Origin of the sequence: Pseudomonas sp. C8002, assembly GCF_013385765.1 — a bacterium.
Lineage (GTDB): Bacteria > Pseudomonadota > Gammaproteobacteria > Pseudomonadales > Pseudomonadaceae > Aquipseudomonas.
The window spans coordinates 166426-224096 of sequence record NZ_JACAPJ010000029.1; the positions used below are offsets into that span (position 1 = coordinate 166426).

At 60.5% G+C, this 57671-nt stretch carries 48 protein-coding genes and 1 tRNA gene (1 of these 49 running past the window's edge); 12 read left to right on the top strand and 37 right to left on the bottom strand.

What is annotated here, in order from left to right; all coding sequences use genetic code 11:
- Positions 1-122 precede the first annotated feature (122 nt).
- The 4 genes from HX814_RS26670 to HX814_RS26685 form a co-directional block, all read right to left on the bottom strand.
- Positions 123-524: a biopolymer transporter ExbD gene (locus tag HX814_RS26670; protein ID WP_017478080.1), complete on the bottom strand. Its 402-nt coding sequence runs from the start codon at positions 522-524 to the stop codon at positions 123-125.
- Between the two features lies 1 nt (position 525).
- Entirely contained in the window at positions 526-1251 is a 726-nt protein-coding gene (locus tag HX814_RS26675) for a MotA/TolQ/ExbB proton channel family protein (protein WP_085984637.1), read from the bottom strand.
- A gap of 50 nt (positions 1252-1301) precedes the next feature.
- The gene (locus tag HX814_RS26680; protein ID WP_177009311.1) at positions 1302-2111 is read right to left on the bottom strand and encodes an energy transducer TonB; all 810 of its coding nucleotides are present in this window, start codon (positions 2109-2111) and stop codon (positions 1302-1304) included.
- Between the two features lie 240 nt (positions 2112-2351).
- Positions 2352-3203 carry a LysR family transcriptional regulator gene (locus HX814_RS26685; RefSeq protein WP_177009312.1) on the bottom strand — a complete coding sequence of 284 codons (852 nt, stop codon included), beginning with the start codon at positions 3201-3203 and terminating at the stop codon, positions 2352-2354.
- A 105-nt stretch (positions 3204-3308) separates the two neighbouring features.
- Between HX814_RS26685 and HX814_RS26690 the strand changes: the two genes are divergently transcribed.
- The 6 genes from HX814_RS26690 to HX814_RS26715 all read left to right on the top strand — a co-directional run bounded on the left by HX814_RS26690 (position 3309) and on the right by HX814_RS26715 (position 8764).
- Positions 3309-3770 (top strand): nucleoside deaminase, encoded by a 462-nt coding sequence (locus HX814_RS26690; RefSeq protein ID WP_134325533.1) that lies wholly within the window; start codon positions 3309-3311, stop codon positions 3768-3770.
- Positions 3757-4956 (top strand): CynX/NimT family MFS transporter, encoded by a 1200-nt coding sequence (locus HX814_RS26695; RefSeq protein ID WP_177009313.1) that lies wholly within the window; start codon positions 3757-3759, stop codon positions 4954-4956. Before HX814_RS26690 ends, HX814_RS26695 begins: the two co-directional genes overlap by 14 nt.
- A 74-nt stretch (positions 4957-5030) precedes the next feature.
- On the top strand, positions 5031-5963 hold the full coding sequence (locus HX814_RS26700; protein ID WP_003218124.1) for a LysR family transcriptional regulator: 933 nt from the start codon (positions 5031-5033) through the stop codon (positions 5961-5963).
- 130 nt (positions 5964-6093) lie between these two features.
- A complete protein-coding gene (locus HX814_RS26705) occupies positions 6094-7266 on the top strand; it encodes an L-dopachrome tautomerase-related protein (RefSeq protein WP_177009314.1) in 1173 nt (390 codons plus the stop codon).
- Positions 7267-7278: 12 nt separating this feature from the next.
- The gene (locus tag HX814_RS26710) at positions 7279-8160 is read left to right on the top strand and encodes a LysR family transcriptional regulator (RefSeq protein WP_177009315.1); all 882 of its coding nucleotides are present in this window, start codon (positions 7279-7281) and stop codon (positions 8158-8160) included.
- A 292-nt stretch (positions 8161-8452) separates the two neighbouring features.
- Positions 8453-8764 carry a putative quinol monooxygenase gene (locus HX814_RS26715; RefSeq protein ID WP_003218128.1) on the top strand — a complete coding sequence of 104 codons (312 nt, stop codon included), beginning with the start codon at positions 8453-8455 and terminating at the stop codon, positions 8762-8764.
- A gap of 38 nt (positions 8765-8802) precedes the next feature.
- On the opposite strand, the gene HX814_RS26720 is transcribed toward HX814_RS26715, so the two are convergent.
- A complete protein-coding gene (locus HX814_RS26720) occupies positions 8803-9882 on the bottom strand; it encodes a fatty acid desaturase (protein WP_177009316.1) in 1080 nt (359 codons plus the stop codon).
- 101 nt (positions 9883-9983) lie between these two features.
- Between HX814_RS26720 and HX814_RS26725 the strand changes: the two genes are divergently transcribed.
- Entirely contained in the window at positions 9984-10988 is a 1005-nt protein-coding gene (locus HX814_RS26725; protein WP_087693638.1) for an AraC family transcriptional regulator, read from the top strand.
- A 145-nt stretch (positions 10989-11133) separates the two neighbouring features.
- Here HX814_RS26725 and HX814_RS26730 read toward each other — a convergent pair whose 3' ends face one another.
- Positions 11134-11499: a response regulator gene (locus tag HX814_RS26730; protein ID WP_003218132.1), complete on the bottom strand. Its 366-nt coding sequence runs from the start codon at positions 11497-11499 to the stop codon at positions 11134-11136.
- Positions 11500-11537: 38 nt separating this feature from the next.
- The gene (locus HX814_RS26735; RefSeq protein WP_003218134.1) at positions 11538-12224 is read right to left on the bottom strand and encodes a Crp/Fnr family transcriptional regulator; all 687 of its coding nucleotides are present in this window, start codon (positions 12222-12224) and stop codon (positions 11538-11540) included.
- Positions 12225-12307: 83 nt separating this feature from the next.
- On the opposite strand from HX814_RS26735, the gene HX814_RS26740 reads away from it, so the two are divergent.
- The gene (locus HX814_RS26740; protein ID WP_003218136.1) at positions 12308-12832 is read left to right on the top strand and encodes a DUF962 domain-containing protein; all 525 of its coding nucleotides are present in this window, start codon (positions 12308-12310) and stop codon (positions 12830-12832) included.
- A 126-nt stretch (positions 12833-12958) separates the two neighbouring features.
- Here HX814_RS26740 and HX814_RS26745 read toward each other — a convergent pair whose 3' ends face one another.
- The 6 genes from HX814_RS26745 to dibA form a co-directional block, all read right to left on the bottom strand.
- A complete protein-coding gene (locus HX814_RS26745; protein WP_003218138.1) occupies positions 12959-13939 on the bottom strand; it encodes a sulfate/molybdate ABC transporter ATP-binding protein in 981 nt (326 codons plus the stop codon).
- Between the two features lie 3 nt (positions 13940-13942).
- Positions 13943-14815 (bottom strand): sulfate ABC transporter permease subunit CysW, encoded by an 873-nt coding sequence (gene cysW / locus HX814_RS26750; protein ID WP_003218139.1) that lies wholly within the window; start codon positions 14813-14815, stop codon positions 13943-13945.
- A gap of 13 nt (positions 14816-14828) precedes the next feature.
- Entirely contained in the window at positions 14829-15647 is an 819-nt protein-coding gene (cysT, locus tag HX814_RS26755) for a sulfate ABC transporter permease subunit CysT (protein WP_003218141.1), read from the bottom strand.
- Positions 15648-15810: 163 nt separating this feature from the next.
- The gene (locus tag HX814_RS26760) at positions 15811-16821 is read right to left on the bottom strand and encodes a sulfate ABC transporter substrate-binding protein (protein ID WP_003218143.1); all 1011 of its coding nucleotides are present in this window, start codon (positions 16819-16821) and stop codon (positions 15811-15813) included.
- 76 nt (positions 16822-16897) lie between these two features.
- Entirely contained in the window at positions 16898-17080 is a 183-nt protein-coding gene (gene oscA / locus HX814_RS26765) for a sulfur starvation response protein OscA (protein ID WP_003170956.1), read from the bottom strand.
- A gap of 322 nt (positions 17081-17402) precedes the next feature.
- Positions 17403-19313, bottom strand: coding sequence for a phosphodiesterase DibA (dibA, locus tag HX814_RS26770; RefSeq protein WP_008433689.1), 1911 nt, complete (start codon positions 19311-19313; stop codon positions 17403-17405).
- A 166-nt stretch (positions 19314-19479) separates the two neighbouring features.
- On the opposite strand from dibA, the gene desA reads away from it, so the two are divergent.
- Both desA and HX814_RS26780 read left to right on the top strand, forming a co-directional pair.
- Positions 19480-20664, top strand: a complete 1185-nt coding sequence (gene desA / locus HX814_RS26775; RefSeq protein WP_087693634.1) for a delta-9 fatty acid desaturase DesA — start codon at positions 19480-19482, stop codon at positions 20662-20664.
- A gap of 356 nt (positions 20665-21020) precedes the next feature.
- On the top strand, positions 21021-22019 hold the full coding sequence (locus HX814_RS26780; protein WP_177009317.1) for a sensor domain-containing diguanylate cyclase: 999 nt from the start codon (positions 21021-21023) through the stop codon (positions 22017-22019).
- Positions 22020-22139: 120 nt separating this feature from the next.
- On the opposite strand, the gene HX814_RS26785 is transcribed toward HX814_RS26780, so the two are convergent.
- The 3 genes from HX814_RS26785 to gabD all read right to left on the bottom strand — a co-directional run bounded on the left by HX814_RS26785 (position 22140) and on the right by gabD (position 26387).
- Positions 22140-23348, bottom strand: a complete 1209-nt coding sequence (locus HX814_RS26785) for an HDOD domain-containing protein (protein WP_003218151.1) — start codon at positions 23346-23348, stop codon at positions 22140-22142.
- A gap of 137 nt (positions 23349-23485) precedes the next feature.
- The gene (gene gabT / locus HX814_RS26790; protein WP_003218153.1) at positions 23486-24763 is read right to left on the bottom strand and encodes a 4-aminobutyrate--2-oxoglutarate transaminase; all 1278 of its coding nucleotides are present in this window, start codon (positions 24761-24763) and stop codon (positions 23486-23488) included.
- Positions 24764-24944: 181 nt separating this feature from the next.
- Positions 24945-26387 (bottom strand): NADP-dependent succinate-semialdehyde dehydrogenase, encoded by a 1443-nt coding sequence (gabD, locus tag HX814_RS26795; RefSeq protein ID WP_003218155.1) that lies wholly within the window; start codon positions 26385-26387, stop codon positions 24945-24947.
- A gap of 395 nt (positions 26388-26782) precedes the next feature.
- Here gabD and HX814_RS26800 point away from each other — a divergent pair.
- Positions 26783-26859: transfer RNA gene (locus tag HX814_RS26800), tRNA-Arg, on the top strand.
- A 57-nt stretch (positions 26860-26916) separates the two neighbouring features.
- Here the strand turns inward: HX814_RS26800 and HX814_RS26805 are convergent.
- The 6 genes from HX814_RS26805 to HX814_RS26830 form a co-directional block, all read right to left on the bottom strand.
- Positions 26917-27516 carry a hypothetical protein gene (locus HX814_RS26805; RefSeq protein ID WP_177009318.1) on the bottom strand — a complete coding sequence of 200 codons (600 nt, stop codon included), beginning with the start codon at positions 27514-27516 and terminating at the stop codon, positions 26917-26919.
- On the bottom strand, positions 27513-28073 hold the full coding sequence (locus HX814_RS26810; RefSeq protein WP_003218160.1) for an RNA polymerase sigma factor: 561 nt from the start codon (positions 28071-28073) through the stop codon (positions 27513-27515). Before HX814_RS26810 ends, HX814_RS26805 begins: the two co-directional genes overlap by 4 nt.
- 26 nt (positions 28074-28099) lie before the next feature.
- Positions 28100-29761, bottom strand: a complete 1662-nt coding sequence (locus tag HX814_RS26815; RefSeq protein WP_003218162.1) for a VWA domain-containing protein — start codon at positions 29759-29761, stop codon at positions 28100-28102.
- A 74-nt stretch (positions 29762-29835) separates the two neighbouring features.
- Positions 29836-30429, bottom strand: coding sequence for a hypothetical protein (locus HX814_RS26820; protein WP_003218164.1), 594 nt, complete (start codon positions 30427-30429; stop codon positions 29836-29838).
- 88 nt (positions 30430-30517) lie between these two features.
- On the bottom strand, positions 30518-33106 hold the full coding sequence (locus HX814_RS26825; RefSeq protein ID WP_177009319.1) for an autotransporter domain-containing protein: 2589 nt from the start codon (positions 33104-33106) through the stop codon (positions 30518-30520).
- Positions 33107-33455: 349 nt separating this feature from the next.
- Complete coding sequence (locus tag HX814_RS26830) at positions 33456-34148, bottom strand: hypothetical protein (protein WP_102367864.1); 693 nt, start codon at positions 34146-34148, stop codon at positions 33456-33458.
- A 390-nt stretch (positions 34149-34538) separates the two neighbouring features.
- Here HX814_RS26830 and HX814_RS26835 point away from each other — a divergent pair, with 390 nt between their 5' ends.
- Positions 34539-34796, top strand: a complete 258-nt coding sequence (locus tag HX814_RS26835; RefSeq protein ID WP_008433674.1) for a hypothetical protein — start codon at positions 34539-34541, stop codon at positions 34794-34796.
- A 50-nt stretch (positions 34797-34846) separates the two neighbouring features.
- On the opposite strand, the gene HX814_RS26840 is transcribed toward HX814_RS26835, so the two are convergent.
- The 15 genes from HX814_RS26840 to HX814_RS26910 form a co-directional block, all read right to left on the bottom strand.
- Positions 34847-35236, bottom strand: coding sequence for a hypothetical protein (locus HX814_RS26840; protein ID WP_008433672.1), 390 nt, complete (start codon positions 35234-35236; stop codon positions 34847-34849).
- Between the two features lie 144 nt (positions 35237-35380).
- On the bottom strand, positions 35381-35869 hold the full coding sequence (locus tag HX814_RS26845) for an Imm6 family immunity protein (protein ID WP_008433671.1): 489 nt from the start codon (positions 35867-35869) through the stop codon (positions 35381-35383).
- A 358-nt stretch (positions 35870-36227) separates the two neighbouring features.
- Complete coding sequence (locus HX814_RS26850) at positions 36228-36953, bottom strand: hypothetical protein (protein WP_008433670.1); 726 nt, start codon at positions 36951-36953, stop codon at positions 36228-36230.
- A gap of 4 nt (positions 36954-36957) precedes the next feature.
- Positions 36958-37119 carry a hypothetical protein gene (locus tag HX814_RS26855; protein WP_008433669.1) on the bottom strand — a complete coding sequence of 54 codons (162 nt, stop codon included), beginning with the start codon at positions 37117-37119 and terminating at the stop codon, positions 36958-36960.
- 136 nt (positions 37120-37255) lie between these two features.
- Positions 37256-37492: a methyltransferase domain-containing protein gene (locus HX814_RS26860; RefSeq protein WP_256579544.1), complete on the bottom strand. Its 237-nt coding sequence runs from the start codon at positions 37490-37492 to the stop codon at positions 37256-37258.
- Positions 37493-37627: 135 nt separating this feature from the next.
- Positions 37628-38086 (bottom strand): SMI1/KNR4 family protein, encoded by a 459-nt coding sequence (locus HX814_RS26865; protein WP_008433668.1) that lies wholly within the window; start codon positions 38084-38086, stop codon positions 37628-37630.
- A 6-nt stretch (positions 38087-38092) separates the two neighbouring features.
- On the bottom strand, positions 38093-46477 hold the full coding sequence (locus tag HX814_RS26870; protein WP_177009320.1) for a DUF637 domain-containing protein: 8385 nt from the start codon (positions 46475-46477) through the stop codon (positions 38093-38095).
- Positions 46478-46508: 31 nt separating this feature from the next.
- Positions 46509-48230 carry a ShlB/FhaC/HecB family hemolysin secretion/activation protein gene (locus tag HX814_RS26875; protein WP_177009321.1) on the bottom strand — a complete coding sequence of 574 codons (1722 nt, stop codon included), beginning with the start codon at positions 48228-48230 and terminating at the stop codon, positions 46509-46511.
- Positions 48231-48551: 321 nt separating this feature from the next.
- Positions 48552-49034, bottom strand: coding sequence for a poly-beta-1,6-N-acetyl-D-glucosamine biosynthesis protein PgaD (gene pgaD / locus HX814_RS26880; protein ID WP_008433665.1), 483 nt, complete (start codon positions 49032-49034; stop codon positions 48552-48554).
- Positions 49031-50377 (bottom strand): poly-beta-1,6-N-acetyl-D-glucosamine synthase, encoded by a 1347-nt coding sequence (gene pgaC, locus HX814_RS26885; protein WP_003218180.1) that lies wholly within the window; start codon positions 50375-50377, stop codon positions 49031-49033. The genes pgaD and pgaC overlap by 4 nt, the downstream gene beginning before the upstream one ends.
- 3 nt (positions 50378-50380) lie before the next feature.
- Positions 50381-52378 (bottom strand): poly-beta-1,6-N-acetyl-D-glucosamine N-deacetylase PgaB, encoded by a 1998-nt coding sequence (pgaB, locus tag HX814_RS26890; RefSeq protein ID WP_008433662.1) that lies wholly within the window; start codon positions 52376-52378, stop codon positions 50381-50383.
- 12 nt (positions 52379-52390) lie between these two features.
- Positions 52391-54844, bottom strand: a complete 2454-nt coding sequence (gene pgaA, locus HX814_RS26895; RefSeq protein ID WP_177009322.1) for a poly-beta-1,6 N-acetyl-D-glucosamine export porin PgaA — start codon at positions 54842-54844, stop codon at positions 52391-52393.
- Positions 54845-55025: 181 nt separating this feature from the next.
- Complete coding sequence (locus HX814_RS26900) at positions 55026-56522, bottom strand: YdgA family protein (protein ID WP_087693604.1); 1497 nt, start codon at positions 56520-56522, stop codon at positions 55026-55028.
- A 266-nt stretch (positions 56523-56788) separates the two neighbouring features.
- A complete protein-coding gene (locus tag HX814_RS26905; protein WP_003218188.1) occupies positions 56789-57421 on the bottom strand; it encodes a hypothetical protein in 633 nt (210 codons plus the stop codon).
- Between the two features lie 81 nt (positions 57422-57502).
- Positions 57503-57671, bottom strand: the 3' portion of a protein-coding gene (locus HX814_RS26910; RefSeq protein ID WP_008433656.1) for an efflux transporter outer membrane subunit. The gene runs 1274 nt beyond the window's last position; the window shows 169 of its 1443 coding nt (coding positions 1275-1443); its start codon lies beyond the right edge, outside the window; it ends in the stop codon at positions 57503-57505.

Below are 57671 nucleotides of genomic sequence, written 5' to 3' on the forward strand. Positions count from 1 at the left end.
GCTGTAAGAGCGGAACCATAAGTAGCCGTTACCTAAATAACGGATATGTACTCCCCCCAAAGCAAAAAAAAGGCCGCACCCTGCCAAGGAGACGGCCAAAAAAATTGTCGAGGCATTTGAAACTAACGTGCAGTAATCACCGACAGCTTGGTAATCCCCGCCCGCTCGATAGACGCCATGGCTCGCGCCACTTCGCCGTAGTTCACTCCATCATCAGCCTGCAGTTGCACCCGCACCTCCGGGTCCTTGGCCTTGGCCGACTGCAAGTTGAACTCCAGCAAATCCGGCTGGATTTCATCCTTGTTGATAAACAGTTTCCCGGCCGCATCAATGCTCACCACCAGCGGGTCCTTCTGCTCCACCGGGGCCACGGCCTCGGTCTTGGGCAAGTTGATCGGAATCGCATTGGTCAACAACGGCGCCGTGACGATAAACACCACCAGCAGCACCAGCATCACGTCCACCAGCGGCGTAACGTTGATCTCGCTCAGCACCTCATCACTGTCTTGCGTGGAGAAGGCCATCTCAGGACGCCTCCTTCACTTTTTGCGCGCCACCCTGGGCACCGGCCTTGCTCAGCGTCGGGTGCAGCAGCACGCGGAACGAGTTCTTCTGCGCCAGGCTGTAGAAGTCGTGGGCGAAGTCGTCCAGGTCAGCAGCCGTGAGCTTCAGGCGACGCAGGAAGTAGTTGTAAACCAGCACCGCCGGCACCGCGACGGCAATACCCACACCCGTGGCAACCAGTGCCGCACCGATCGGCCCGGCCACGGTTTCGAGGCTGGCGGAACCGGCGGCGCTGATGCCTTTCAGGGCTTCCATGATCCCCCACACAGTGCCGAACAGGCCGATAAACGGCGAGGTGCTGCCGATACTCGCAACCACGGCCAGGCCGGTTTCCAGGGAGCGACGCTCACGCACGATCTGTTGGCGCAAAGCGCGTTCAAGACGGTCCTGATGGTTGATCGCCTGGCTCAGGTCAGCAGCGTGTGGCGCCTCACCCACCTGGATCGCGGCGTAACCGGCCTGGGCCACACGAGCGGCGGCGCCGGGTTTGGTTTCGGCCAACTCAGCGGCCGAGTCCAGGCTGGATGCCGCCCAGAACTGTTTGTGGAACTTGCGATCCTGGGACTTGAGGCGGCCGAACTGGACGCCCTTGAGCAGGGCCAGGCCCCAGGTAGCGACCGAAAAGACCACCAGCAGCCAGATCACCGCGCTTTCGATGGATTCAGTTGGAGATGCTAATGCCATGATGTTTTCCCTCTGTGCAGGTCGCGATGTGTCCAACACACCGCATCCAATAATTAATGAATCTTGAAATCGATCGGTACGCTGACCCAGCCGTCCTGGGCCACATCACCCTGCTTGGCCGGTACAAAACTCCAGCGCTTCACGGCAGCCAGTGCGGCTTCGTCGAGTTGCTGGCGACCACTGCTTTTCTGAATCTGGATCTCACCCGGCTTGCCGGTGGCCAATACATGCACCCGCAACAGCACCGTGCCTTCCCAACCCCGGCGCTGGGCCAGTGACGGGTATTCCGGCGCCGGGTTCTTCAGGTACGCGGCGTTGGCCGAGGCCGGTGTCACCGGCGCGGGCGCAGGCGGTGCCGGCGGTGCTGGAGCCGGTGGCGCGGGTACAGGCGGCGCGGGCGGCTGCTCGGCTACCGGTTTCGGTGCGGGCTTGGGCACAGGCTTTGGCACCGGCTTGGGTTTCGGAATCTTTTTCGGCGCCGGCTTGGCGGCCAATTCATCAACCACCGGCGGCGGTGGCTCGACAACCGGTGGCGGCGGCGGTGGCGGTACAGGCGGCGGCTCCACAACCGGCGGAGCCGGCTGGGAAAATTCGATCGTCATCGGCGGGATTTCCGGCGGCACAATCGGCAGCACCGGGGTTGGCTTCTGGCTGACCCAATAGATCACCGCGCCATGCAAGGCCAGCGCGAGAATCCCCAACAGGATCGCTTCACGCCGACTCAACACACCCTTCGGGGTTTTCTGCGTACGCAACTGCCCCAACGGCGCGCGATGCGGCCGGCCAAGGTCGACCAACTCACCACCCGGTGCGTGGCGCCACTGCGCCTCTTGTGCACTGGCGGCGGTCTGGACATTGCCCATTGATTAACTCCCCTGCGGTCTTAAGCAAAAAAACCGACGGGCCTGCCTTGGCGGCCGTCGAGGGCTGAATCATCGGGGGCAGACGCTTATCTCTTAAAGTAATCTTTAAAGTTATAGATAGATCTAAATTGAATAACCGAAACATCCGGATACGCCGAAGCCACGTCCTGCGCGGCCTGGCGCCGAGGGGGAAAATCTCAATGCTTTTGAGGCATACAAAATATTCACTGAAGGCATGGCTCAGCGTGGATTACCGGCACACAAATCCTGCAATTGGCGTAGCAACGCCTGCCCTGCCGCACCAAGGCCGTTACGGCCATACAGCGCCAGCCGCACGCCCTGCACCGCAGGCAAACCGCTGTCCGCGCCCAACATCACGTGCCCGGGCTGCACCACCCGCATTGGCAACAGGCTGATCCCCAGCCCCGCCGCCACCGCCGAACACACGCTGGCCAAGCTGGCGCTGGAATAACCGATGCGCCAGCGCCAGCCGCCTACCTCCAGGTGATGCAGCATTTCATTGCGGTACAGGCCGCCAGCGGGAAACGCCACCAGCGGCAGCGGATCACGTCCCAGGGACGGCGAACTGCGGCTGTCGACCCAACACAACGGCTCCGGCCAGGACACCAGGCAGTCATCGCTGTCACCCATTTGCTTGACCAGCAGCACGTCGAATTCACCGCCGCGATAATCCCGCAACAATTCCGGCCCCAAGCCGCTGGTGACCTCCAGGCGCACCCGGGGATAAGCCTGCACAAACGCCGACAGCAGCGGCATCAGGCGCTCGGCCGCAAAATCCTCGGGCACCGCCAGGCGCAACACGCCATCGCTCTGCTGATTGATCAGCACGTCGGCCGCCTCTTCGTGCAGCGCCAGGATGCGCCGCGCATACGCCAGCAAGCGTTCACCCTCCACCGTGGCTACCACGCGGCGCTGATCCCGGTCGAGCACCTGGCTGCCCAGTGCATCTTCCAGGCGGCGGATCTGTTGGCTGACCGTGGACTGGGTCAAGTGCAGCCGCTCGGCCGCGCGGGTGAAATTGCCGCAATCGACGACGGCAACAAAGCTGCGCAACAACACAGGATCGAACATGGGCTCACCATTCCATTTGCCACTGATTGGCATGTTTATATTTAATTTCAGAATACCCCTGCGGCTGCCCATACTTCACGCCTCATTGCGCACGAGGGGTTTTCCATGACTGACGATCAACAGCATCTGCATCACGCCGTGCAACTGGCCAAGGCCAACGTAGCCGCTGGTGGCCGCCCGTTTGGTGCCGTGCTGGTGCGCGACGGCGAGGTGCTGGTGGAGGCCGTCAACGAAATCCACCTGAGCCAGGACCCCACCGCCCACGCCGAGATGCTCGCCATCCGTGCCGCCAGCCAACAACTCGGCCCGCGCCTCGACGGTTGTGTGATCTACGCCAGCGGCCAGCCCTGCCCGATGTGCCTGAGTGCGATGCACCTGTGCGGCATATCCCGTGTGGTGTTCGCTGCCAGCAACGACGTGGCGGCGCCCTTTGGTTTGTCCACAGCAGCGATCTACCAGCAACTGGCGCTGCCGCTGGCGGAGCAAAAATTGCCCGTGCAGCACCTGCCGCAGGCAGCGATGCAAGCCCTTTACCGCGAGTGGCAGGCCCTGCATGACGCTGAATAATTCGTTGGCCGGCAAGCTCGCCGGTTGGGGTTTGTTGGTAGTACTGGGCCTAAACCTGCGACCGATCCTCAGTTCCATCAGCCCGTTGCTGGGGGAAATCCGCCTGGCCACCGGCCTGAGTTTCCAGAGCAGCGCCCTGCTCACCAGCCTGCCGGTGATCTGCATGGGCCTGGTGGCGCTGGTAGGTGTGCGCCTGGAGGCGAAGCTGGGGGAGCGTCGCGGAATCGCCCTGGGCTTGATGATGATTCTGCTGGCGTGCCTCGCGCGCTGGCTGTTTGGCCAGGCGCCGGCGCTGCTGGCCACGGCATTGTTCGGCGGTGCGGGTGTGGCGCTGATCCAGGCGCTGGTGCCGGCGATGATCAAGCGCCAGTTTCACCAGCGCGTGCCGTTGGCGATGGGGGTTTACTCGGCTTCGCTGATGGGCGGCGGTGGCTTGGCCGCCCTGCTCAGCCCGTTGGTGGCGGGGCATTTCCAGCAGTGGCAGGCAGGGCTCGGGATCTGGCTGCTACCGGCCCTGGGCGCACTATTGTTGTGGGCGTGGCTGCCATTGGGTGCGGCGAAAAACCCACAGGTGACGGCGCCGTTCCGGGGACTGCGCAACCGTCGGGCGTGGTTGCTGGCGCTGTATTTCGGCCTGGTGAATTGCGGCTACATGAGCATGGTCGCGTGGCTGCCGGCCTACTACCAGCAGTTGGGTTGGGGCGTACTGCCCAGTGGTTCGCTGCTGGCGTTCATGACGATCTTCCAGGTAATCGCCGCGCTGCTGATGCCCGCACTGGCGCAACGTGGCATTGATCGTCGACCGTTACTGAGCATCAGCCTGCTGGCCCAGACCGTGGGCTATATCGGCCTGCTGACGGCGCCGCTGGAATTCCCCCACGTGTGGGTGGCGTTGATCGGTTTCGGCCTGGGAGCATGTTTCGCCCTGAGCCTGTTGCTGACCCTGGATCACCGCCGCGACCCTCGGGAGGCCGGCCAACTGGCGGCGTTCGTCCAGGGCGTGGGTTTTTTGATCAACGCCGTATCACCGTGGCTGACCGGCTGGCTGCGGGAATTGACTGGCAGTTTCGTCAGCGCCTGGATGGTGCTGACGCTGACGGTGGTGGCGATGCTGATACTCACCCGGGTGTTCAGCCCGGGCACCTACCGCACAGGCTCTATGGATATGCAATTTGAATCTAGATAAAACAATGAACATTCTTTTGCGGAATAAGCGAGGCGATTAGAATCGCGGTTTCCTTCAGGACGCCGGAAAACTCCATGGACCTTCGCCAACTGCGCTACTTCATTGCTCTGAATGAGTACCGCAGTTTTGTGCGCGCCGCCGACGCCATGGGCATTACCCAGCCGGCGTTCAGCCGCAGCATCCAAAGCCTGGAACAGGAGTTTGGCTGTGTGCTGGTGGACCGCGCCCACAAAGACCTGCGCCCCACTCCCGAGGGCCAGGTGGTGTTGCAACATGCCTTGTCGCTCGTTCAGGGGGCGGCGCGGCTGAGCCACGAAGTCACCCGCATGACCAAGCTCGACGCCGGCGAATTGCGCTTTGGCTGCGATGCCGTGGCGGCGGTGAACCTGGTGCCTGGAGCGATCGCACGGTTTGTCGGCGCTCATCCACGAGTACGCAGCGGTTTGCATGTGGATAACTGGGAAAAACTCGGACGCAGTTTGAGTCGCGAAGAGATCGAATTCTTCATCGCCGATGTGCGCCACTTCGAGGCCGATCCGAATTTCCAGACCCAGGCCCTGACACCCCGGCGCAATGTATTTTTCTGCCGCGCCGGGCACCCGTTACTGGCCAAGGACAGCCTCTCGACCAACGACTTGTTTGACTACCCGCTGGCCACACCGCTGATCGCTCCCGGGGTACGCAAGCTACTGGCCAACCTGAGCGGGCGTGTCGACTTTTCTCCCGCTATCGAACTGGAGCAGTTTGCGGCGCTGGCAGCCATCGTGCACCAGTCCAACGCGATTGGCCTGGGTGCCGAGGATGCGTTTGCCGAAGACTTTGCCCGTGGCGCACTGACGGTGTTGCACTGGCGCAACGTGCCTCACAGCCTCGACAGTTTGAACAACCGCTGCGGGATCATCAGCCGTACCGGGTTTCGCTTGTCGCCGGCGGCGAAGGCGATGATCGAAACCCTGATCACCGTGGATACCCCCTCTGCTGAAGCAAGCTTGCTCGCCCGCAATTAAAAAACCAGGCTTGCGCGCGGCAGCCCATTCTCTTGATTTCAATGAAACTGTTATCGGCAATCAGCGGGTTTTTTCGCCTGCCGGGAACCGACACCATTGGCTCCAGAACAGAAAAACCTGGAGCCCTGCCATGTACTTGAAATACCCAATCAGTTGGACTGCCCTTGCCTTGGCAGCGGCCCTCACCGGCACCGCCGCCCAGGCTTCCATGCCGGCGAACCTGCCCGCCGATCAGAGCGTTGGCGCCATCGAGCAGGTGCACGCCTTCCACGATGCCATGCCCACCGGCGTGAGCGTTACCGAGACCGGACGCATCTTTGTCAACTTTCCTCGCTGGGGCGACGAGGTGCCGTTTACCGTCGCAGAATTGCGCGACGGCAAAGTCGTACCCTACCCTGACCAGGCGATAAATCAGGCCAACCCCAAAGACCCGACCAAAGGGTTTATCAGCGTACAAAGCGTGGTGGCCGACGGGCGCGGACGCCTCTGGATACTGGACACCGCGGCGCCTGGCTTCTCGCCTCCACAGCCAGGTGGTGCCAAGCTCGTCGCAGTTGAGCTCGCCACCAACAAGGTGGTCAAGACCCTCGTATTCCCGAAAAACGTCATGCTGCCCGGCACCTACGTCAACGACATGCGCTTTGATTTTCGCGTGGGTGACCAAGGCGTGATCTATATCACCGACTCTTCACTTACCGGCCCGGGCGCGATCATCGTCATGGACATCGCCAGTGGCACGGCCATACGCCGGCTCAGTGGTGCACCCTCGACCTCGGTCGACCCGAACTTCGTACCCACGGTCGAAGGCCAGGTCCTGAAAGTGCGGGATGCCAAAGGCGGCACCCAGCCTTTTGCCGTGGCTTCGGACGGCATCGCCCTGTCGGCTGATGGGCAGACCTTGTATTTCTGCCCGCTGTCGAGTAGGCACCTGTACGCCATCCCCACGGCACTGCTGCGTGACGAGACAGTCAGCGAAGCACGGCTCGAAATGGCGGTCAAAGACCTCGGGGAAAAAGGCGCCTCGGACGGGCTTGAAGCCGACGCCTCGGGGGCCGTGTATGCCGGCGACTACGAAAACAACAGCGTGCGCAAACGGCTGGCGAACGGGCAATGGCAGACCATCGTCCATGATCCGCGTGTGCTTTGGCCCGACACACTGTCAATCGGTCCTGATGGCTACCTGTACTTCATCGCCAATCAGCTGCACCGCCAAAGTATCTTTCACGCAGGCAAAGACTTGCGCCAGAAACCCTACAGCCTGCTGCGCGTGAAGATCGATGCCGCACCGGCGCCCACACACTAGCGGCGCCGAAGCATGAATATTGATGCGTTGAACCTGTTCATGCGATCAACAGAGCTGGGCAATATCACCGCAGCCGGCAGGGAGCTGGGACTCGCGCCCTCGGTGGCCAGCCACAAACTGGCGAAGCTTGAAGAATACCTAGGCATGCGCCTGCTGCATCGCACCACTCGCCAGGTCAGCCTGACCGAAGACGGTGCGCTGTTTCTGCCCCATGCAATCCGGGTGCTGGCAGCCGTGGACGAGGCCTATCTGGTCGCGGTGAAAGGCAAGGACGTGGCCAAGCGGGTGTTAAGAGTATCCGCCCCCGGGTCCTTCGCGCGGATGTGCCTGATGCCGGCCATTACCCGGTTCCTGCACGCCAACCCGAAGCTGAAGATCGACCTGATACTGTCCGATCAAATGCAGGACCTGACCGAGATCGGGATTGATGTGGCAATCCGCATCGCCGCCCTGAAGGACTCATCCCTGGTGGCGCGCAAGCTCGGCTGCGACAGACGCATCCTGTGTGCGGCACCCGCCTACCTCCAGGCGCATGGCGAACCGACTTCACCTGCGGAGCTGGTCAATCATTCCTGCATCCTGCTGGGCGACGAGGACCATTGGCGTTTCGTGGGTGCCCAGTCACACAAAGTCACGGCAATCAGTGGTTCGCTCAGAGTCAATTGCGGCGAAAGCGCACGGCTTGCCGCGGAGGGTGGGCTCGGCATCGTCTCTGCTTCACAGTGGAACGTCAGGCCCTCACTGGAAAGCGGCGCATTGGTGGAAATCATGCCGTCCTGTGTCCTGGAGCAAACCCGGGATATCTGGGCGATCTACCCCAGCGCGCGGTTGATCTCATCCAAGGCTCGGGCTTTCGTCGAGTTCATGATCGCCGAGTTCCAGGGCGATTTTTAGCATAGGGAAAAAATCATGACGGTGACTCACCAAACTGCAGGCAGAACAAATCTCGCGAGCGGTCCACGCGTCGTTCGACTAGGGGTGACAGACTTGTCGTTCCATCGGGTTACCGCTGCGGTGGTAGCGCTGGTGTTGCAACGCATGGGCCTGACCGGACAAAGACGGCCGTTCGATTCCGAGGCCTTTTACGAATTCTGAATTCGCGGCAGGCTGGCTACAAGGGCCTGCTCACTGAGGCTAGTTTGGCGATGCAGATGTTCTGCAATCTCCCCAAACCGAGGATTCCAACATGCTCTACCTGGTTTTCAGCGGCACCATCAAAGAAGGCAAACAGGCCGAGTTCTATCGTGATGTAGCGGCCGTTTCACAAAAGCTCACCCACCAGCACGACAAGGCCGTGGTCTATCAATGGCATAAGGATGAAGAGAACCCCAACCGGTTCTTTCTCAACGAACAGTGGGAAAGCGTCGCGGACCTGCACGCGCATTTCGAAACGCTCTACAAAGCCTTCGGCCCGGCGAAACCCACCGAGCGCCTGCCGGCGAAAATCCTCGCGTACCTGGATGAAGCACAGGTGAACTTCTACCAGGCCATTCAGTAAATCGCACCCGGTCACCCCAGGGTGACCGGGACGCTTGCTCAGATCGCTGTCCTTTCCACCGGGTTGAGTTCGCTCAGCCGTCCCTCCTGGCGCGCAAACCGATTGGCCCGGGCAAACGTGCCGAAATCGTTGAAGCGCACGCCCATCTCAGCCATCACCTTGTGCGCCGTTTTCACCGTCATCTGGCGGATGTAGAACGGCTCCTTGACCACAAAATGATGAATCCCGTGGGTGCTGCCGAAGTTGAAGCAGAACGCTTGCAACGGCCACAGCCACCACGGGTTGAGCACCTGGGTTTGCTGGATCACGTTGCCCGGCTCGATGTCGCCGTAGTAGTGCATGTTGGAGCTGACAAAGTGCAGGCAGAAGGTACGCAGCACGTTGGGGCCGATGATCACCACGGCGGCGATGTCGATGATGTGCATCACCGCCAGCGTGTTGGCCGACCAGTCGATCGGCACGCCCAGCAGGCTGGCGATGCCATTGGCGGCATGAAAGCCGAGGAACACATACCACGCGCCCCAATGCAGCAGCGCCAGCGGTGCGTAGACCAGCGCCGTGCGCTTGAGAATGCCCAGCTTGTGCTTCCAGGATGGTGCGCGCAGCACCCGGATCAGTGCCGACATGATGTTGTCGCCGACCATCAGCAAACGTGCCAGGCCCCACGGTTCACCGTTGGTGATTGCGCGCTCTTCGATGTCGGTTTCGCTGCCGGAAACCTTGTGGTGATTGAGGTGGATATGGCGCCGTACCCAAGGGTTGATTGTGCTGGGCCGCGCCAGCCACACCAGGCCCATCATCAGGTTGTGGGGCAGGCGCTGCTTGCGAAAGTACATGCTGTGGATCAGGTCGTGTTCCAGTTCGTGGGTCAGTGACGCAAGAAACGCGTTGAGCAGCAGGCACACCCACCACGCCATGTGCCCGGTGATATACAGCGCCGCCGAACCCAGCATGCCCACCAGGGCAAAGGCCAGGATGCCCGCGCCCAACGCATCCTGATGCAGCAGCCAGGGGTGGCGCTGGCGCAATAACAGCCCCTCGGCCAGCACCACTTCACGGATATGCGCTGAACGCTGTTGTGCGTTCATCTGCCGGGGACTTGCAGAAGTACCGTCCATGCTTCCATCCTCTGTCTTATTGATGCGTACATCCTGCCCTATGCGATCTGGCGGGACGCTAGCCCCACACGCCAACCTGTTGACCGCAAGCGCCAATCAACATGACCGAACCGACCTCTCTCGCCAGCTGGACCCGCGCCCTGCGCAAGCAGCTCGACGCCCTGGGCCTCGACAGCGCCGCGCTGTGCGCCCAGGCCGGGCTCGACCCGCAGTTGATGGAAGATCCGAACGCGCGCTACCCGCTATCGGCCACCACGCGCCTGTGGGAACTGGCGGTACAGGCCAGCGGCGACCCGGCGATTGGCTTGCGGGTGTCGCGGTTTGTCAGCCCCACCACCTTTCACGCGCTGGGATATGCGCTGGTGGCCAGCGGCAGCCTGCGGGAAGTGTTCGAGCGGATCGTGCGCTATCACCAGGTGGTCAGCGACGCACTGAGCCTGGAGCTTAGCCGGGAGGGCGAACGTTACCGCTTTCGCCTGCAACAGCCCGCCGGTACACCCGCACCCGCGTTTGAGGCGATTGATGCGTTCGCCGCGATTTACGTGCGCACCTGCCGCAATCGCCTGGGCCGGGAGTACGCGCCGCTGGCGGTGTACCTGCGGCGGCCCGAGCCGGCTGATCCCAAGCCGTGGCACACGGTATTTCGCGCGCCGGTGTTTTTTGCCGCCGAGGAAGACCGTCTGGAATTTGCGGCCCGGGACTTTGACAGCCACCTGGACGATGCCAACCCCGAGTTGGCCGAGCACAATGAAACCGTGCTCAAGCGCACCCTGGCGCAACTGCGGCCGCTGACCTGGGAACGCAAGGTGCGTTCGGCCATTGAGGCGCAGTTGCCTGACGGTGAGCCGAGCGCCGAGCGCATCGCCCAGGCGTTGCATCTGAGCTTGCGCAGCTTGCAGCGGCATCTGGCGGATGAGGGCTGCCGGTTTGATGCGCTGCTGAACGAATGCCGGGAGAACCTCGCGCTGCTGCATCTGCGGGATCCCGAGTGTTCGCTGGCGGAGATCAGTCATTTGCTGGGGTTTGCCGATACCAGCAGCTTCAACCGGGCGTTCAAGCGCTGGACCGGGATCACGCCGGGGCAGTTTCGGGATGGGTTGAGGTAGCTGGAGTTGCGGCGGCTGCGAGGGCCTCTTCGCGAGCAAGCCCGCTCCCACATTTGACCGCATTCCAAAGGATGTACTCGGCCAAATGTGGGAGCGGGCTTGCTCGCGAAAGCGGTCGATCAAACACCCCAAAAGCCAGTGGCAGTCAGCGCCCGCGATCCCGCCGCAACACCTTCTTCACCCGCGCCACCAACGCCCGGGCTTCAAACGGCTTGAGCAAATAATCATCCTCATGCAATTCCAGCCCACGCAGCCGATCTTCAATCCCGTCAGGCGTGGTCAAAAACAACATCGGCGTCTCACCCTTCAACCGGATCGCCTGCTGCAGCTTCCAGGCATTCAGCCCCGGCAGCATCACATCCAGGATCACCAGGTCGTATTCGGTGCTTTCCACAAAGCGCAGGGCCGCCATGCCATTGGCCGCCACCTCCACCGTGTAGCTGGCCTCTTCAAGACTGCGGCCCATCGCCTCGGCCGCCTCTGACTCGTGTTCCACTAGCAGGACGCGCATAACACACCTCGAATAATCGTGAACGCAGGCTACCACCCTCAGGCATGCGCCGCCTCGCGCAAACGTTGCGGGTCGAGGATTTCGATCTCGCCATAGCCCAGGCGCACGATGCCCTGGCCTTGCAGGTCCTTGAGCAACGCATTGGTGGTCTGGCGCGACAGGCTCAACATCGCGGCCAGGTCTTCCTGGGGCAGTTGCAGCACCTGCCGGGCCTGCTCGATGTCGCCATAGCCCTCGGCGATCATCAGCAGGCGGTGCGCCACCCGCACCGACGCCGGCATCAGGCTCAATTGCTCGATATTGATAAAGGTCAGGCGCAGTTTCTGGCTCATCAACAGGGCCATGTCGCGCCAGTAACGCGGAGTCTGTTCAAGGATGTGCAGCAACGCCGGCTGCGGTACCTGCAACAACGTACACGGCCCGACGGCGCAGGCATCGTGGGTGCGGGGCAACCCGTCGAACAATGAGATTTCGCCGAACCAGTATGGCAACTCCGCCAGGCTCAACACTGCCTCCTTGCCCTGCTCGTTCACCGCGCTGATACGCAGGGAGCCTTCCAGCACCGCATACAACCCACACGGCGGATCGCCGCGCTTGAACAGGTATTGCCCCGCCGTCAGCTGCCGCAACCGGGCGCTGGCCAGCAAGCTATTCTGTAGATCAGCAGGCAGATGGCTGTACCAGTGACCGGTGGCCAGCCGTGGGTGCCATTTCTCTACATCCATGCGAACTCCGAAGATTGTCGGCCAGTTGACAGTGTGTCGTGGGCCTACAGGGCATGATCAAACATCCTACAGGAGGAACAACAATGAAAAGCCTCGTCGACCATCTCAGTCAATACGCCGCCTACCACCGCGACCCGCGCAATATCGCCAGCCACTTTATCGGCATCCCGCTGATTGTGGTGGCCGTGGCCGTGCTGCTGTCACGCCCCGAATGGACGGTGGCCGGGCTGTGGCTGTCGCCCGCGGTGGTAGTGGCGCTGCTTTCGGCATGGTTCTACCTGCGCCTGGAACTGGCGCTCGGCGTGCTGATGACGGTGCTGATGGGCCTGTCGGTGTGGGCCGGGCATGTGCTGGCGGCGCAAAGCACGCTGGTGTGGCTGAGCAGCGGCATCGGCATGTTCGTGGTGGGCTGGGTGATCCAGTTTGTGGGGCATTACTACGAGGGGCGCAAGCCGGCGTTTGTCGATGACGTGTCCGGGTTGATCGTGGGCCCGTTGTTCGTGGTGGCGGAGTTGGCGTTCCTGGTGGGGCTGCGGCATGACCTGAAGCGGCAGATTGAAGAGCGCTCAGGGCCCGTGGCCGTGCGGCACAAGAACGCCACGGCCTGAGCAACACTGGAGATCCAAATGTGGGAGCGGGCTTGCTCGCGAAAGCGGAGTGTCAGTCACCGGATGTACCGACTGAACCACCGCATTCGCGAGCAAGCCCGCTCCCACATGGGTTTTGCGGCGCTTTTAGGCTTTTTGCCAGACCTTGGGCTTGAAGAACAACGTCTCGCCCCGCGCCAAACCCGTCAGGCTGTCGTGGTCTTTCACCACTTCAGCCTCGATCAACTCGCTCTGGCCTTCGACCTTCAGGGTCACCCGGGTGGTCGCGCCAAGCGGGCGAATATCACGCACTTCAGCCGCGTGGTGGTCTTCCAGTTCATGGCGCGACAGCGACACTTCATGCGGGCGGAACAGCACGTGCTTGTCTTCACCCAAATGCAGGCGGTTGGAGTCCCCGAGGAAGTGATAAACAAAATCACTGGCCGGGTTTTCGTAGACTTCGCCCGGTGAGCCAATCTGCTCGATCACGCCCTTGTTCATCACCACGATGCGGTCCGCCACTTCCATGGCTTCTTCCTGGTCGTGGGTCACGAACACCGAGGTCAGGTTGATGTCTTCGTGCAGGCGCGCCAGCCACCGGCGCAGTTCTTTACGGACCTTGGCATCGAGGGCGCCGAAGGGTTCATCCAGCAGCAGCACTTTCGGCTCTACCGCCAGGGCGCGCGCCAGGGCGATACGCTGGCGCTGGCCGCCGGAGAGTTGTTCCGGGTAGCGATCCGACAGCCAATCGAGCTGCACCATGTTCAGCAGCTCGTGGACTTTCACGGCGATCTGGCTTTCGGTGGGGCGCTGGTTTTTCGGTTTCATGCGCAGGCCGAACGCGACGTTGTCGAACACGGTCATGTGGCGGAACAGCGCGTAGTGCTGGAACACAAAGCCGACGTTGCGATCACGCACGTCGTGGCCGGAGACGTCTTCACCATGGAACACGATGTTGCCGGCATCCGGGGTTTCGAGACCGGCGATGATCCGCAGCAGGGTGGTCTTGCCGCAGCCGGACGGGCCCAGCAACGCCACCAGCTCGCCACTCTGGATGTCCAGATTGATGCTGTTCAGGGCCTTGAAGGCGTTGAAATTCTTGCTGACATTACGGACTTCGATCGACATGACTTATTCCTCACCAGCACTTTTGCGCAGGCGGTTGATACGGTTCTCGCTCCACTGCTTGAGCAGCAGGATGAAGAGCGCCAGGATCAGCAACAGGCTCGCGACGGCAAACGCGGCGACGTGGTTGTATTCGTTGTAGAGGATCTCGACGTGCAGCGGCAAGGTGTTGGTCACGCCGCGAATGTGGCCGGACACCACCGACACCGCACCGAACTCACCCATGGCCCGCGCGGTACACAGCACCACGCCGTAGATCAGGCCCCACTTGATGTTCGGCACGGTGACATGCCAGAACATCTGCCAACCGTTGGCGCCCAGCAGGCGCGCGGCCTCTTCTTCCTGGGTGCCCTGCTCCTGCATCAGCGGGATCAGCTCACGGGCCACGAACGGCACGGTGACAAAGATGGTCGCCAGCACGATGCCCGGCAAGGCGAACACGATCTGGATGTCATGGTCTTGCAGCCACGGGCCAAAGAAGCCCTGGGCGCCGAACATCAACACGTAGACCAGGCCGGCGATCACCGGCGATACCGAGAACGGCAGGTCGATCAGGGTCACCAGGATACTTTTGCCACGGAACGAGTACTTGCTCACGCACCAGGCGGCGCTGACGCCGAACACCACGTTGAGCGGTACCGAAATCACCACGGCGATCACCGTGAGTTTCAATGCCGACAGCGCGTCCGGCTCAAGGATCGCGGTGAAGAACGCACCCAGGCCATTCTTCAGGCCCTGGGACACCACGATAAACAGCGGCAGCAACAAAAACAGGAAGAACACCAGCCAGCCAAGGCTGATCAGGATGCGTCGGGACACCGCACTGCCACGACGGGCAGCGTTGGCCGAGGACGCGGCGGAAATAGACGATTGGGACATGTTCCGCGCCTCCTTATGGGTGTTCGATGCGCCGCTGCAGCAAGTTGATCAGCAGCAGCAGGACAAAGGAAACCACCAGCATCAGCACACCGATGGACGTGGCGCCGTGGTAGTCGTATTGGTCGAGCTTGACCATGATCAGCAACGGCAGGATCTCGGTTTTCATCGGCATGTTGCCGGCGATGAAGATCACCGAACCGTACTCACCGACACCTCGTGCAAACGCCAAGGCGAAGCCGGTCAACCAGGCAGGCAGCAGCGCCGGTACCAGGATGTAGCGGAACACTTGCAGGGGCTTGGCGCCGAGACAGGCGGCGGCTTCTTCGATTTCCCGGGGGATATCGGCCAACACCGGCTGCACGGTACGCACCACGAATGGCAGCGTGACGAAGGTCAGCGCGAGGGTGATGCCCAGGGGGGTGTAGGCGATCTTGAAGCCCAGGTCGGCGGCGAACTGGCCTACCAGGCCAGTGGGCGTGTACAGCGCGGTGAGTGCAATACCGGCGACGGCGGTGGGCAGGGCGAACGGCAAGTCGATCATCGCATCGATGATCTTGCGCCCGGGGAAGGTGTAGCGCACCAGAACCCATGCCAGCAGGGTACCGATCACGCCGTTGATGATCGCGGCATACAACGCAGTGCCGAAGCTCAGTTTCAACGCCGCCAGCACACGCGGTGCGGAGATGATGTTCCAGAACTGATCCCAGGTGAGTTGAGCGGCATGTACAAACATCGCCGCAAGGGGGATGAGTACGATCAGGCTGAGGTACACCACGGTGTAGCCCAGCGTCAGCCCGAAGCCGGGTATGACGGGGGAGATACGACGCGACATAAGAGTCCTTGGTTAGCGGGTAGATACCACTGTAGGAGCGAGCTTCTGTGGGAGCTGGCTTGCCTGCGATGCCGGCACCTCGGTGTATCAGTTACACCGAGGTGATGCTATCGCGGGCAAGCCCGGCTCCCACAGAAAGCTGGCTCCTACAGTTTGATTTTGCTTACTGCGCCGAGTAGATCTGGTCGAACACGCCACCGTCATTGAAGAATTTCGGTTGGGCAGTTTTCCAGCCGCCGAAGTCTTTGTCGATAGTCACCAGGTCCAGTTTCGGGAACTGCTGGGCGTATTTGGCGGCGACTTTCTCATCGCGTGGGCGGTAGAAGTTCTTCGCCGCAATCTCCTGTCCAGCCGGGCTGTACAGGTGCTTGAGGTACTCGGTGGCGATCTCGGTATTGCCCTTTTTCTCGGCGTTCTTGTCGACCACGGCCACTGGCGGCTCGGCGAGGATCGACAGCGAAGGTACAACGATGTCGAACTTGTCGGCGCCGCCGTCTTCCTTCAGGGCCAGGAAGGCTTCGTTTTCCCAGGCCAGCAACACGTCACCCTGACCGTTGTTGACGAAGGTGATGGTCGAACCGCGCGCGCCGGTGTCGAGGATCGGCACGTGCTTGAACAGCTCTTTCACGTATTCCTGGGCCTTGGCTTCGCTGCCACCGGCTTTCAGGCCGTAGGCCCAGGCGGCGAGGAAGTTCCAGCGGGCGCCGCCGGAGGTTTTCGGGTTCGGGGTGATCACCGACACGTCTTTCTTGATCAGGTCGCCCCAATCCTTGATGCCTTTAGGGTTGCCCTTGCGTACCAGGAACACGATGGTCGAGGTGTACGGGGTGCTGGCGTCCGGCAGGCGGGTTTGCCAGTTTTCCGGCAGGGTCTTGCCCAGTTTTGCGATTTCGTCGATGTCGCCGGCCAGGGCCAGGGTCACGACGTCGGCGCGCAGGCCGTCGATTACCGCGCGGCCCTGCTTGCCCGAACCACCGTGGGATTGCTGGATCTTGACGTTGTCACCCGGGTGCGACTGCTTCCAGAAGCTGGTGAATTCAGCGTTGTAGTCCTGGTAGAGCTCGCGGGTGGGGTCGTAAGACACGTTGAGCAGTTCGTAATCCTTGGCAACAGCGGAACCGGCAAACACGGCACTGGCCAGTGCTGCCAGGGCATAACGGCGAATCGACGACATAGAAGGCTCCTGAAATTCTTGGGTGTTGGCTTTTTTCTTATAGTTGCGGGTCTTGCAATCGAATCGCCGGTGTTGCTCAGCTCGGTTTGTTGCCCGGGTTCTGCAAACGGAATTTCTCTTTGCGTTCGATTTGTACTACCTGGGCGTTGTGCACAGTGATTTCCACCGCGCCAAACCGCAGATCGCGCAGGGCGCTCTGGATCTCGCGCAAAATGGCTGCTTCGTCCTGGCCGTCAACGCTACGTAGAGATGCGCTCATGGTCGTGCTCCTGAAATGAGAAGTGCCTCGCAGTGGCGGCACTGCTTGCGGCGTGAGGGCGATAGTAGATAAGCGCGGATATTCTTAAAAATACTATTTAAGAATGTTTATATAACCAGAAAGAATTTTCTGATGGGACGAGGGGTTGCGAGGGGTTTGGCGGGACGACCCGTGAAATAAAGCCGTGTGGAGATCCAAATGTGGGAGCGGGCTTGCTCGCGAAGGCGGTGGGTCAGTGACAGATTTGCTGACTGACCCACCGCCTTCGCGAGCAAGCCCGCTCCCACATTTTGGCCCTGTTTGAAATCAGGACAGGCGGTGGTTAACGAATGGTCGGCGCCCTCGCCCAATCCAGCTCACTGGCCGGCATCGGCCGACCAAACCAGTACCCCTGGCCAAGGTCACAGCGCTGTTCCAATAGAAACCGCGCCTGCTCAACCTGCTCGATGCCCTCGGCATGCACCTGCATGCCCATGCTCTGCGCCAACGCGATCACTACCCGCACAATCGCCGCATCGTCCTCATCCCACGGCAACCCGGCGACAAAACCCTGGTCGATCTTGAGCTTCTGCACCGGCAAGCGCTTGAGCCGCAGCAGCGATGAATAACCGGTGCCAAAGTCGTCGATAGCCAGGCGTAAGCCGAGCTCACGCAGGCGATGCATTTGCTCAAGGGCGACTTCCGGGTCCTCCATCACCGCGCTTTCGGTGACTTCCAGCTCTAAAAGCGCCGGATCCAGCCCCGTGTCGTGCAGCACCTTGGCTACTTGCTCATACAGCTCCCGCCGGGCAAACAGGCGGCTGGACACATTCACCGCGAGAAACGTCAGCGGTGCGCCGTCTGCCAGCCATTGGCACATCTGGCGACAGGCCTGGTCCATGACCCAGGCGTCGATGTCGGCAATCAGCCCGGTGCGCTCGGCAATCGGGATGAATTCCCCCGGCGGCACCAGCCCGCGCTCCGGGTGCTGCCAGCGCACCAGGGCTTCGACGCCGATCATTCGGCTGTCTTGCAGGTCGTGCACTGGCTGGTAGTAAACCCGCAGCTCCTGCTGATCCAGCGCGCGGCGCAGTTCACCGGCCATTTCCACGCGGTGCTGGGCGTGGGCGGTAAGCTCTTCGGTGTACAAGGCGTAGCCTTCGCGGCCGGCGCTCTTGGCCTTGAACAACGCGGAGTCGGCGTTGCGCAGCAGTTGCTCGGCGCTCAGCGCGTCGCTGGGGAACAGGCTGATGCCGATGCTCACGCTGATAAACAGTTGATGGCCGTCGAAGATGACCGGTTCTTTCATCGCGTCGAGAATACGTTGCGCCAGGGCGGCGGCCTGGCCCACCTGTGGACAACTTTCCGCCAGCACCGCGAACTCGTCACCGCCCAGGCGCGCCAGGGTCACGCCGGGGCCGAACAGGCCTTGCAGGCGCTCGCCGACGGCCTTGAGCAACTGGTCGCCGACGTTATGGCCGAGGCTGTCGTTGATGATCTTGAAATGGTCGAGGTCGAGCAGCAGCAAGGCGCAGCCACGTTTATGGATCTGCGCGGAGGCCAGGGCCTGTTCGGCACGATCGGTGAACAGCAGGCGGTTGGGCAGGTCGGTCAGCGGGTCGTGATGGGCCAGGTGCGCCAACTCGCTCTCGGAGTGCTTGATGGCGCTGATATCGGAGAACACCGCGACGTAGTGGCTGATATGGCCCTGCTCATCACGGATCACCCGGATGGTCTGCCACTGTGGATAGATTTCGCCGCTTTTACGGCGGTTCCAGATTTCACCGCTCCATTCACCGTCACGTTCCAGCGTCTCGAACATCGCCTGGTAGAAACTGGCCGAGTGGCGCCCGGACTTGAACAGGCTCGGCTGGTGCCCCAGCACGTCTTCGCACTGGTAGCCGGTGATTTCGATAAAGGCCCGGTTGACGTGAACAATCAGCCCCAGGGCATCGGTGACCAGCACCCCTTCGCGGGTGCAATCGAACACGGCGGCGGCCTGGCGCAGGCGCTCGCGGTTTTCCTTCAGTGGCTGCTGGATCAGGTTCGCCCGAGCAAAGTGCGCGCAGAGCAGGTAGATCGCCAGGGCACTGAGGCTGACCCACAGGTAACCGCGTATCTGAAGCCAGCGGCCCAGCTCCACGGGTTCATCGATAAAGTTGATCAATACCTGATGGCTGAGCTGAATCCACACAATCGAAACCAGCAGGTACATCAGCCCGGCACGCAGGGCACCTCGGTATGAAAACAGCATATGTTCAGTAATCCTTACTAAAAAACCAGATTCGCCCTACAAAGGTTACGGATTATAGAATAAGAAACATCCAGTCACTCCTATCTGAAAGGGCGGCTGGTTTTATCTGTAGGCTTAGTGATAATGCGCAAGCTGGTTTTTTCTTTATCTGAGGGCCATACAGCCTATGTGGTACAACGGTTTTCTTGACTTGTCGGCCTGGCAACTGGTGGCAGTCACTCTGTTGATGACCCACGTGACCATTGTCGGGGTCACGGTCTATCTGCACCGCTATTCAGCCCACCGCTCCCTGGAGCTCAATGCTGGCCTGAAACACTTCTTCCGCTTCTGGTTGTGGCTCACCACGGCGCAGAACACCCGCGAGTGGACCGCTATCCACCGCAAACACCACGCCAAGTGCGAAACCGTCGACGATCCCCACAGCCCGGTGATCAAGGGCCTGTCCACCGTGCTGCGCAAAGGCGCCGAGCTGTATCGCGCCGAAGCCGAGAACCCCGAGACCCTGCGCATCTACGGCAAGAACTGCCCGGAAGACTGGATCGAGCGCAAGCTCTACACCCCGTACCCGCTGCTGGGCGTGGCGATCATGGGCGTGATCGACCTGCTGCTGTTCGGCACCATCGGCATCACCATCTGGGCCATCCAGATGATGTGGATCCCGTTCTGGGCTGCCGGCGTAATCAACGGCCTGGGTCATGCCATCGGCTACCGCAACTTCGAATGCCGCGATGCGGCGACCAACCTGATTCCCTGGGGCATCATCGTGGGTGGCGAAGAGCTGCATAACAACCACCACACCTACCCCAACTCCGCCAAGCTGTCGGTGAAGAAGTGGGAGTTCGACCTGGGCTGGGCCTGGATCAAAGTGTTCAGCTTCCTGCGCCTGGCCAAGGTGCAACGGGTCGCGCCGATCGCTCACCGGGTCGAAGGCAAGGGCAGCCTGGACATGGACACCGCGATGGCGATCCTCAACAACCGCTTCCAGATCATGGCCCAGTACCGCAAGTTGGTGATTGGCCCGCTGGTCAAGCAGGAACTGGAAAAGGTCGATCACTCGGTGCGCCATCAATTCCATCGCGCCAAGCGCCTGCTGTCGCGGGAGACCAGCCTGCTGGATGACCGCCACCACGTGCGCATCCAGAGCATGCTGGAGCACAGCCAGGCCCTGAAAGTGATCTACGAGAAGCGCCTGGCGCTGCAACAGATCTGGCTGAAAACCAGCACCAACGGCCACGACATGCTGGCGGCGATCAAGGAATGGGTGCACGAGGCCGAGGCCAGCGGGATTCAATCCCTGCGGGACTTTGCCCATCAGCTGAAGACCTATTCGCTGCGGCCTGCCGCGGCCTGATACGGCTGTAGCGAGCCGATTTTTTGTGGCAGGGGAGCTTCTGTGGCGAGGGAGCTTGCTCCCGCTGGAGTGCGCAGCGCTCCCAAGATTTTGGGGCCGCTACGCAGCCCAGCGGGAGCAAGCTCCCTCGCCACAACAAGCTCCTTCCCCATAGCAGCTCCTTCCCCACAGCAAGCCCCTCCCCCCAACAAACTCGCTCCTACATGTTTCTGGCGCCATTTCTTGGTCGCCTCTAATCGGCGCTGATAACGGAACTTCGCAGCAAATTCCCCCTCTCAATCAACACTTCGCCATCCCGGCGGCCCTTGTTGTGACCGCTGCCCAACCCCGCGGCCTGCCCAGAGAGAGTTGTGCCGATGGTCCACGAAAAGACCTTCACCGACACCCCCGTCCTCGAACACCCACGACCGGCAGCCGCCGCTACGTTGCTGGCCCTGATGCATGCCCAGGGCGAAGTGGAACGGCTGAGTGAACGCGAGCAACTGATGAGTTCGCTGTTGGTCAGTGTGAATGCCGTGCTCTGGGCAATCGAGTGGGACACTCGCCGCGTGCTGTACGTCAGCCCGGCCTATGAGCGGGTTTTCGGACGTACGGCGGGCATGTTGTTGACCGACTATCGGGAATGGCGCAACAGCATCCACCCCGAAGACCTCGACTACGCCGAGCACAGCCTGGCCCAGGTGCTGCACAGCGGCGCCGTGGAAGACCGCGAGTACCGCATCATCACCGCCGACGGGCAGATCCGCTGGCTCAGCGACAAGTGTTACATCAACCAGCAGGCCGAGCCCGGCCAGCCGGTGATCGTGGTAGGCATAGCCGAAGACATCACCGAAAAGAAGCAGCTGGAACTCGAGCTGCACCGCCTGGCCACCACCGATGTGCTGACCCGCAGCAGCAACCGCCGGCATTTCTTCGAGTGCGCCCACCACGAGTTTGAACGCGCCTGCCTGCAAGGCACGCCCCTGGCGTTCCTGTTGCTGGACATCGATGACTTCAAGGTGGTGAACGACACCTACGGCCACCTGGAAGGCGATCAGGTGTTGCAGCGTATCGCCGAGAGCGGTCGGGGAGTTCTGCGCCGTGGCGACCTGTTCGGGCGCATTGGCGGCGAAGAATTCGCCGCCATACTGCCCGGTTGTGCCCCGGAGATGGCAATGCAGGTGGCCGAACGCCTGGGGCACGAGATTGCGCAGCTGAGTTTCAGCCACGACGGTGAGAGCTTCGCGGTCACCGTCAGCCAGGGCCTGGCCAGCCTGACCGCCGAGGACGCCAATGTGGACAGCCTGTTTGCCCGCGCTGACGCGGCCATGTACGAGGCCAAGCGCCAGGGCAAAAACCGCGTGCTCCCCGGCTGACGCCACACGATGACCTGTGGGAGCCGGGCTTGCCCGCGATGCAGGCACCTCGGCGTGTTGGTTGTACCGGGATGATGCTATCGCAGGCAAGCCAGCTCCCACACTGGCACGCATCGCCTGCTAGGTTTTGCGCATACGCGTCAATTCCGGCAAACCCACCTTGAGCAAGCGTGCCGTCTTGCCTTTCGCCAATGCCTCGACGCCTTCATGCTCGGTCAGCCGCGCCAGTTGCGCCGCCAGGTTCATCACCAGCGCTTCGCGGGAATACACCCCGCCCTCCAGCGAATAAATCGCCGCGATCAACTGGCGCAACTCCAGCGGCAGGCGCCAGCGTGTGCGCAGTGCCGAACCATAGGCCGCGCCGAAGGTGTAGAGGGACTCGCCAATCGCTTCATCATCCAGTTCGCCACCGCCCAGCAGCCAGTCTTGCAGGCACCGCAGCAAGGCCAGGTCGCCAAGGCGATGGAGGATCCCGGCGCTGTAGCAGCGCTCGTGATCCAGGTCGAGCATGCGCGCCAGGCTGCGGGCGTAGTCGGCGGTACGCTGGGACAGCTGCCAATGACGCTCGGCGTAATCCACAAGGCTCGGGTCGCTCAGTACCACGTTGTGCTTGAGGGCGAGCCCCAGGATCAGGTTCATGCTCTGCCCCGCCGCCAGCTTGTGCAGGGCCATGCCCAGGGTCTGTACCGGCGAACCGTGATGGCCGGCGCTGTTGGCGGCGGCGATCAACACGGCAGTAATCTGAGGGTCCATGCGCACCTGCTCTTCCAGACGCTTGAGGTCCAGGCCCTCCGGCTCCAGGCTATGTTGCACCGCAGCCTGCACGTCGACCCGCAGCGGCGCGCCGTCGGAGGCTTCCCGGCGGCGCTCCAGAAACACCGGCAAGGTCATGCCCGGCGCCAGGGCCGGGACTTCGCAATACACCGTCTCACCTTCGTTCAGCAGCAAGTCCTGCAGGCGCTGGGTCAGGCTTTCCATGTTCAGGGGTTTGGTCAGGTACGCGGTCGGTGCCAGGGGCAAGGCTTCGCGCACACTGGCGCTGTCGTTGCGGGTACTCAGCAGGATAAACGGCAACAGCGGCGTACGCCGTTGCAGGCGCACGCTGCGCAGCAGGCTCAGGCCATCGACGCCGGGCAGCTCCCAATCGGCAATGATCAGGTCATAGGGTTTGTCACGCAGCAACTCGGTGGCCCGCTGGCCATCGGCACACACATCCAGCCGTGCGTCACAGCGCACATTCAGCAACACCTGCTTGAGCAGATCTCGGGACCAAGGGTCGGCCTCGGCAATCAACACACGGGGTACAGCCGGTAAATCAACAGCAGTCATCCAGCACGCTCCATCGGCAATACCAGCACCTTAGACAAAGGAGCCGCCTGCGTACAATGAACAACGGCTGAATACCGTTCATCGGGCACAAAAAAACCCGCCTAAGCGGGTTTTTTGTCGATCAGGTCAACTTTTGATCACAGCTCGGAGAAGCACTCTTCGATGATCGCCAGGCCTTTGTCCAACTGCTCGTCCGGCGAAGTCAGCGGAACCAGCACGCGCAACACGTTGCCGTAGGTGCCGCAGGACAGCAGGATCAAGCCCTTGTCACGCGCCTTGGCCACCACGGAAGCGACAGCAGCGGCGTTCGGCTTGTGGCTGTCGCCATCTTCGAACAGCTCGACCGCAATCATCGCGCCCAGGGCACGCACTTCGCCGATCACCGGGTACTTGGCCTGGATCGCTTTCAGACCGGTCACCAGGCGCTCGCCCACAGCCTTGCAGCGGTCCAGCAGGTGCTCTTCTTCGAACACTTCCATCACGGCCAGGGCCGCGGCGCAAGCGATCGGGCTGCCAGCGTAAGTGCCGCCCAGGCCACCTGGCGCAATGGCGTCCATGTATTCAGCCTTGCCGCATACACCGGCCAGCGGGAAGCCGCCTGCGATGGATTTGGCGAAGGTGGTCAGGTCGGCGGCAACGCCCATCTGTTCCATGGCGAAGAAAGTACCGGTACGGCCAGCACCGGTTTGCACTTCGTCGGCGATCAGCAGGATGCCGTGCTTGTCGCACAGTTCGCGCAGGCGCTTCATGAAGGATTTAGGCGCGACGTAGAAACCGCCTTCGCCCTGCACCGGCTCGATGATGATGGCAGCGATATCACGCGGCTCGGCATCGTTCTTGAAGATGCGTTCGATGCTGGCGATGGAGTCGTCATCGCTCACACCGTGCAGTTCGTTCGGGAACAGCGCGCGGAACACGCCGCCTGGCATCAGGCCCATGCCGGCCGAGTACGGCACGACTTTGCCGGTGAGGCCCAGGGTCATCATGGTGCGACCGTGGTAGGCGCCGGTGAACGCGATCACGCCGGCACGGCCAGTGGCGGCACGGGCGATCTTCACGGCGTTCTCTACCGCTTCGGAACCGGTGGTGACCAGCAGGGTTTTCTTGGCGAAATCACCCGGGACCTTGGCGTTAACTTTTTCGCACAGCTCAACGTACGGTTCGTAAGCCAGTACCTGGAAGCAGGTGTGAGTCAGCTTGTTCAGCTGTTCGGTCACGGCGGCGATGATTTTCGGGTGCACGTGGCCGGTGTTCAGCACGGCGATACCACCGGCGAAGTCGATGAACTCGCGACCTTCAACGTCGGTCACGGTGGCGTTCTTCGCCGACTCGGCGAAGATCGGGTGAATCTGGCCAACACCGCGTGGTACAGCGGCTTCGCGGCGTTTCATCAGGGATGCGTTGGTCTTGCTCATAAAGTCCTCATTCGCCACTCATCGGGTGGCGTGGTCCAAGGAATACGTGGCGGGGAGGCAACTACGGCAGCATGCGATGATCGACTGCCACAGCTTTCCCGGCCACTACGAATAACGGGTGAAACACGCAAAGGGACAGCGCTCTCGTGCCCTTTGCGTTTGCAACAATGCCTTGCCGGGCTTAGATGCCCAGGCAGAGGTATTTGATTTCCAGGTAATCCTCGATCCCGTACTTGGAGCCTTCACGGCCCAGGCCCGAAGCCTTGATGCCGCCGAACGGCGCCACTTCGTTGGAGATCAACCCGGTGTTGACGCCGACCATGCCGTATTCCAGGGCTTCAGCCACACGGAACACACGGCCCAGGTCGCGGGCATAGAAGTAGGAAGCCAGGCCGAACTCGGTGTCGTTGGACATCGCGATCACTTCGGCTTCGTCTTTGAAGCGGAACAGCGGCGCTAGTGGGCCGAAGGTTTCTTCCTTGGCCACGGCAGCATCTTTCGGCACGTTGACCAGGATGGTCGGCTCGAAGAAGTTGCCTTCCATCACCTTGCCGCCAGCCAACAGGGTCGCGCCTTTGCTCAGGGCGTCAGCGATGTGCTCCTGAACCTTGGCCACGGCCTTCTCGTCGATCAGCGGGCCGGTGGTGGTGCCCTCTTCCAGACCATTGCCGATCTTCAGCTTGGCCACTGCCACTTTCAGTTTCTCGGCGAACGCGTCGTACACCGAATCCTGGATGTACAGGCGGTTGGCGCAGACGCAGGTCTGGCCGTTGTTGCGGTACTTGGAAATGATCGCGCCTTCGACGGCCTTATCCAGGTCTGCGTCGTCGAACACGATAAACGGCGCGTTACCGCCCAGTTCCAGGGAAACCTTCTTGATGTCCTTGGCGCATTCGGCCATCAGCTGGCGACCGATTTCGGTGGAGCCGGTGAAGGACAACTTACGCACGATCGGGTTGCTGGTCAGCTCGCTGCCGATATCGCCGGCGCTGCCGGAGACCACGCTGAACACGCCTTTCGGAATGCCGGCACGCTGGGCCAGCTCGGCCAGGGCGAACGCGGAGAACGGGGTTTGCGATGCAGGCTTGAGCACCATGGTGCAACCGGCAGCCAGGGCCGGGCCGGCTTTACGGGTGATCATCGCGGCCGGGAAGTTCCACGGGGTGATGGCAGCGGTAACGCCGATTGGTTGCTTGATCACGATCAGGCGCTTGTCCGGCTGGTGGCCGGGAATCACATCACCGTAGACGCGCTTGGCTTCTTCGGCGAACCACTCGATGAACGAGGCGGCATAGACGATTTCGCCCTTGGCTTCGGCCAGCGGCTTGCCTTGTTCCAGGGTCATCAGGCGAGCCAGGTCATCCTGGTTCTCGATGATCAGCTCGAACCAGCGGCGCAGCTTGTTGGCGCGGTCCTTGGCGGTAAGTGCACGCCAGGCCGGCAGGGCCTTGTCAGCTGCTTCAATGGCGCGACGGGTTTCGGCGGCGCCCATTTTTGGCACGGTACCGAGGATTTCGCCGGTAGCGGGGTTGTTGACCTTGATCGTTTGACCGTTGTCCGCATCGACCCAAGCGCCATCAATAAAGGCTTGCTGGCGGAACAACTGGGTGTCTTTGAGCTGCATGTCGGCTTTCCTTAACAGCACCGCGCACGCGCGGAGCGAATTAGAGTTGTTGAAAGGCGCCTTGAGGGCTGCCGTCAGGGAAATCATTCACTGGGCGCAAGCACGTAAATAGCGCACGAAAGGACAAATGTGCGGTTCAGCACCCAGGCAGGAGCGTTTGAAATCTCAAACGAATCCTAGGATCAATGGGGGTGCAGGGCAATAGTCTGTTCGAAAAAAAGAACGAAAACGGCGCATTTGCTCGATTTTTCTGATCAGCGTGTTTCGGGCGAGTTCAACCGCAATTCGTCGAGATGCCCGGTACAGGGCTTCGGCAGCGCCTAATCCTACTGGCAACAGGCCGAAAAGCGGCATGGACGCCCAAGGTCGACATGGGTATGATGTCGCCCGCACAAGCATCCGTAGCTCAGCTGGATAGAGTACTGCCCTCCGAAGGCAGGGGTCGTGGGTTCGAATCCCGCCGGGTGCACCAGATACAGATGAAAAAGCCCCAGGTCGAAAGGCCTGGGGCTTTTTTGTGGGCGTCGATTCAGGGTTTCTGCAACACCTCCAACCGCGCCGGCAAGTCTTCCTTGGGAAAGCGCTTGTGCAACTCCAACAGCTTCTCATCCGCCGCCTTCGCCTCTCCCGCCTGCCGCAACCGCAGGATCTCCTGCAGCCCTTGCTCCAATGACGGCAGCACAACAGCCGAGCGCTTGCTCATCTTCGCCACCGGCTCATCCGCCAGCGAACCCGCGACTTCTGCCTGCACCTGCGGCGCACTGTCAGCCTGCGGAGCCACGGAGAATCGAGCCATCGGCGCCGCTGCCGGGGCCGGACGAGCGAGTTCTTGCGGAGCCGCCGCGTAAGTACCTGTGGATAACTCCGGCTGCGGCACCGGCGAGCGCGTGACCAAACCAATCATCAGGGCCACACCCGCGACGGTGGCAAACGCCATCTGCCAGCGCGGCCGTTGGCAGGCCTGTAACCAACGCTGCCACAGGCCGGGTTGCCGCACCGGTGCTTCACGGTGGGCGGTGGCCAGGATGAAGGCGTCCAGGGAAGCCGGCGGCTCGCCGCTGGTGTGTTGACGGAAATGCTCGATCAGCAGCTCGTCGTTCGAGTCCTGGGTATGTCGGGGGTCAGTCATGCGGGTACCTCCTCGGCCAGCAGTCGGCGCAGTTTCTGCTGGGCGTAACGCAAGCGGCTTTTTACCGTTTCCAGTGGGGCGCCGGTGAGCGCGGCGATTTGTGGCACTTCCAGCTCGCCATGCAGGCGCAGCAGGAACACTTCGCGCTGGTCTTCGGGCAAGTCTTGCAGTGCGCTGTCCAGGCGCGCCTGATCACGGCTCAGGCTCAGCAGTTGCTCAGGCCCGGCGCTGTCGTCGGGCTGGCCGTGAAGCTGCTCATCGTAGCTGTCGTGCAGCGGGTTGTGGATGCCGTGCTTGCGCCAGTGGTCGATCAGGCGGTTGCGGGCAATCTGGAACAGCCAGGTGCGAAAACTCGCCCGCCCCTGTGGCTCGCTGGTGCTGCGGATCAGGCTGAGCCAGGTGTCCTGGAACACTTCCTCGGCCAGTTCGGCCTTGTTGCTCAAGGACACGAGAAAACGGTACAGGCCCTGTCGATGCCGCGCATACAGGGCCTCGAACGCTGCACCGTCGCCGCTGCGGTAGCGGGACAGCAGGGCTTCGTCGCTGGGTGAATCCATCAGGTGGCGCACTCCTTTGAGGTGGATCAGTGTTTGGCCGGAGCCTGGAGGCTCTGGGCCAATTCGACCAGTTGCACAAACTCGCCGCGCAAACCAAAAGGGTCGTCGCCCCGAGCGGAGCGGGCCAGTGCGGCCGTGTCCTTGAAACTCATGCTGCCAGTGTAGCGGCCATCACCCTTGAGTTGCTGGGCGAAGGCGGCCACGGCAGCAGAGAAGCGCAGGTCGTCGCTGGGTTTGCCGCTGTGCTGGTTGCTGATCGGGTGTTCGATCAGTCGGCTATCGCCGCCTTCCGCTGGTTTGTAGCGTACCCGCAACATCGCCAACTCATCAGTTTTACCGTCAGCCTTGGTTGCCGATGCGTAGCGCAGTGGCTCCAGCCAGCCCTGTTCACCCTTCGGGACAATTTCATACAACGCGGTCACCGTGTGCCCGGCACCGATTTCTCCGGCGTCGACCTTGTCGTTGTTGAAATCCTCACGCTTCAGGGCGCGGTTTTCATAGCCGAGCAATCGGTATTCGCTGACCTGCGCCGGATTGAATTCCACTTGCAGCTTCACATCCCGGGCCACCACAGCGAGGGTCGAGCTGAGCTGGTCCACCAGCACTTTGCGGGCTTCGCGCAGGTTGTCGATATAGGCGTAGTTGCCATCACCGGCATCGGCCAGTTGTTCCATCAGGTGTTCGTTGTAGTTATCCACACCGAAGCCGAGGGTGGTCAGGGACACGCCGCTTTTGCGCTGGTCGACCGCCAATTGCTTGAGGCTGTCGAAGTCGCTCACGCCTACGTTGAAGTCACCGTCGGTGGCCAGCAGGATGCGGTTGATGCCTTTGTCGATAAACCCTTCGCGGGCCATTTGGTAGGCCATTTCGATCCCCGACGCGCCTGCGGTGGAGCCACCGGCGGTGAGTTGGTCGATGGCGTTGCGGATTTTGGTTTTGTCCCGGCCCGAGGTGGGCTTGAGCACCACTCGCGATTCGCCGGCGTAGACCACCAGCGAGACGCGGTCCTGGTCGCGCAATTGATCCACCAACAGTTTCAGGGTGCTCTTGACCAGCGGCAGGCCTTCGCGGCGATTCATCGAGCCGGATACGTCCACCAGGAACACCAGGTTAGCCGGAGCCAGGTCCGCCACGGCGTGGTCCGAGGCCTTGATGCCGATGCGCAACAGCCGGCTGTGAGGGTTCCACGGCGACGGTGCCACTTCAGTGGTCACGCCAAAGGGCGAGCCGTCGGTGGGCAAGGCGTAGTCATAAGGGAAGTAATTGACCATCTCCTCAAGTCGCACAGCACCTTCGGGCGGCAGGCTGCCTTGATTAAGGAAACGTCGTACGTTGGCATAGCTGCCGGTGTCGACATCGACGCTGAAGGTGGAGACCGGTGTTTCGGCAACGCTGCGAATCGGGTTGTCCGGGAGGTTCTGATAGTGCTCCCGAGGCTCGGTCTGGTATTGCATGGCGATCGAGTCGTTCATGACCAATCGCGACGCCATCGGTGCAGGCGCAACCCTCCGCTTGACCATGGCCCCCTGGACGCTGGCGGGCTCACTTTGCACCTCCACGACAGGCGCCGACTCAGCGGGCTTGGCCACGTCACGGGATGAAGAAAGCCCACACCCGGCAAGCGCCACCAGCAGGGTCACGGTGAAGCCTTGGGCGGCAGGGCGCAACAGCAGAAGAGGACGGGACATGGGCTGAACCTCGTGAATGAATGATCCGTTCACAAGGTCAGACGCAAGGGGCTGGCGATTCGGGTTAAAGCAACTTAGAGCGACGGAATATTTCCCGTCGCTGCCACAGTCGCCACCGGGACACGCTCGTTAGGCGCAGTTACGTCATACACATGCTGCTCACAGCCCTTCCCGATAATCACGAATTCCACCAGGTAAACCTTTTGCTTCTCAGGCTTGAAGGTCGAACTCATGGGGCCGCACTCATACACATAGGTTTTGACGAGGCCGACATAGTTGGCGTTGTAGACCCGTGACTCGCCGATCACTTCAAAGGGCTGCCCCGGGTCAGCCTGCACTTCCAACTGCGGGAAGCGTTTGGCGACGGCGCTGTTGCCCACTTCGTTCATCTTGGCGATCCAGCCGAATACCTTGCCACGGCCGGAATCCACCACCGTCCCGAGGATTTCCGGTCGCTGATCTGCATCGGAACTACGGCGTACGGAGAACTGCACCGGATAGGTAAAACCGGTTGCCTTCATGATGACCTTGGCGTGTTCGGCGTCCACCTCGACCTTTTTCTGCTGCAACTGGACGCCGTCCGTCAGCAGGCTTGGCGAGGAGTTCCTGGCAGTGGAGTGGCAGCCGGCCAAGGCCAGGGCGAGGATTAAGAGTGAGGTCTTTTTCATGGGTTACTTCCTTGAGCACATTTAAAAATCTGGCTCGGGCTACGTGGGAGAACCGCAGCCCGATGCCGTTTTCTATCGGCCGTAATACTTAAAACGCGTACCGCGCCTTGAGCATGACCCCATCGGCATCAAAACCACTGCGGGCCTGGCGGGTGTAGCTGGCACCCACGGTAAAGTCCGACACCTGGTAGTTCACGCCGACACTGGCTTCATAGCTGTCACGCGCCACCGAAGCGCCGGTGACGGTGAACGCAGAACCGCCGAGCACATAGCTGGAGGTTTGTGCGACGCGATCACCCATCAGGTCGTGATACGCCATCAAGGTTGCTTCCGGCTGCAAGCTACCGGCACCCATGGGCAAGTTGCCCGCCAAGCGCACACCAGCGCCCAGCTCGCCCACTTCATAGCGTTGCGACTGGGTGCTCAGCGCGGCCGAGGAGCCCTTCTCGTCGAAACCGTCCATGCGCACGTTGGCGTAACGCGCTGCCACACGCGGCTCGATCACCACGGCCTGCGACGGCTTGAAGCTGTAGCCGCCGATCACACTGGCAGACAGCACATTGCTGTCGTAACTGCCCTTGGCTGTGGTGCCGGCGATATGGCGTTTGCTGTCGTTGTCGTTATGGCCATAGCTGAGGCTGCCGTCGACGAACCAGTTTTGCAGCGACCAGTTGCCGTACAGCGACAGCGCATGGCCCTCCACATCGGTCTTGTTGCCGAGGTCGGAATGGATGTTGGAGTTAAGGTAGCTGTAAGCCACGCCCAACGTGGTGGTGTCGTTCAAGCGCCCGTCCACACCCACGGCCATGCCGCTGCTGTTGGCCGAGTAGCCGTTGTTGCCGCCACGCCCGTCCTGGTCCATGTTGCTGCTCAGGCCCTGCACCCACACGCCGCCGGTTTGACGGCTTTCGCGCTGGTCGGTGAGGCGGTTGAAGATCGCGCCGTTGACCACGGCCTGGCCCGACAACGCCACGTCCAGGGCGCCGCGGTTGACGTCCGGCTTGAGTTGTTCGCTGACCTGAGCAAGCTGCTGTGCTGTGCCGGCGTCAGCCAGGGTTTGGAACACTGGGTCGTTCTGATTGAGTCCGCTCAGTACGTCGTTTTTAAAGGTGTTCACCGCCGTCGCTGACGCAGCGCCGGCGCCCACCGCGGCGAGCTCCTGCTGCACTTGCTGGTTGTCTTTAACCGCCACCACGGCCTTGACCGTTTGCGCGTCGGCCGAGTAGCTCAGCACGCTCAGCAGAGAGGACGAGCTGGCCACAGACAGGCCATTGTCTTGCACGCTGGTGGCTTGCAACAGGGTGTACTGAGTGCCGTTGTTGGTGCTGGCGAAGTCGCCCGGCTTGGCGCTCACGGTCAGCTTCGAAGCCTGGGCGAAATTCGCTGCACCGTTGACAGTCAGGTACGGCGTTGTCGGCACTACGCTGTCGGCCAGGTGCATATCAATACCTGCGCCGCTAGCAATGTTGAGGTTGCCAGTGATCGCAGTACCGGGCGCCGACAGGTTCAGCGAGCCCGAGTTGACCGATACCGGCGCGATGATGCGGCTGCCGGTGAAATCGGCCTGGCCTGCGACATTCACCGCGCTCAAGTTGAGCAGGTCGCCGGTGATTTTGCCGCCGGTCCAATTCAGCGTGGCAAGGTTGGCGGCGTCGATGGCGATGCCGGCGTTACTGCGGATTTCGCCGGCTTGCTGGTTGATCTCGAACGCCGAGGTCTGGTCCGCGGCATCTACATGAATGGCTGTACCATCGGCGCTGATCGTGCCGCGGTTAACGATGCCGCGCGCGCCGGTCGCGCTGTTCTGGGCAAAGGTTGCCCCGGCAAACTCGAAGGCATTGGCGTTGGTGCCCGTGGCCTCGACGGTGCCGGTGTTGAGGATGTAGTCGACCTTACCGTTTAGAAACATCACCGTCTTGGCGTCATTGCCGTTGGCAGAAAGCAGGCCGCTGTTTTCGATGCGCAGAGGGTTGGTGTCGGTTTCCACCTCGATGCCCCAGGCGCCCTCGCCCGTCGCCTTGAGCGTGCCGGCGTTGAGGATTTTGCCGCCGACGGTGGTCCCCAGATTGTTCTGACGGTCGAGGATCAGGCCGATGGCGTAATCACCGTTCATGTCGATCACACCGGTGTTCGAGACGTCGCCGGCGATGGTGGTGCCATGCAGGTAAATGCCTTCGCCGCCATCCACGTAGGAAGGTGAAGCCGGCGGCGTCAGGGGCAGCGTGGAACGGATGGTGCCGGAGTTGATGACACTTCCACCGATGGTCGTCGCGCCGATCTCAAGCCCCTCGTAACCCCCATTTTTCATAAGAATGTTGCCCGCCTGGACCACGTCCCCGGTGACAGTTCCCGGGCTCAGGTTCTGCGGGCCCGACCAGAAAAGCGGGTCCAGGGCAATCGCACGGATGGCGGCGCCCTGGGAATCCAGAGTGATGTCGGCACGGTTGATCAACGAACCCTGGATAGTGGTGTTGGCCACACCCAGTCCGGCAGGGTTGGTGGTGGTCGGCACCACTACTTCGGAGAACGTCCCGTTGATAATCAATGACTCATTAAAGGTCTCGCCGACCCAAATGTTCTTGCCCTGCCCCAGGTCGAACTCCACGGCCAGCGCTTGCGAACTGATTGCGCCGACCATGAGTGCCAACAGGTTTTTCTGGAACTGCTTACGCTTCATTTCAAACTCCATGAACTACATTAAAAGCCGCCAATAGGCCCGGCGGCAGTAGGTGTACTAAGCGAGGGATCAATTGATCCGAATGCATTCCCCCAGGGTGCGTTCCTGAAACGCAGGCGCGCGCCTGTGCACCACAGCGGGCGGTGACAGAAAAGAGGCTTGGGGGGCGAGGTTCACATTAATCCTTAATGTCATTTGAAAACGCTGCAGTCCATGCAGCCCGACCGGTTGCGGGTGGGCGGGGTAAAGACACTGGGATATACAAAATGTTCAAGGTGCTCGGCGGGTTCTATCAAACTGCTCGCGTCAGGATCAGCCACCGCAAGCCACGCGGCGACCTCTCGCTGGTCTACTTGAGCTCCTTCACCAGATAACTCCCGGAGATCTGCGTGATACCCGTCAACGCGCGGCGCAACGCCTCAGGATCAGTGCGATAAGTGAGCGGCGTGTAACCGTAGACATTCTGGCCATTGAACGGCGTGATCGACTCCACCGTGCGCCAGAGCATCTCGTCGCCACGGTCCATGCGCGCCACCACGGTTAGCGTCGGGTAGACCACGCTGCTGAAACCCTGGGTCAGGCGAAAGCCCCACTCGCCTACCGTCAGTTGAATCTGCGCATCGGCCGGCTCGTCGTCACCCACCACTTTGAGCGATGACGTCTTACCCAAGGCATCGATAAAGGCCTGCTTGAGCAACACGCCCAAGTCGATATTTTCGGCGTCCATCACCGTGAGGATCGCGGCCGGCGTCGACATCTCGGCCAGTTGCCCTGCCTTCATGCCGGCGGCAAACCCCGCGCCGCTCAAGGCCGCCGTGCCCAGCTTGGACGCGCCGCTGGCCATGCCGACGCCCGCACCAAGCCCGGCGCCCAGGGCCGCACCCCAGGCTTGTTCACGGCCCATGTAGACCATGTTCTTTTCCCACTTTACGGGCAGCACTTTGACCGTCTTGACCTGTGCGCGATGCTCGGGCGTGAGGGGCTGGCTGACGCAGCCGCCGAGGATGAGGGTGGAGAGGAGAATCAGGAGAAGGTTTTTCACATCAGTCCTTTAATGTTGGTGGTGGGTGGATGCGTTTAATCATCGCCAGGGTGTCGGCAATGGGGGTGAAGACATGAGGCATTGGGAGTGGGCCAGTACTTTGCTGCCTTGCGTGGGTTTGGGTGCGGGCTTATAGTCCGGGCCGTCGCCCACATGGCGATTCAGGTTTGGCGACCTGACAACAGAGCGCAAAAGCATCCCGCTTCTATGCAGGTGTTTTTGCACCCGCAAAGCTGTGCATGATATGGCGGCTGTGCGCGGGAGACCTTCGGGTCTGCCGGTTTTCTCTGTTGCCGGTTCGCCAACCTGCGTACGGCCGCCACCCATTCGTTTGGCGACGAATGAGTGGTGGCTTAATCCACCAACAGAGTACTGACAATGAATCGATACATGCCCCTCACGGGCCACGACTGCACCGTCCCCGCCCTGCTTATCGACACCCATGCGCCCCTCGATGTCCTCCACGACGCCGCCGTGTACCGGATTCGCGCCGTCACCCAACTGCTGGAAAACCTGGCCTTCCGCGACCAACTCAGCAGCGATGCTGTGGTGCTTCAAGACTTCGCCCAATTGCTGGCGATTCCGCTGCGCGATGGGTGTGATTTGCTGGATGTCATCAGTCGCAGACTCAATACCGATCCATCCTGAGTAAAAGCCGGGCGGCCTGGGTGCCGCCCCTTTAACTCGGTTAAACAACCTCACTTACCATGAAGCAAAACTTTTAAAGCATCTTTAGAAACGCACACTATGCGTGCCCACTCTTCTTTTTCCAAATACTCTTTATCAGAAAGATCAGGACCATACTTATCAAAAAGCGCGTCAATAGCTTGAACCACGTCCTCGATGGCTCTAGCTTCCTGATCATTTTTCAAAACTAGCCCTATCCAAGTGTATGCATTTTCAGCGAGCCCTGTATCGTCATATAAAAAATGTATTGTGTAATCAAGTTCATCATAAGCTAAATTCGGCGATGAACGTTCTACCCAGGCACGGAACTGGTAATCTGAGTCCGACAAACCTGCCAGATAGGAAACCAGCTCCTCTCTCATACTCGGAAATTTTAACTCGGAGAGTTCCAAGTTTTCCATTTTTTATACTCACTCTGGGCAAAGGGGACGGATTTATTTAATTGACCTAGCTGGAGTTTTTAAATCTAATATTTAAACAAATCCGTCACTTTTACGTCCTAAATAAATCCTTGCCCTTTACGTTAAAGAGCAACTCTGCCAGCATTAAAACGTGGATTGCCCCCTATTTTCCAAAACGTGTGCAGATAGATAAACACTCAACTTATCAGACAAGCCTATCCGTTCAATATAAGCAACAATATATACAGCAGAGCTCTCGTCCGCCTCACATACCGGCTCAGACATTTGCTCTTGTAGCCCTACAATCTTATAGGCCTTATTGGCAAAAAAACCGATCACCAACAATATTAAAATTAAACTATTTTGTTCTACGCTTTCAGATGCAAAATTTCCTTCTGCCAGCGGTCCGCTCTGCATATCATCGGAGTCTAGATAATATGCTAATTCATCAGCACTGAGCCCTCGATCAGACAACCATCGCCAACACTTATCAACTGCCTCCTGACATTTTTTTTGCGTATCACTCGCCGAGTCAAGGTTACGTAGAGCATAATCAAGCAACAGAAGGAAAATTGAGGCTTTCTTTACCCACATCATACTGTCAATGACTTTAAGCGCTTCTTCATTGTCCATTAACTATTCTCCCATCTTTAACTAGGACTGTTAGACGATTTGGCATTGCTGCCCCTCCCTCAGCGGTAACTCTTAGCAGAAGAGTAGGATAGCGCTGACTGAATTGTTTAACCACCCCATTCAGGTCACTATTACCCGTCAAACCTGCACTACACTTATTACAGATACCACTTGCATTTGGTTAAAGGGGACGGATTTATTTAATTAACTCATAAGAAATTTTTAATATTTAAATAAATCCGCCCCCTTTACGCTGTTATATCATCGACCGAGAAATAGGGGGTCAGACCACTATTAATACTTTAATTAGAAAACCGTGGCCTGAACCCTATTTCCCGCGCCCGATTCTCGCTCTAATTCACGCGTTAAACAAAACTTCTCTCAGCAAGTCCTGCCTCTCTGCCTGAGCCCCTACGGCTGCAGTGAAGCACTGATTATAGGCAGCAATCTTCAAAACGCCGCCCAAATCTTCTACTGCAAAGCAGTCGATATCCATTAACTTCTTTTCGTCGACACCCACTAACTGAAGCAAGGATTTGCTTACCCACATGAAAGCGCCAACCGCCTCAATGTAGCCGTTTCTTAAAACCCAACGCCCAGGATTTTTTGATATATCTACGACCTCTTGGGTCAGCGGAAAAGGCAGCCCATTACTTTTCTTGGGCAGATGAGCGTGTTCGACGCGCTCAACTTCAAAGAGCGTAAGACTCTCGGCATTTTGCCATCGATCATACTCGGCGTCGTAAATTCGAGCCTGAACAAAGCCGGGCTCATCGATTAAAGCTTCAATCAAGGTCTGTGCAACTTCAATCGAATTCGCCAGGTGTTTCATATCAAGCCGATAAAACGCTTTATCTGCCACATACGAAAACTCGACAGAACCGTTTGCCAGCTCAATAAAAAAACTCTGACACTTGTTTTTCTCCAAGTAATTCGAAACGTCCGCCAACCCTATTTTCTTGCCGGTAAAGCCATCAATGACGGTATCCTCATTAAAGTTTTTGAGCTGTTGTATTAGCCGCCCCCATACAACTGAAGCGCCATCATGTAGCCTCTCGCTAAAGACAATTTCAATTTCAGCCATATGATTAGCCACCGAACTCTTTAATAATCACAGTAATATTACGTTGCTTTCCATACTCTATAAGCTTGCTCGCGTCAGCCATTCCGCCCGGTTGAACTCGGATGTCCAAAATTTTCGTTGCCGGTACGCCATCCACGGTAATTTTTGAACTTTGCAAGGTGTCCATATGGGTTCTCATGTCATAAGACCACCCTTTACCTCGGGTATCAATCGTTTTCAAACTCACCACATTGGGTCAAAGGGGACGGATTTATTTAATCAACTCATCTGGATTTTTAAATATTTAAATAAATCCGTCCCCTTTACGCACTTGGTATTTTTCCGTAAGGGTTCGCAGCATTTGCGTTGACAAATATCTTTCCACCAGGCTCAACCACGCGAGTAGCTTCCGGAAGAAAATCCATCATTGAGTTAGTACCACCTGCACTCTTGGGAATGAATGGGTTACTAGCAACAATCTCTCCCACCGAACTATCCTTGAAAGGAAGTTTCGTTGCGTCCGCTCGAATACCAGACTGAATATCTGCTCGGACATCCACGTTTATAGCACCAGGAGTTTGAGCATTCTTCCCACCAAATAACTCAACAGTGGGTTTCCCACCAGAACTAGCTAATTCTCCTGTCGCTTTTGCACCGAGCCTTTCTCAACCATTTTTTAAACGCAGAATCGTTATTCAACTGAAAGACATTATTCTTTTTTCTAAGAAATCGATAAAGTTTTTCGCATACAAACTAGAAGTTTGATCAGAAAGTTCAAGCCTATAAACAGGATACTCTCCATCATTAAGACCATCGTCCGTGGCAAAATAAAATGATTCCCCTGCACCCGGCGGTTCGCAGATAAATAGCCTCTCCTTCCCACACAACCCATTTCGACCGTTAACGATTGACATATAAACGATATCCCCCCCCCTTACACTATCAAAATCCATTTCGTAGATACTATAAATCTCCTCCCCAGATATTTCCCCGCCAGAATAACACTTCAGCCACCATTTATAGCTATCAGGCAACTTCAACCCAAGACGAGCTTCAGCTTTATAAATCCACTCATCAGCAATCCCGTCACCATAATCAGCAAACTCAACGTAATCCGACTCTTTAATAAGATTAATTATTCTCGAATAATCCACGCCTAATTACTCCCCGCTCCGAGCCCGCAACTTCCAATAATCCGACTGATAAGAGTTAAACTCTTTAGCCTGCTTTGTCAATGTTTTTGCATTCAAATCCGTAGGAACTGAAACATAGTCAGTCGTAGGGTTTCTGTATTCTGCAGAGTCTTTGTAACGAGTATACCTAAAGCTTTGAGCGGCATTGGATGGGACATGAAGAACACTGCTATTCTGGCTATGGAAAACAGAACCAACTTCTGCAAGTGAACCACGAGTACCAGCGAATCCATTAACTTCAGTTTGCGAGAGATGATGTAACTCAACTGATTTCCCATCATACCCAATTGGTGCTCGACCCGAGGCCATCCTCTCAAGGTTTGAGCCTTCAACAGTTTTACCTCGTACTCTCCAGGTCGATAGGGCCTCTGGGTCAAAGAGGTCGTTACGTTGATAAACAGTCCTATCTAGAACTGTTGTTTTATTCCAAAAAACATCAACTTTAGGCGTCGTACTTGCAACATTACTACCCGCCGTCGTGCCCGTACCAGCAGAACCTAGCCCTTTTGCACCACTGGCAAGCTCTCCAGCTAACTTACCATTAAAGTATTTACTCGCGCCGCCAAACAGAGCCGCCTGAGCTGCGGATTTCGCCGTGCTCCATGCCAGGTCAGACGTTACGCTCGACTCTCCTGGAAAGGTTTCCGGAAAGAAAGAAGCTAGCACTCGGTCGGGCTCATTGGATTTAAAATCCGCCGTAATCCGGCTAGCAGAATCCCATGCCCCCACCATCGAGGTGGTGCCAAGCGCTCCTAAGCCGATGGGTAAGGCACAGGTAACAACGCCAACACATGCGGGTGACGACATCACCATCCCGGTATATGCAGTAGCCCCTCCGACTAGGCCAAGGGCAGTGTCTTTGCTTGCTCCAACGACCTGCACCGCCTTGCCGTGAGCATTGAGCGTATCGTCGCTCCAATCCTGCCAACTACGGCCACCAAACTGGCCGGTCGCCTCAAGTAACGCGATCTCCTCACTAAAAGTGGCGCCGCGATCCTGAAGTGCCTTGAAGTCCTTATAGGTTTCATCGTTGGTCGGGATCGACTCTGCGCAACTAACCAAAGCGCAGGCCGCCGCATTCAAACGATCAGCCTTTTCCGGATGGAACCGTCGCTGTTCATCCAACGCATCGGCTTGAGACTTGTGAAGCTGGTGGTTGTACTGCGTGGCATTTTTCGCCACCCAGCCACCCTTCTCCAATTTGCTAGCATCTGCATCTTTTTGTGTGGCCGCAGCTAAAACACCGACCAGTTGAGAACTCATGGACAACAATGTCTTGTCGCCCTTCACGATGTCGTTAAGCTGTACGACCAGTGCCTCATTGGCGCCGGCTGCCAATGCGCCTGTACGGAAATCTCCACCCGTTGCTTCGGCCAAGAGGCCACCGACCATCGCATGAATCGCGATCTTGGGAATTGAACCGTTTTCGATGTTCCACTTTTTCGTGTAGTCGCCGACGGCATTGAAGCTGGCCGCTGCCAGGGTATTGAATAGCGCAGTTTTCAGCGCCTCACTCCCACTGCCGCCCTGCCCCAATGCTTTACTCAACAGCGTTGAAGTACCGCCTTGCAATGTCTGGTTCGCGGCAAACTGCCCTACACCAGTCCATGTGTTGAGCTGTGGCCCCGTTATTTGCTTAGTCGCCTGATCAGTATGAGTTCCGGTCCAGCCATCAAAATAAGCTGCGGTCAATCCAGCGGTCACACCGGAAATCGTATACCCCTTCAAAGCATCCGAAGAGGTGACATCCTTGAACACCGCCCCTAAGTTGCCACGATTATTAACGACACTAACCGTCGCATTGGTCGCAGCGCCTGCCGCTACGGCTCCCGCACCTGCCGCGACAGCGACGCCTGCTCCAGCACCTGCAGCCGCAGTCATTGCCAACGGCCCGACAAATGCGGCCATCAGAATTGCTATTACAATCTGCGAGCCCGCACCTAAACCGGAGTTACTGTATTTGAAGCTATCGTGGATCTCTTTGACTTGGCGCCAGTCCACGTCACCGCGCTTTTCAGCATCCTTGAGCCAAGCCAGATTCGGATCGGCTTTGACCATGGTATCGATGGTCTGACTAACGGTTTGCTGATCGATCTGCCTGACATCAATCTTCAATCCGTCGACAGCTTTGATAACGACCTGCCCTTGAGCGATCATTTCACTCTGGCGCAGCGTTTCGTCAGTGTTGCCTTTACCTTTGGCGCTGAACCAAGCGAGGTCACCCTTGCTCTTGGTATGGCTCTCGTCATGAAGGTCTTTGACGCCTTCAAAGACGATGGCCCCGCCACTGTTAAGAATGATGTCATTACCACTATCAAGCTTCGCGACCTGGTAACGCTGGTCACCTTCGCTGATCAACGTGAGGTTGCCGCCAGTCTTGATCTCGGTCCCAACGTTCGTGGTGCGGGTTACTTCGTCTCGCTGCTCTTTCTTCGCGCCCCAGCCACCGTTCTCCTTCATGTCATACAACGTATGAGTACTGTTCTGCGCCGCCAGCAAATTCAACTTATCCCCGCTATACAGATAAGCCTCATTCCCCGCACTGATCTTGCTCGCCACCAGCGTGGTGTCGCGCCCGGCCTGGCTCGTAAAGTCCCTGCCCGCCGTCAGCACACTGGCTAACTGCGTGGTCTGCTCATCCGCGGTCTTAATGCGTTTCTTGCCGTCTTTTTCCTTGCCTTCGACGTTGTGCACATCGCTGACAGACGCCACGTTGAAATCGCGCCCGGCCTGAATGTTCAGGTCCTTACCCGCGGTGGCGTTGCTGCCGATGATGTTGACGTCTTGCCCCGCCACCATGCTCAGGTTGCCACCGGCCGTGACCGTGGCCGCTTGGTTTTTCACGTCGGTGGTGATGCTGGATTTGTGCCCGCCGTCGCTGAAGGCGTGGATCTCGCTGGTGTCGCTGACGGCGATCAGGTTGAGGTCGCGCCCGGCTTTCAGGTCGGCATCGCCGCCGGCGGTGAGTGCACCGTGGTTGGTGAGGTCGCGGCCAGCGTCGATGGCCAGGTTTTCGCGGGCGGTGATGGTGCCGGCGCTGCTGTCGGTGAGGGTGCGCATGCCGGCACCCTGGCGCACCTGGATGGCGGTGTTGTCGTTGGTGATGTCGCCCTTCAGGGTGGTGAGGCTGACCTGGGTGCCGCGTATCTCGCCAGCCATGGAATTGCGGATGCTGTCCTGGGCCAGCAGGCTGAGGTTGTTGCCGGCCTCGATCAGGCCGCCGGTGTAGAGGCTGCCGCTGCTGGCCACTGAGAGGTTGTTGCTGGCGCGCAGGGTGCCGACGTTGATCAGGTCGCCGCCGGTCATCAGGTTGAGGTCGCGGCCCTGGATCAGGCTGTTGCCGCGCACGTTGCGGGAGTCGGCCTGGGCCAGGTAGAGCACCGGCACGAGCACGGTCTGGCCGTCGACCACGCGGTTTTCCATCCACACGATGTCGTGGGTCAGGGCGCCGACTTGCTGGTCAGTGAGGGATACGCCGACGCTCAGGCGCAAGGCGTCCTTGCTGGCCAGGGCGTTGTCCATCAGGTAGCGGAACTGGTCGTAGTCGCTGGTCAGGCCACCGGCGAGGAAGCGTTGCCCGGTTTGCGCCAGCACGGCATCGCGGATCAGCCGTGACTCGTATTGCCCGTCACCCAGGCGACGCCAGGCGTTGTCGGGGCTGTAGCCGAGCTTGCCGAGCATGTAGTCGGAGCTGAAGAAGCCCGCCACAGTGGTGAGGTTCGGGTTGGTCTCGATCAGGTAGTGGCTGGTGGGGTCGGCGTTTTTGATGAACAGGCCGTAGTCGCCCTTGGGCAACTGGAAGCCGGGCGCGGTGGTGGGGTCGACCGGGGTGAAGGACTCGCCGGTGTAGTCCACGGGTACGTAGCGGCCGTCGGGCGCGATGCTGGTCACCGGCAATACGCTGCTTGGCGCCTGGGCGGTGGCGTCGTTGACGTGCTTGCTCAGGTTGATGTTGATGCCGCCGACGGGGATGCCGGTCTGGTCGTCACCGAGGGTGCCGGTCAGTTGCTCCAGGGTGTTCGTGTGCAACGTGCCATTTTGCAAGGTGCGCGCAACGTTGAGGTTGACCGCGCCACCGGCCTGTATCGTCGCGGTGTAGCCCGGGCCGCCGTTGTCGGTCCAGGTGGTGACGTTGCTTTGTTCGGAGAAACGCCAGTCGCTCGACCGGGCCTTGAGCACCTCAAAGCGTGCTTCATCGAAATTACCCGCTGCCACCGCTGCGTTGAAGGCGGGTACGTCGATGTATTCCATCCGGTCCCACTCATCGGTGTCGATGCGCTGCGGGGTGCCGATGACGATGGTGTTCTGCCCGGTGCGAGTCGCGGCGCCCTGGTTGAGCAGGTCGTTGGCGGTGATGCTCAGGTTGCCATTCGCCGCCAGCAGGCTATAGCGGTTCTGGACGTTGTCGCCCTGGATCAGCAGGTCTTTGCCCGCCACCAGGCGTGCAGAGGCCGAGTCCTTGATCGCGGATTCAAGGTAGGTCTGGTTGATGGTGATTTGACCGCGCTTGAACGAGTCGTGCCCGCCGCAGTGCTGGCCGCACTGCCAATTGAGGCTGCCGGTGGTGACGGTATGGCCCAACTCGAATTCAGCCTTGGCGTTTTCCACATTCCGCGCACTGATGCCGATATTGCCTTCGCTTTCAACCGTACCGGAAAGGTTGCTGAAGCCCGCCGCCATGCCGCCATCGAGCGCCGCGAAACTCAGGTTGCCCTTGCTGTAGACGTCGCCGTACAGGTTGCTGAAGCTGTTCCCGCGCAGGGTCAGATCGCCGCCGCTGAACAGCAGCGTGTCGGCGCTATTGCTGATGCCATTGCTGGCGCTGAGGTTGACGTTGCCTTGTGAACCGAGGGTGCCGCGGTTGTTGATGTGTGCGGCGGCAATGTCGAGTTGCTGGCGTGCGGTGAGGTAGCCTAGGTTATCCAGCGTACCGCCCAGGGTGATGCGGGTGGTGGTGCCGCCGGCCAAACGCCCGCCGTTCTGGCTGAGGTTGTTGGCGACCACGCTCAGTTTTTGCTGGGCCGAAAGGCGGCCACTGTTGGTCATGTCGCCGGTCAGGTTGACAGTCAGGTCACCGTCGCTGAGCAACTCGCCCGCGTTATCCAGGCTGGCGACATCCAGGGTCAGACCCTTGGCGCTGGCCAAGCGGTCGCCGGCCTTGAGGCTCAGGCCCTGGGTGCTGGTGTAGTGCAAGGCTTCATTGAGTTGCACACGGCCGAGGCCATCGACCCGGCCGAACGACCAGTCGGCGGTGCCCAGGCCATTGATGGTGCCCTGGCTGCCGCTGAGGCTGCTGGTATTGAGGCTGAACACGCCGGTGCCAGCGTGCTGCAGTTGCCCGGCCTGGTTATTCAGATGCCCGGCGCTGAGGCTGAAGGCCTGGCTGCCGAATTCAAGAATGCCGTTCTGGTTATTCAGTTGGTCGGTGACCGTCAGGGTGCTGCTGGCGCCTTCCATCGCCCGCAGTTGGCCACCCGCGCTGTTGTCGAGGTTGCCGCCATTGAAGGTCAGGCCCTGGTTGGACTCAATCAGGCCGCCTTGGTTGGTCAGTTGGGTACGCGAGGTCAGGCTGAGCTGATTGCCGCTGATCTGGCCGTTGGCGCTGTTGTCCAGGGTGGCGCCGGAGACGGTGACGTGCTCCTTGCCGAACAGTTTGCCGCCCCGGTTGGTCAAGGCCTCGACCGTCAGTTGCAGGTCGCTCTTCAAGGCGGTCAACGCGCCGGCCTTGGTACCGTCTTGGCTGTTGTCGACGCTGTCGGCTGTCACCGTCAAGCTGTCGCCTTGCACGGTGCCGCCCTGGTTGTTCAAGGTGCCCAGCGTCAGGTCGACCGCCGCACCACCGCTGAGGATCATGCCCTGGCGATTGCTCAGGTCCTGGCCGCGGTAGCTCACGCCCTGATTGCCAGCCAGGAGTTGGCCCTGGTCGTTGTCGAGGGTTTGCGCCGCGATATCCAAGCGCTTGCCCCGCAAGGTGCCGCTCTGGTTGTTGAGGGTGGTCAAGGCCTTGACCAGCACACTGCGTTCGGCGGCGTCGATCACACCGTTGGTGTTGGTCAGCAGGTTGCTGATGTTGAGGGTGATGTCGCCGTCATTGCTGACCAGCGCGCCCTTGCTGCTGTTGTCGAGGTCTTGCGCGGTGACAGTGAGGGCCTTGCCCAGCAGGATCCCGGCGCTGTTGCCCAGGCGCTTGCCGGTCAGCAGCAGGTCACCCTCACTTTGAATACGGCCCTGGGTGTTGAGCAATTGGTCGTTCAGCACCACGCTCACACCCGGCACACCACCGGCCAGCAACCCGGCACTGCGGTTGTCGAGGCTGCCGGCGCGCACGTCCAGTTGGTCACCGACGATACGCCCGGCGCGGTTGTCGATCTGCCCGCTTCGCGCATCCAGCAGCAACTGCTTGCCGATGATGGCGCCGCCCTGGTTATCCAGGCTCGCGGCGTGCAGTTCGATGTCGCCCTGGGCGGCCTGCAAGTGACCTTTGGCGTTGTTCAGCTGTTGGGCGACGGTCAAGGTCAACTTGCCGGCATCCGCGCTGAGTACACCTGCGTCGTTGTTGCTGAGGCTGCCGAGGGTAGCGGTGAGTTGCCCACCCACCAGCTTGCCGTCCTGGTTGGCGACGTCACCGGCGCGCAGGTTCAAGTCAGTGCCAGCCTGGGCATGACCCTGGCTGTTGTTGAAGGTGTTGGTGACGGTGAGGTTGAGCGCGCCTTTCTCGGCACTGATCAAGCCCTTGGCACTGTTGTCGAGGCGGGCGGCGTTGACCGTCACGGCGTCGGCAACCAGGAAACCGTTCTGGTTGTTGATCGTGTCCGCTGTCACACCGAGGTTGCCCGCGACAATCTGCCCGCCGGTGTTGTTCAGCGTGCCGCTGTTGAGCGTCAAGCTGCCGCCCGCGACCTGGATATGGCCCTGGCGGTTATCCAGCGAATCGGTTTGCAGCGTTGCCGCCTGATCGGCACCGAAGCGAATCAGCCCGCCGAGGTTGACGATGGCCGGCGCGTTGATCGCCAGCGCTTGCTCGCCATACACCCGCGCGGTGGCGCCCTGGTTGGTCAGTCTGGCACTGTTCAGCGTGACGGTTTTACCCTGGATCACTGCGCCCTGGTTGTTCAGTTCCCGGGTGGCCGTGGCGCTCAGCGAGCGGCTGGCCAGGACGTTGCCGCTGGTGTTCAGGGTTTGCGTATTCACCACCACATCGCCGGTAGCATTGCGGCTGTTATCGGCCTGCACGCCTGCTTCGATGATGCCCGGGTTGGTGACGGTGGTGGCGTTGAGTTCGATGCGTTGGCCAGCGGCCAGGCTCTTCTGGTTGACCAGTTCTTCAGCACTGCTCACCTGCACATTGCCGGCGGCGTAGACCTTGTCGGTCAGGTTCACGTTCTGCGCGGTGACCTTGAGGTTACCGGTGGTCGCCGTCTGCGCCATGCTCAGGCGCCCGTTGGCATCCAGCTGGATATCGCCGCCACTGGCGGCCAGCGTACCGTCGAGTTTCACCCCTACGCCGGCCTCGGTGCCCACCAGTTTGATCGCACCGGCGTACATGCCGCCCAATGCCGAGGAATCGATGGCCAGCTCGGGCTTTGCGCTGCCGTCATCGGCGCGCGCGGTGGCTTTCAGGCTTTTGGCATCGACGTCGTTACGCCCGGCAATGACGGTCAATTCTCGTGCGTTGATCTGCGCATTGATCTTGGCCGAGCGGGTGATGATTTCGAAGCGGTCGACGTTGCTGGCATTCAAGCCTTCGCCGTCAATGGTCACGGCGCCGCCGTCAACCTGGTAGCGCTGCAACTGGCCGCTGGCGTCGAGCACCGGTTTGCCGGTGGTGAGGGTCACGTTGGGGGTGTTGATAAAGCCGCAACCGCTGCACGTGACGCCGTACGGGTTGGCGACGATGACCTTGGCCGACTGGCCCGCCACTTCGGTGTAGCCGCGCAACTGGCTGGGGCTGCCGCCGTTGACTTCGTTGAGGATGACGCTGGCCGCGCCGCCCTTGAGGTTGGGGTTGCCGACGATGTAGCCACCCAGCTGGGTGTTCGTCATGGGGCCGTTGGCGTTGTTGAGGATCACGCCGTTGGGGCCGACGTTGTAGTCCTTGAATTGGTTATGGGACAAGCCACTGCCATTGGGGGTGGCGATGTTCACCACCGGTACGCCATTGCCGGCCTGGCCGACGGTGGTGCCCGGCGCGCTGACCACAATGCCTTCGGCCTGGGCCAGCAGCGGCTGCCAGAACAGCGCGTTGGCCAGGATCAGCACCAAACCGCGCTTGGGCAGGCCGAAGAACGAGTCTCGCGGTTTCAGCGCAGCAGAAGGTTGGCGGGCCAGGAAGGCAAAGTGGCGAACATCCATTGTCATATTCTCGATGTAACGGGGCGTTGAATTACAGGAAGAAATCCATGCGGAAGTAGATCGGCGCTTCGCGCTCGCTCATCACTGCCGGGCGTTCCAGGGAATGGGCAAAGGTCACGCTGGTGCTGACGTATTTGCCACGGGCGAACAGCTCCAACGAGTTGCTCGAGACCCGGCCATGCACTTCACCGTTATAGCGGTCGTTGCTGATCACACCCTGGTCGTAGCCGACGCTGGCGCCGTATTCGGCAAAGGCCGGGCGCATCCAGTCCCAGGTCACCGGGCGCGCCCAGCGCAAGTCGTTGCGCCAGTAGCCGCCGCTGTCGCCGGTGAGCTGCTGGTCTTTGAAACCGCGCACCGAGGCCGAGCCGCCGAGGCTCATGCGCTGGGGGCTGAACAGAATGTCTTCACTGCGTTGGCCGGTGGCCAGGCTGGAGAAACTGAACGACTCACCCCATAGCGTGAATGGCTGCAAGTAGCTGACGGTGGCGGTGTATTTGCGGTAGCGCGCGTTGGGCAGGCGATTGCCGTACTGATCGCGCTCGTTTTCAGCTTGGGCATCGAAGGCGCCGATACCGTTCTGCATGCCCAGGTCGAGGTTGACGAAGGCATTGCCGATGCGGCGACCGTGGTTGATGCCCAGTTGCAGTTCACTGAGGCGGTTGCTGCTGGGCTCGGTGCGCACGTCGAGGATGTAGTTGTTGGTGCGCAGGTGCGACAGGCCGACGTTCACCGAGGTCTTGCTCACGTCGTCACGATGGATCACGCGCTCGGCGCGCAGTTGGTGGTTTTCGTTGTCGCCGTTCTGCTTGAATTTAAAGTCGTTGGTTACGCCAAAGGTGCGGTAATCACTCTCGCTGTAGGTGTAGCTGAAGTTCCACCAGCCCCACGGCACGTTGTAGTAGAGCATGGTGTTTTTCGAGGTTTTCTGGTGGTCGCTGACGGCATCGTGGCCGCCGCGCAACACAAGCTGGTCGGCCAGGCCCAGGGGGCTGTCCCACTCAAGGCCGGCGCCCCACTGTTGTTCGCCGGTGCTTTTCTGCCCGTCGTTATTGCGCGACAGGCTGGCGCGCCAGGGCTTCTGCGGGACATTCCTGACCTGCACTTCACTGCCGCCCACCTGGCTGCCGGGGGTCAGTTCCATTTGCGCCTGCTTGGACGGCAAGCGATTCAACTGGTCCACCAACTGCTCGATTTCCCGCAGGTTGAGCTGCTCGCCGACCTTGCCGGGGAAGGCCATGGCCAGCTCGCGCGGGGACAGGTTGCTGCCGTCGGCGCCCTTCAAGCCTTCGAGCTTGCCTTCCACCACCAACACCTGGAGGTGGCCGGTGGAAAGGTCCTGCTGCGGCAAGTAAGCACGGCTGGTGACCATGCCTTTGTCGATGTAGTAGTCAGTGATCGCCTTGAGCACTTGATTGAGCTGGGACACGCCCAGGCACTGGCCGATATATGGCTTGAGCAGGCGCTCGCGGTCCGGTGCAGACAGGCTGTCGGCGCCCTTGAGTTCGATGTCTTTGATCGGGAAGCAACGGGTGTCAGCCGGGGTGGCAGGCGCTTCGGGCTTGGCTTCTTTGCCGGGCAGTTCCTTGAGGTCTTCAAGGCGCCGGCGCTGTTCTTCCAGCAGACGGTTTTGCCGGTCGCGGATCAGGTCCTGGTCGCCAGGCGTAGGCGCCGCCACCGCACTATTGAGTGCGAAGCAAGTCAGCAGGCAAACGCCCAGCAGCAGCCGAGTCCGTGGCAGTAATAAAGACATGTTCGATCCGTCGAAAAAGCGGGGGCCGGCAAACTAACATCGAACTTCCAGTCGGCCAAGATTCTGGCTTAGTGGGAAGTTATGTTTAACAGGCATATAAGTTGCTGATTATTAACAATAAATAAATCATGCAACGTTTAATTGCTTGCAATTGGAATTTTTATTCCGACAAGCGGTAACAGTTTTGATACACCTCCAATGGTGGCGCTTACAATTGCCATTACTTGGCCATCAATGCGGTATCAAGACTGGTTAGTAGCCAAAAGATGAGAAAAGTTCGCGGTTATTTTGTGAATTGGATCCCATTTTTCGATATCCCGGTTAACCAACCTCCTTGGTCCGCTCCTGCCCCGCTACCAACTTCAACCCTGGCCGCTCCACATGCCGGGACACATGGGCTGTCACTTCCTGCACACCCCCTTCGTGGTCGTTATGAATCACCAGCACACCCGGGCGGCGCAGTTGCTCCAGGTCACCTTCCCCCAGGCTGAAGCTGTCGCTCAAATGCTGGTCGCTCAAGGCCTTGGCCGCCGAGCGCCGCTGGGCAAAGTGCTTGCCACGTCGCTGCTGGTAGCGTGCCCAACTGATCAGCACCATCGCGTTGAACACGGCAATCCACAGGTAGATCTGCAAGGTATCCAGCGCCGCGAAAATCGGCGCATCGATCCGCGGGCCGCCGTGGCTGTCGAGCATCGGCACCAGCCCGCGCACCAGCAGGATAATCAGCCCGGCCCAGGCCAGCAGGGTCAGGAATACGTCGATGGCCCACATCACCGGGCGCTGTTGGGTTCGGATCAGGTTCATGGCTGCACATCCGTAGTGGGGGCTTTGATACCGCGATCCGGGCTGACCCAGCGCGCGCGTTTCTGGTGTTGGCGGAACAACACTTTGGGGAAGCTGACCAGGGTGGTGAACAGGCTCACCAGCCAGAACACCAACGGGTACCAGACGGTCCAGAACAGGGTTTTCCACAGGCCCTTTTCATAGCGCCGGTCGATCATGATGCTCACCGCGAACTGCACCAGGCACACCACCGCCAGCAGCAGGCCGGTGAAGGCCGGCGGCATCAGCGAGTCGACGGCGATGGCGGCAGGCAGCGTCACCACCTTGCCCACGGCCCAGAAAATCACCGAGAGCAAAAAGGTGAAGGCCCAACCGGTGGACAGGCAGTACTCGAACAGCAGCGGCCACAGGTAGCGATGGCGCCATTGCCAGATGCCACGAATATTTTTGAACAGCACTTCAGCGCCGCCCTGGGCCCAGCGCAGGCGTTGCTTCCACAGGCCGCCGAGGGTTTCCGGCATCAGGATCCAGCACAGCGCGCGAGGCTCGTAGAAGATGCTCCAGTGGTCCAGTTGCAGCTTCCAGCTCACGTCGATGTCTTCGGTGATCATGTCGGTGCTCCAGTAGTCGACCCGGTCCAGGGCCGCCCGCCGAAACGCCACCACCACGCCGGAGACGGTGAAGATCCGCCCGAAGACCCGCTGGGTGCGCTTGATCAAGCCGATGATCGAAGAGAACTCGCCTACCTGCACCCGGCCGATCAAGGTGGAGCGCGTGCGAATGCGCGGGTTGCCGGTGACCGCCCCCAGGCGCGGGTTGTCGAGCATCGGCGCCACCAGGTACGCCGCGGTGTTCGGCGAGAGCAACGCATCGCCGTCGATGCACACCAGGTATTCGCTGCGCGCTGCTACCGCGCCCATGCGCAAGGCCACAGCCTTGCCCTGGTTTTGCGCCAGGTGCAGCACCCGCAGGCGCGGCTCTTTCAGGGCCAACGCATCGAGCACGGCGGCGGTGTTGTCGCTGGAGCCATCGTTGATCGCGATCACTTCGATGTTGCGGTATTGCTGGGCCAACGCGGCGCCGATGGTCTCGGCGGCGTTGTCGCCTTCGTTGTAGCAAGGGATCAGGATCGAGATCAGCGGCTCACCGGCGAGTACCGGCGCGGGGGTGTCATCCGCCCACGGCCAGTGGCGCTCCCAGTGCAGCCAGAAGTACAGGCCGCCGGCGATCCACAAGCCGGACATGAACAGTGGATAGAAGAAGACGAAGTCCATCAGGAACTGCCCGGTGACCAGAAAGATCAGGCCCAGGGGCACACCCAATACCAGCGACAACACGATAAGCGCGAGGATTCTGTCGAACATGAGTCAAGGATTCCACTGGTTGGAAAGGGCCGGACGCACGGTTTTCAGATCCGGCGAATTCTCCAGGAAGTTGTCGGGGTAGTAGCCAAAACTGGTCACGCCCTGACGCTTGAGCACGCCCATCCACTCGGCCATTTGTGCACCGTCCAGATCGGGGGCGGCCGAGGTACGCCAGTCCTTGGCTTGCAACTCGAAGACTGTGCGTTGCAGCGCGCCGGGGCGGGCCTTGACGGTGGCCACGAGCTTTTCCAGCCAGGCGTTGGAGCCCTTGAGGTCCTGGCCTTCCATCAGCGGCATGGCCATCGGCGCAGTCCAGTCGTAGCTGGTGAGGAAGTCGTCGAGGTTCTGCGCGAACCAGGCTTCGCTGCCCGGGTTGAGCATCGGTTCGGCGAAGATATTGCGTGCAGTCTGCACCTGCGGGCCGCGCAGCTTGCGGACCTTGGCCGTCAGCTCATGGGTGAAGTCGATCAGGTAGCGGCTCTTGAAACGCGTCCAGCGCTGCATCACCGCAGGGTCGGCGCGCAGGGCTTCGATGGTGTCCGGCAGGCCATTGGCGGCGTAGGCCTTGAGCGCCAGCGGGCTGGCGTCTTCGAAGTCCGACAGCACCGCGTCGTCGTGGAACAGCACGCCGTCGATGGCACTGGTGCGCGCCAGGTCTTCGTAGATCTCACCGATGACCTGCCGCACTTTCGGATCGAACGGCGACAGGCGCTGGTACTGGTCCGGGTCGATGGCGACCTTGCCGGTTTGCGGGTCCCAACGGGTAACGCGGGGCAGCTTCGAATCGAGGGCGAAACTGAGCACCGGCATCCAGGCAAATACGTTCACGTGGGCCCGGGTGCGCAGTTGCCAGGTGACGCGGTTGAACAGGTCGGCGCGCACCGGCAAATGGCGGTTGGGGAAGTACAGCGAACGCACCAGGCCATCGCCCTTGGGGTCGGCGAAAGCCTGCAGGAACACGGTGCTGGCACCCATGTCGACCACACGCTGGATCAGTTTGTCGAGGTTGCGCACCTGCTGTTCCGGGTCCGGGTCGTAGACGTTGTCCAGGTCCACATGCAGCACCCGCAGCGGGGCTTCAGTCTGGGTCGCGACGATGGCGTTGGCGTAGTGTTCGCCGTCCGGGTCGGAGGCCACCAGGAAGCGCGGGCTGCTCATCAGGTTGCCGAGGCTGTCGAGACCGTCTTCCAGGGTCAGGGCCATCTGGTAACCCTGCTCGCCCACCACCGCCAGCGAGGTGCCATCGGCAGCGCCGTAAGGCCACACCCACACGCGCGGCGCCTTGCCGGTGACGGCGCGGATCTTGTTGGAGATCGCCGTCACGTCGGTGCGCATCCGCGCCTGGAACTGGGCTTCGGTTTCGTAGCGATGGGTCGCCGGGTCAAAGCGTCGGGTGGTGGCGGCCGGTTGCAGGTTGCCTTGTGGGTTGGCCAGCACGCCCTTGTGGTTGGCGTCGGTGTGCGCGGCGATTTCCACCAGGCCGGACTGGGCGATCTCGCGCACCTGCTGCCAGGTCAGGAAGTCCGAACGCGGCCGAGGTGTACCGGCGAAGTCCACCGGCTGGTTCAGCGGCGTATCCACCCACGAACCCACCGGCGCCAGCAGCGCGTGCCAGTTGTAGCTGCGCAGGATCGGCATCACACGGGTGTAGAAGCTCGCGTAGCCGTCATCGAAGCTGAGCATGATCGCCTTCGCCGGCAACTCCGGGCCGCCGTTGCGGGCCGCCAAAATCTGGTCGACGGTGACGGGCTGGTAGCCGTTTTCCCGCAGCCACGCCAACTGCTCGATCAAACGTTCGGTGCGCACGGCCACGACAGCCTGATCGGGGTCGCGGTCCTCGATGTCGTGGTAGGCGATACCGAGGAAATGGTTCTTCGGCCACGCCGCTTCGCTGGCAGGCTTGAGCCGCTCGGCGGGTGGGGTGAAAGGTGCGGGTTGCTGGGCGCAAGCGCTGCTCAGCATTAACCCCAGGGCCAACAGGCAACGGGACAAGACGGGCATGATCGGACTCTTCTAGAAGCGGTAGGTGAGGTCGACGATCAGGCGCAGGTCGCTTTCGCGCTCACCGTCATAAGGTCGGCTGATCCAGCTGAGGTTGGCGCCGGTTTCGAGCACGTCGTTCCAGCGAAACCGCTGGCCGTAGCCCACCAGTGCAACGCCGCCGGTACCGTAGTCGCGCTGGCTGTAGGTGCCCGCCCCCACCTGGAACTGCTGGCTCCACTGGGTTTCGTAGCGGTGGTAGAGCACGTGGTTGACGGTGGCCGTGGGCAGCACGCTGAAGTCCGAGCGCGGGTTGAAGTACGGCGTGTCTTCCTTGGTGTTGCGGCTGGTGCCGACTTCCAGGCCCAGGTCGACTTGCACCCCCGGCGAGCTGTACACGCCCTGGCGACCGGTGAGCAGCGCTTCGAGGCGGTTGTTGCCGTCGCTGAAGTGGGACGGGCTCAGGGCCAGTTTCCATTCGCGGCTTTCGTTGGCGCGCCAGCGGATAAACCCGCTGCCGCCGTTGGCAGTAATGTCGGCATTCAGTGCCCGCAGCGGGGTGCTCGCGGAGAGGTAATCGAGACTGCCGCCGTACTGCCATTGGTCATTGATGTCGCGGGCAATCGCGATGCGTGCGCCCTGCTTGTCGCCAAAGCCGTAGGAGTGGTTGGAGACCTCGGCTTCGACGGTCATGTCGCGGGTGCGCCGCTCTACACCGAGGCGCTGCCAACGGTGTTGGCCGGTGCCTTCTTCGAAATCGGCGGTGGCGTAGCCGGCCCCGCCAAACACGCGCCAGTCTTCATCGATGGGCGGGCTGTAGAGCAAGGTTTCGATGCCGAAATCGCGGCTGCCGGACACCGCGCCCGCGCCGTCATCGCCGCCGCCGTTGCTTTTGCCGGTGTAGGCCTCGACGCGCAATTCGGCCATGTCGTGCACATCCCGCAGGCGGCTGAGGCGCTGTACCTGGCGGTTGTCCGGGGCGCGGTCGACCACGTCGTCGGTGAGTGCATCGAGTTGGCGCCACTCCTGCAGATCGAGGGCAGTGTGGCCTTGGGAAACCTCCAGGCCGATGTCGCGCGGGGCCTGGGCTTCGGTTTCCTTGAGGGTGTTTTCGGCGCGCCGTGGCCAGTCGCGGGCACGGTACATATCGGCCTGGGCCAGGCGCAGGCCGATATTGCCCGGGGCCTGTTGCACCAGGGCTTCCAGGCCTTTTTCGCTGGCGGGCAGGTCGGCGCCATAGGTGCCGGCCTGGGCGGCCAATTGTTGGGCGTCCATCCAGGCGTCGTTGGGGTTGCCGATGGGCAAGCCCTTGAGCTCGACCCGGGGTTTCTGGGTGCTCGCCAGGTTGTCGGCGACTTCGCGGGCTTCCACCACTTGATCGTTTTCGAGCAGGGCGTAGAACAGCGCGGTGCTGTCTTCGACGTGATCGCCGGCGTCCGCATCGCTTGCCGCCAGGGCCTGGCGATACAGCGGCGCGGCCTTTTCCGGCTGGCGCTGGTCGAGGTAGGCGGCAGCGACCCAGCGCAGGGCGTAGGTCGGCAGTTGCACGCCTTCGCCCTTCAGCACTTGGTAATCGCGGATCACCTCGGCGGTGCGCGCCCGGGCTTTCAGCGCGCCCAGACGGTCGATGCGCCAGCGCACCACGTCATCATGGGCGTTGGCATCCGGTGTCCAAGTGGTGAGCAGTTGGTCGTAATCCTTGAGGGCACGGTCGGCGATGACGTAGCGCTCTTTTTCACTGCGGGTCGCGAACTCGGCCATGCGCACGCGCTCGGCGGCCAGGTCGCCTTCGAGGCGGCGTTGGGTGACCGGGTCCAACAGGCCAGGGCGCCGGGCAGCGAGGCGCAGGGCCGGTTCCGGCAGGCGCGCACGTTGCAGGGCGACGATGTATTCGCGGGCGACTTCAGGTTTGTTGCCGGCACGCATGAACGCCTGGTCGAATTCGAACAGCGCGTCATAGGTAGAGCCGGCACGGGTCAGTGCGTAACCCAGGGCCATGCGGCGGTCGGCGTCGTCGGGCTTGGCGGCCACCAGGGCGCGGGTGCGCTGCATCGCTTCAGCGGTCTGGCCGGCGTCCGCCTGGGTCAGGGCCAGGCCGAGTTGCAGGTCCGGGTTATTCGGCTCGCGCAGCAACGCCTGGCGATACACGGCAATCGCCGGTTCCCAACGCTGCTGGTTGCGATAGGTGCGGGCGACGGTGGCCAGCGCCTGGGTGGTGAGGGTGCGTGAGCGGCCCTGGGCCTCGTAGACCGTCAGCACCTCGGCGTCCTGGCGCGCCCAGCTGGCAATCAACAGGTGATCGCTGACCTGCCCCGGCGTCTGGCGCTCGGCGGGCATTTGGCGCAACAGGTTGAGGGCCGGACCATAGTTGCCACTGCGGGCCTGGTTGATCAGCGAATCATAGGCCGCATCGGCCGATGCCACGACGGGCCAGAGCAGTTGGCTGCACAGGGCCAGGCGGATAAACGGATGAATATTACGCGACATGTCGTCAGCTTCCTCACCAGGGAAAGCTGTAGCGATAAGTTCACCTGCACGACACTCCAGGCGGCCGGCATCTGATGACGCGGCCAAGCTTTCCCGGGGCGCAATATCCTTGAGGGGGGTACAAAAAAGGCCAATTCAGAACAATTGTTCAGAATTGGCCTACATCACTTTGAGCCGAATCTTATTGAGCGCCGCTGACCGCGCCGAACTTGCCCAGCACAAAACCAATGAATTGCTCGACGGTCATTTTCTGGCCGTTGAAGGTCACTTCATTGTTGGCGTAGTGCAGCTTGGACACGATATCGGTACCCACCAGGGTCGCCAGTTGAGTACCCACGGCCATGCCGCTGATCATCTCGCTGGCCATCTGGGATTGCTGCTCGATGGCTTTCGGGTCGGTCACACCACCGATCTGCGCCTGCAGGCCGGCAACGTCCTGGATCATCGGCTTGGACAGGGTCAGGTTGGCGTCCAGCAGCGCAACGATTTGCTTGCCCAGTTCAACCGGCGGCAGGTCCATGCTCGACGGCTTGGCGAAGTCCGCCACCAGGTTGAAGCGGCTCTCGCCATTGGTGGTTTTCAGCGACAGGTTTTCTACCGCCACTTGCGGCTTGGCAGCCAGCAGTTGGTCGACGTTGGCCTGGGCCAGGGTCTGCTCGGCTTCGGTCAGTTGCAACTCAGGCACGGGCTGGCCAGCAGCGGCAGCGGCCTGGGCCGGCTGTACTTTTTCCTGGTAGAGCTTGGTCAGTACCAGCATCGACGGGATGTCGACGTTCTTCATGCTGACGGCCATGGCCGCCGAACCCACTGGCTTGCCCTGGTAACCGATCTCGTCGATCTTGTAGTCGACGCGGCCGGCCAGGTTGTTGTCCTTGGTTTCGCTGCTGTCTTTCTGCTCAAAGTTCTTGAGAGTCAGCACTGCTTGCTGCGGGCCGAAGGTGACCTTGGTGTTGGTCAGCTCGACGGTGTTTTGCCCGGTGTAGAAACCGAAGGTGGTTTTTTCCAGGTTGCTGGCGATGGTCAGGCCGCTCAGCTCCGCATCCAGCTTGGCGTTGTTGGCATCGACAACCGAGACCTTGAGGCTGTCCATGTAGCCGCTGGCCTTGACCTTCTTGCCTTCGGCGGTGGAGTCGAAGTCGAGGTTGGCGCCGGAGAAGCTCACGGCCGACTTGTCGTCCTTGAGTTCCAGGGGCAGCAGTTCAACGTTGCCGGTCACCGAGCGGTCATAGCCGATGTTGGCCACGCCTTTGAGGGGCGACACGTCCTTGCTGGCAGCGAACCATTTTTCGGTGGTGGGGTTTTTCTCGAGTTCGTAGTGACTGGTGGCCATGACCGGCAGCCACTTCAGCGACACCAGGCGCGAGAACGGCAGCGGGCCGTGTTCGATATGGTCGACGAACAGCAGTTCGGTGTCCTGATGATTTTCGCCGAACACCGCGCCCTGGGCCTTGAGGCGATAGTGGGCGGTGCTGCTGAACAGCTGACGGTCGAGGGAGACCAGTTCGAGGGTCACAGTGCCGTCGACACCGGCCATGGAGGTCTGCAGTTCCTTGTTGGCGTCCTGGATGGCGGTTTGCAGCACCGGCTCCAGTTGCTTGCCGGTGTACCAGGCACCGCCTGCGCTGATTGCACCAATGGCGACGACGATACCCAAGAGAACGACTGCTGGCTTATTCATGTAGTGACCTGATCAAATCCTGTGAAGTGGGCTGTCTTCCCTGAACCCCGAAGGGTGTCGGCTCAAGCCCGCCGAAATCCGGGGAAGATTAGCATTGGCTGGCGTATGCAGCCCAATTTTTCAATAGGCGCAGACTTCAGCGCTGAACGGTAAAGTGCCTTCGCGAGCAAGCCCGCTCCCACATTCGACTGCATTCCAAAGATGGAACTCGATCGAATGTGGGAGCGGGCTTGCTCGCGAAGGCGTCAGTACAGACACCACAGATTTCAGGAATACTCGGTTTCGATCTCATCGAGTTGATGGTCGAAGCTTTTCAGGCGCGCCGTCCACGTATACACCAGCACCTCAAACTCACGGTGAATCACCGCATTGCCCGGCGTATCCGACTTGGGATCATAAAAATCCAGCTGGTAACGCTCTCGCGCCATCGCAGTGGCCACGTCGGATAATTCCCGGGCGTTATTCAGCCAATGCCGTCCGTCGGCGACTTGCCGATCAAGCATCACGCATTGTTTTTTCAGGGCTTCGAGGCTTTTTTCCAGCGGTGTGCCGGTCAGTTCGCCCATGACTTCCTGGAAGGTGCGCCCCGGCTGCCAGTAGCTGCCCCAGAAGTAGCGGTCGAACACCGTCTCGACCCGGCGCAGGGCAACCTTGGTGTCCCAGATCGCCACGCGGGTCTTGCCTTGTTCGAGCAGTCTTCGCTTGATTCGCTGGCCCTGGTAGGAGGCCCAGGCCACCACGCCGATGGACAGCACCGCGATCAGCGCGCTGGCGCTGTCGAGGAACACCATGGCCTTGTCGATTTGATGGGCCAGCATGATGCCGTAGAAGTAAGTCGCCGATAGCAACACCAGTGCGAAGAACACGCACCAGAAAGCGGGAGCATAAGGGTTTTTCATTATTGGAATCCCCATGAGCAAACGCGAGCAGTGACCAGCGGACCATCACGTAAGTCCGCCTGTCAAAGCATAGCAATCAGCTCAGGGTTTGCTGGCTTGTGTGGCTTGCGTTCGTCCACTTTCCCAGCCACCGCCCAGGGCCAGGAACAAATCGATCTGGCTCATGGCAACCTGGGTGTTAGCCGCGGCCAGTTGCGCCCGCACGTCGGTGTAGGTGCGGGTAGCTTGCAGGTCGGCCAGGAACGACGCG

What these genes read in the sequence shown, in the direction of transcription:
- HX814_RS26670 (WP_017478080.1), bottom strand. Translation starts at nt 524, where the DNA reads ATGGCCTTCTCCACGCAAGACAGTGATGAGGTGCTGAGCGAGATCAAC.
- HX814_RS26680 (WP_177009311.1), bottom strand. Translation starts at nt 2,111, where the DNA reads ATGGGCAATGTCCAGACCGCCGCCAGTGCACAAGAGGCGCAGTGGCGC.
- HX814_RS26685 (WP_177009312.1), bottom strand. Translation starts at nt 3,203, where the DNA reads ATGTTCGATCCTGTGTTGTTGCGCAGCTTTGTTGCCGTCGTCGATTGC.
- HX814_RS26690 (WP_134325533.1), top strand. Translation starts at nt 3,309, where the DNA reads ATGACTGACGATCAACAGCATCTGCATCACGCCGTGCAACTGGCCAAG.
- HX814_RS26695 (WP_177009313.1), top strand. Translation starts at nt 3,757, where the DNA reads ATGACGCTGAATAATTCGTTGGCCGGCAAGCTCGCCGGTTGGGGTTTG.
- HX814_RS26700 (WP_003218124.1), top strand. Translation starts at nt 5,031, where the DNA reads ATGGACCTTCGCCAACTGCGCTACTTCATTGCTCTGAATGAGTACCGC.
- HX814_RS26705 (WP_177009314.1), top strand. Translation starts at nt 6,094, where the DNA reads ATGTACTTGAAATACCCAATCAGTTGGACTGCCCTTGCCTTGGCAGCG.
- HX814_RS26710 (WP_177009315.1), top strand. Translation starts at nt 7,279, where the DNA reads ATGAATATTGATGCGTTGAACCTGTTCATGCGATCAACAGAGCTGGGC.
- HX814_RS26715 (WP_003218128.1), top strand. Translation starts at nt 8,453, where the DNA reads ATGCTCTACCTGGTTTTCAGCGGCACCATCAAAGAAGGCAAACAGGCC.
- HX814_RS26720 (WP_177009316.1), bottom strand. Translation starts at nt 9,882, where the DNA reads ATGGACGGTACTTCTGCAAGTCCCCGGCAGATGAACGCACAACAGCGT.
- HX814_RS26725 (WP_087693638.1), top strand. Translation starts at nt 9,984, where the DNA reads ATGACCGAACCGACCTCTCTCGCCAGCTGGACCCGCGCCCTGCGCAAG.
- HX814_RS26730 (WP_003218132.1), bottom strand. Translation starts at nt 11,499, where the DNA reads ATGCGCGTCCTGCTAGTGGAACACGAGTCAGAGGCGGCCGAGGCGATG.
- HX814_RS26735 (WP_003218134.1), bottom strand. Translation starts at nt 12,224, where the DNA reads ATGGATGTAGAGAAATGGCACCCACGGCTGGCCACCGGTCACTGGTAC.
- HX814_RS26740 (WP_003218136.1), top strand. Translation starts at nt 12,308, where the DNA reads ATGAAAAGCCTCGTCGACCATCTCAGTCAATACGCCGCCTACCACCGC.
- HX814_RS26745 (WP_003218138.1), bottom strand. Translation starts at nt 13,939, where the DNA reads ATGTCGATCGAAGTCCGTAATGTCAGCAAGAATTTCAACGCCTTCAAG.
- cysW (WP_003218139.1), bottom strand. Translation starts at nt 14,815, where the DNA reads ATGTCCCAATCGTCTATTTCCGCCGCGTCCTCGGCCAACGCTGCCCGT.
- cysT (WP_003218141.1), bottom strand. Translation starts at nt 15,647, where the DNA reads ATGTCGCGTCGTATCTCCCCCGTCATACCCGGCTTCGGGCTGACGCTG.
- HX814_RS26760 (WP_003218143.1), bottom strand. Translation starts at nt 16,821, where the DNA reads ATGTCGTCGATTCGCCGTTATGCCCTGGCAGCACTGGCCAGTGCCGTG.
- oscA (WP_003170956.1), bottom strand. Translation starts at nt 17,080, where the DNA reads ATGAGCGCATCTCTACGTAGCGTTGACGGCCAGGACGAAGCAGCCATT.
- dibA (WP_008433689.1), bottom strand. Translation starts at nt 19,313, where the DNA reads ATGCTGTTTTCATACCGAGGTGCCCTGCGTGCCGGGCTGATGTACCTG.
- desA (WP_087693634.1), top strand. Translation starts at nt 19,480, where the DNA reads ATGTGGTACAACGGTTTTCTTGACTTGTCGGCCTGGCAACTGGTGGCA.
- HX814_RS26780 (WP_177009317.1), top strand. Translation starts at nt 21,021, where the DNA reads ATGGTCCACGAAAAGACCTTCACCGACACCCCCGTCCTCGAACACCCA.
- HX814_RS26785 (WP_003218151.1), bottom strand. Translation starts at nt 23,348, where the DNA reads ATGACTGCTGTTGATTTACCGGCTGTACCCCGTGTGTTGATTGCCGAG.
- gabT (WP_003218153.1), bottom strand. Translation starts at nt 24,763, where the DNA reads ATGAGCAAGACCAACGCATCCCTGATGAAACGCCGCGAAGCCGCTGTA.
- gabD (WP_003218155.1), bottom strand. Translation starts at nt 26,387, where the DNA reads ATGCAGCTCAAAGACACCCAGTTGTTCCGCCAGCAAGCCTTTATTGAT.
- HX814_RS26805 (WP_177009318.1), bottom strand. Translation starts at nt 27,516, where the DNA reads ATGACTGACCCCCGACATACCCAGGACTCGAACGACGAGCTGCTGATC.
- HX814_RS26810 (WP_003218160.1), bottom strand. Translation starts at nt 28,073, where the DNA reads ATGGATTCACCCAGCGACGAAGCCCTGCTGTCCCGCTACCGCAGCGGC.
- HX814_RS26815 (WP_003218162.1), bottom strand. Translation starts at nt 29,761, where the DNA reads ATGTCCCGTCCTCTTCTGCTGTTGCGCCCTGCCGCCCAAGGCTTCACC.
- HX814_RS26820 (WP_003218164.1), bottom strand. Translation starts at nt 30,429, where the DNA reads ATGAAAAAGACCTCACTCTTAATCCTCGCCCTGGCCTTGGCCGGCTGC.
- HX814_RS26825 (WP_177009319.1), bottom strand. Translation starts at nt 33,106, where the DNA reads ATGAAGCGTAAGCAGTTCCAGAAAAACCTGTTGGCACTCATGGTCGGC.
- HX814_RS26835 (WP_008433674.1), top strand. Translation starts at nt 34,539, where the DNA reads ATGCCCCTCACGGGCCACGACTGCACCGTCCCCGCCCTGCTTATCGAC.
- HX814_RS26840 (WP_008433672.1), bottom strand. Translation starts at nt 35,236, where the DNA reads ATGGAAAACTTGGAACTCTCCGAGTTAAAATTTCCGAGTATGAGAGAG.
- HX814_RS26845 (WP_008433671.1), bottom strand. Translation starts at nt 35,869, where the DNA reads ATGGACAATGAAGAAGCGCTTAAAGTCATTGACAGTATGATGTGGGTA.
- HX814_RS26850 (WP_008433670.1), bottom strand. Translation starts at nt 36,953, where the DNA reads ATGGCTGAAATTGAAATTGTCTTTAGCGAGAGGCTACATGATGGCGCT.
- HX814_RS26855 (WP_008433669.1), bottom strand. Translation starts at nt 37,119, where the DNA reads ATGGACACCTTGCAAAGTTCAAAAATTACCGTGGATGGCGTACCGGCA.
- HX814_RS26870 (WP_177009320.1), bottom strand. Translation starts at nt 46,477, where the DNA reads ATGGATGTTCGCCACTTTGCCTTCCTGGCCCGCCAACCTTCTGCTGCG.
- HX814_RS26875 (WP_177009321.1), bottom strand. Translation starts at nt 48,230, where the DNA reads ATGTCTTTATTACTGCCACGGACTCGGCTGCTGCTGGGCGTTTGCCTG.
- pgaD (WP_008433665.1), bottom strand. Translation starts at nt 49,034, where the DNA reads ATGAACCTGATCCGAACCCAACAGCGCCCGGTGATGTGGGCCATCGAC.
- pgaC (WP_003218180.1), bottom strand. Translation starts at nt 50,377, where the DNA reads ATGTTCGACAGAATCCTCGCGCTTATCGTGTTGTCGCTGGTATTGGGT.
- pgaB (WP_008433662.1), bottom strand. Translation starts at nt 52,378, where the DNA reads ATGCCCGTCTTGTCCCGTTGCCTGTTGGCCCTGGGGTTAATGCTGAGC.
- pgaA (WP_177009322.1), bottom strand. Translation starts at nt 54,844, where the DNA reads ATGTCGCGTAATATTCATCCGTTTATCCGCCTGGCCCTGTGCAGCCAA.
- HX814_RS26900 (WP_087693604.1), bottom strand. Translation starts at nt 56,522, where the DNA reads ATGAATAAGCCAGCAGTCGTTCTCTTGGGTATCGTCGTCGCCATTGGT.
- HX814_RS26905 (WP_003218188.1), bottom strand. Translation starts at nt 57,421, where the DNA reads ATGAAAAACCCTTATGCTCCCGCTTTCTGGTGCGTGTTCTTCGCACTG.